Here is a 57,671-nt window from a genome sequence, read left to right on the forward strand (position 1 = left end):
AGATGATCGCAGAAGTTTTAAATATAAACACTGAGTCGCACTCTGTATGGAGTGCGTGGATTGAAATCACCCAGCCCGTGTGCAGCCGGGTACGGTGCCCGTAGTCGCACTCTGTATGGAGTGCGTGGATTGAAATTATGTCTTTGTCGTCAATCTCGACTGCTCCCTCTCGAGTCGCACTCTGTATGGAGTGCGTGGATTGAAATTGGTAAATAAAATACCCTCGTTGTACCACAGGATCATGTCGCACTCTGTATGGAGTGCGTGGATTGAAATCCTGTTGGTCCGAGTGCTCCCGGGTCCTTAGCTCCGTCGCACTCTGTATGGAGTGCGTGGATTGAAATCGGCACCACAGACACCGCAGCCGAAAGAGGAAACAAGTCGCACTCTGTATGGAGTGCGTGGATTGAAATCAAAATATGGTATTATCATTGCTTTAAGAATTTAGTGTCGCACTCTATATGGAGTGCGACCTTTCTATCACATACGGCGTCCATTTTAAACAAACTAGAAAACAACGTAAATCCTCTTATCTACTCAAAATATATTTTACAAATACCTTTATGATTCTTAAAAACATAAAGGTATTTACTGATCAATGTAGAATATATATCGCTGTACTCCAATTCCAGAGAGGGGCAGATGAGGATGAAAAGGCGGGTTGCAGCAAATGGAATCAAGAGAGGTTTTTTAATAACGTTAGCATTATTGCTAATGATTGCAGGGTCTTCATTGGGAATGAGTGATGCTTCCGCTGCACTATCTGAGCAGAAGGATGAGCAGGATGCGCCCGCTTTTTCCGAGGTATCCGTTCATGATCCCTCCATCGTCAAAGACGGCGATACTTATTATGTGTTTGGTTCACATATTTCGGCGGCGAAGAGCAAGGATCTTAAAAACTGGACTTCTTTTGCAAACGGTTACACAACTCCGGGAAACACGCTTTTTGGGGATTTATCGAAGAATCTCGCAGGTTCCTTTGCTTGGGCAGGGGAAAATGATTCGGACAGCAAGGGAGGATTCTCGGTCTGGGCGCCGGATGTATTTTGGAATGAGCATTATGTCAATGACGATGGGACAAAAGGGGCCTATATGATTTATTATAGTGCGTCTTCTACCTACATTCGTTCCGCGATCGGTGTTGCTGTTGCACCCCAAATCGAAGGTCCTTATCAATATGTGGATACGATTGTGTATTCCGGCTTTACGAAAGAGACTGCCTACGACAAGGACAGCAGAGTGGATAAAAAATGGACCAACACGCCGATCCAACAGTTGGTTGATCAAGGCAAACTGCAAGGTCCAAGAGCGGGATGGTTCAACGCAGATGGTTCTTACGCAAATAAAATGTTTCCGAATGCGATTGATCCAGCTATCTTTTATGATACAGAAGGGCGTTTATGGATGACATATGGATCATGGTCTGGGGGGATTTTTTTACTAGAGCTGGATAAAGCAACAGGAAAGCCTATCTATCCAGGTCGAGACGGAACGACGAAAGATGGTCGGCTGATTGATCGTTATTTTGGCACCAAAATTGCTGGCGGATATGGGGAATCAGGAGAGGGCCCTTACATTGAATACAATAAAGAGACAGGCTACTACTATTTATTTGTAACCTATGGCGGACTTGCCTCGGACGGTGGATATAACATGAGGTTATTCCGTTCCAAAAATCCGGCAGGACCTTATAAGGATGCCAAGGGGCAGAACGCCGTATTACCTGCTAACACCAAGAATGCCGCTTTTGGCAACAAACTGATAGGCAACTTTTTGTTCAACAGTAAAATTGGTGATCCAGGCGAAGGAATTGGCTATGGCTACGTATCCCCTGGCCACAACTCTGCTTATACCGATCCTGATAACGGGCAAATGTTTGTTGTCTTTCATACCCGCTTTCCTCAGCAGGGAGAGAAGCATGAATTGCGCATACACCAGATGTTCATGAACCAGGAAGGCTGGCCTGCAGTAGCTCCTTACCGTTATGGTGGTGAGACTCTTACAGAGCTGGATGAGGATCAAGTCGTTGGAGATTATCAGTATATCAATCATGGCAGTGATACGTCGGCGGCGATCAAGCAAGCGCAGTTTATTCAGCTAAAAGCAGATCATACCGTCACAGGTGATCTACAAGGGACGTGGCGTAAGGTGGGAGACGCGAGTGTTCAACTGACGCTGGAAGGCACCGTATATGACGGAGTTTTCATTAGACAATGGGATGACTATACCAAGCAATATGTAATGACATTTACGGTTGTATCCAAAACAGGGGAAATGGCCTGGGGGAGTCAGTTCGCTCCTTCCACGGATGCAACAGTGGTTGAAAGTGTATATGGCGATTTGGACCTTGGTGATACAAGTCGGTTAGTAGCCAATGTATCCCTTCCAAAGCAAGGAAGTCGGCAAACCTCGATTACTTGGAAAAGTTCAGACCCGAGCGTCATTTCTGCGACAGGTGAGGTTAAACGTCCTGAAATCGGAGAAAAGGCTGTATCAGCCACTCTGACCGCCACGATTTCCAAAGGGGAGAGCAGTAAGAACAAAACCTTTCAAATCACAGTATCTCCTTATGAGATGGCAACGCTGACCGCACAATATAAATTTGAAAATAATCTTGAGGACAGTGAAGCTGCTTTTGCGAATGGTGAGGTCATCGGTGACCGGATTGATCGTGAAGGAGGAACTGTCACCTACACGGAGGGTACAAGTGGTCAAGCGGTCCTGTTGGATGGAAAATCTGGAATTAAGCTGCCCCAAGGGATTATATCCAGTTCTGCATATTCCGTGTCCCTGTGGGTTCATCCGAGTGAGCTGACGCTGTATACCCCCACTTTTTTCGGAGCTATGGATAGTAATCACTGGATTAGCTTGCTGCCCAAAGGTCCCGAGGGAGACAACACGATGCTTTGGTCCGGTAGCTCATCTTGGTATAACGGTAGCACCGGTATGAAAATCAAAACTAATGAGTGGACACATCTCGCCTTCACTGTAGACAAAGGGGGGTTATCCGTGTACGTGAACGGCAAACCCCAGTTTGCAGGAAAAGGATTTCCAGACGTATTTACATCCAAAGCAGGAACGTTCAGCTTGGGTGTTAACTGGTGGGACCCTGCCTTTAAAGGCGCTATCGATGAACTTAGTATATTCAAAGGGGCGCTTCCTCCTTCACAGGTAGCAGAATTGGCCAAGGTGAAATGAAGCTAGGCTGAGAGATATGAGAGGTTGAGAAGAAGCATCTCCAGTGAGAGATTACTGTGTATGCTTCTTCTTTTTGTGTAGCAAACTCAGTGCATAGGTTTAAAAAGTATGAAATCACTGCTCTATATAGTGGGTTATCCAATTCACGCTATAAGTACTTGTTGCCAAGCAAAAAGAATTTTTTTAAGCGAGTTTGTTCAAGTGCGAATGTGAAGTTCACATGAATTCCCCAAGTCCTTCGCACCTCAGATTTTGTCGAAATTCTGTCGAATGTGAATGATTTGTGAATGTATCATAAAGGGAACATGCTCTTTTTGATGCCTTATGGTCAAAATTACGCTAAAATGAATTGAAACAGGTTTGTTTTGACCCTTTTTCGCTGTCGCACTCTGTATGGAGTGCGTGGATTGAAATCCGAAGTATCTTGAGCAGCGGATGGACGTTGTGAGTCGCACTCTGTATGGAGTGCGTGGATTGAAATTTAACATTTAGTAGGCCATCCGAATCCCTCCATGCAGTCGCACTCTGTATGGAGTGCGTGGATTGAAATCTTGGTGCCTTTGGAAGATCAGAACAAGGTGTTCGTCGCACTCTGTATGGAGTGCGTGGATTGAAATTCCTGTAGTTTGATCTTGGTTAAGTCCAATTGCAGTCGCACTCTGTATGGAGTGCGTGGATTGAAATTTCCACACTCCCAATCCCAATACTGCTGTGCTTAGTCGCACTCTGTATGGAGTGCGTGGATTGAAATTACCTATATGCCATGCAGGGAACTTCTTGGACACCCTGTCGCACTCTGTATGGAGTGCGTGGATTGAAATCGGTTGATCCAGGGCACAGGACTTTATCTCTTTGCGTCGCACTCTGTATGGAGTGCGTGGATTGAAATTCCAATGAAAGTATTTGTTTGTATGTCTCGTACAGTCGCACTCTGTATGGAGTGCGTGGATTGAAATAGGGAAACAGTGATGATTGGATACGATATAATTGGTCGCACTCTGTATGGAGTGCGTGGATTGAAATGCCTAAGCTCGTTTCTGATCCTGTTCCTGTTCCTGGTCGCACTCTGTATGGAGTGCGTGGATTGAAATCAGAACCAGATACAACGCCACCAGCTTCGCCAAGTCGCACTCTGTATGGAGTGCGTGGATTGAAATAGGTCTATAAAAGTACGGCCTATCCGTCTGACGGTCGCACTCTGTATGGAGTGCGTGGATTGAAATTATTTTGTTCGTGATATGTTTTGTCCTTGCCTTTTCGTCGCACTCTGTATGGAGTGCGTGGATTGAAATATCGTAAAGGCTTGGGTTTCAATCTCATCATGCCGTCGCACTCCATATGAGTGCGTGGATTGAAATCGTCAGGACCGCTGGCATCTTACTTTCCCGGACCATGGTCGCATTCTATATGAGTGCGTGGTTGAAATTTTTAATCAGCAATTCATTGTTCTCCACTTACCCACGTGCGTTCTAATAGCATTCAAAACCCGTGTGAATCTTTTCCTTGGGTCGATCAAACTCCCCTCCTATCGCTTGTGCCACCATGTCCTTTCTGGACAAATTATGCCAAACGTAGTTTTTTCGTATGAGTTGCAAAAAAATGTTGACAGTTGTTAATTTTTGGACAAAAATAGTAATTGATCTTTAAAATTATGGAATTTTTATGCGAAGGGTGGTTATGACTTGAAGCATACACCTACGATTTCGGCGGAGTTTGAGGATTATTTGAAACAAAATGACATGACATTGGGTCAATTTGCGGAATATTCGGGGGTCCATCAAAGAACGCTTAGTAATTGGATCACTCAGCATCGGCCTGTTTCCGTACAGCAGCTTGACCGAATCACTTTGGCTATGGGGTTACCAGTAGGCTACTTCTACGATTTATACATAGAAAATTACATTATAGAACGTTCCCCCAATATGCGCCGAATTGAGCCGTTGTTATATCGTTGTGCGGAGCTGGACAAGTTGGATGCGATCCGAAGAATGGTTGGAGCAATCATGGACAAGTTATTGTACTCTCCCAGACTATTTGATATTGCAGAAGCATTATTTGCACAGGGGCAACATGCTGCCGCACTGCTGCTCTATGAGAGTGTAGCAGAAGGGGAGAAGTACCAGCACTCCGAGCGCTTGGCAGTCTGTCAGTATCGTATATTCACGATCCAAATTGGTGACGACCAAAGCCGCAATCTCAAAGCAGCTACTCTGTTTGAACCTTTTGTTGAACGCCTGGATGAAAAAGACCAGCTTGATGCATTGAAGGATTTGGCTAACGTGTACAGGTCTTTGCGTAATTGGGACAGGTTGGATGAAACAGCGAGAAAAATGAGAGAGAAAGCAAAAATTCAATATACATTGAAGCATCAACAGAAGAAACCAAAAGGGGCGGAACTTGATAAGAGGCTGAGTCGACCTATATTTGTGTACATCACCTATTCTGATCTACTGTGTGCAAGTGTCTGTGAAGCCCAAGGCGATTATCAACAAGCTTTACAATATACATACGCCTACGCTAATTTGGATTGGGTCATGGAGAAGGATGAGAATACTCAACACTGGGTCAACATGTTCAAGCATTGGTCACAAGCTAATGCTATCGTGAATAAGCTTTTATCCGGTGATATAAGTGTGCTATACGATTATGTTGAATATATCAATGCATCATCAAAAACAACTGAAGAAGATAGGGTTACTCAACTGCTGAACATTATGATGACGGCTAACCGATATCAGGTTGATGTGAATGACATACTCCAGCATTTTGAAACAGAGATTGAGTCTATTATTCATCAACAACCATCAGCTAATATGTACACTCATCAAGTAGTACCAGAGCAAACAACACGCTTTAAATATGAACTTGCTAAATACTACTTGAACAGAGGCAATTACCCTTATGGCTTCAAGTACCTGCTAGACGTTTTATCTAAATCATTAGCCAATAACAAAGAATCTTTTTTCATTAGATGTATAAAATTATTTGAGCAGTTCAAACAATTTGCAGACGTTAAGTCTTATGTAAAGTATGAAAGTTTAGTTAGTGAAGGGCAAAAAGAAAGATTATTTTATTATTAATAGTCATCTAACTTTTTCAGTGCTAGATTCCAAAAGCTTCATGTAAATATTCTTAAAGAAGTCTGAATAGACAATGTAAGAAAAATGTTACTTCAAATCGCTTAGCTCGCATTCTTAGCGTGCCGGATCAAGCCCTTAACCACCACCATAGTATTTAGCTTTATGGTCAACATGGAGGCGCTTAAACAGAAGAATAACCAACAAAACTCATTAACCTTACGGCTGGCAGGTGTTCTTGGTTGGAAGTTTATCTCTGAGCAACTTGGATAGAACTGAAAATAAACATAAACCGCCAAAAAGTGCCTCTGGAATGTTCCAGAAGCACTTTTTTTGTTGAGCGTATTTTTAAAAAGTCCAAAAACTGACGTTTTCCATTAGGATATGACACAGAAGGGGGAATCATGCTGATGATGAATCAAGGTGTGACTTTACTTCGTGTCGAGCGGGCGAGAAAAAGACTGTACCAAGTCCAGAAAAAATACGGATTTTTAACGCATCCCAAAGTGATTGAACAATCCAAGAAACTGGATGATCTTTTGAATCAATACCAAACGTGCAAATCAAAATCTTAACGGACTGATAATTAGAGCAAAACTTAACCTGGAGGTAATAAAGTTGAATAAACGCAATGCTGTAACCCCTTTTGGATGGCAGATCAAACAGAAACTGGTCGAGAAACAAATTGACCAGAAAACATTTTGTGAGACATATCATATACCACCTAGCCGATTGTCCAATCTCATTCACGGAACACGTAGGGCCAAGAAACATAGAACACAAGTATCCCAATTGCTTGGAATAGAAGAGTAATCCCTCCCCTCTTTTCCCCATGAATGCAGGACATCTTCTAGAGATTTATGCTACAGTGACGAAAGACCCCATTTTTATGATCCAATATGGTTGTACATATGTTTATACAGGAGTTGAGTTGACCTATGGGAATGTTCTCCAGAATGGCCGAGCAAAAAATTGCCGAAGCGATGGCGAAAGGCGAGTTTGATAATCTGGCAGGAGCAGGCAAGCCGCTGGTTATTGAGGATTTATCACATGTGCCAGAGGAGCTGCGTATGTCGTACAAGCTGCTGAAAAATGCGGGCATTTTACCGGAGGAGCTTCAATTGCAGAAGGAGTGCGTCCAGCTACGCGATTTGCTCCATGCTTGTCGTGAGGCGGGAGAGCAACAGCGCATTAGTCGCAAGCTGACTGAAAAATCGCTTCGTCTTCGTATGCTGCTGGAGGAAAGAGGGCTGAATACTTCGTCTGTATTTTATGAATATGAGCCGACTGTGCGTAAGCGGTTGGAGGAATAGAGGCAGGGGAGCGAAGGCAGATGACCTTGCCCACATCATTAGCTTCCTGATTCACCCCATTAACGTTGCAGTGCAGATAGTTTCTTGAGGAATTGCTTTGTAAGAATAACTGGCTCCTTGGGCAGCTTGTCCAGGCGGAAGCCGTTTATCAAATCAGCCGCCTTCACAGGCTCTGGGGAATCCAGCAGTCCGGAAAAATAGGCGAGCCAGCCAATTACAGTTTCCGATGTTATCCCCTGTCGACGCATTGCCCGGAGTGCCACTCCGCCGTGCCGTTTGGCCAACCGCCTTCCGTCTGGTCCCAAGACGAGAGGAACGTGTGCGAAACGTGGCGGCTGCAAGCCCAGAGCTTTGTATAGCAATAGCTGGCGGGGAGTGGAATCCAGAAGATCATATCCTCGCAGCACGTCGGTAATGTGCATATCAGCATCATCAACAATGACGGCAAGCTGATAAGAAAACATCCCATCTGCCCGTTTGACGATAAAATCGCCTCCCTCCGCAGCGCCGAAGGCAACATGGCCTGCTACCTGATCATGAAACGTAATAACGCTGTCAGGGTCTTGCGGCACTTTGAAGCGAAGTGAAGGCGTTTTGTGCTGTGCCTTGGATACGGCTTCTTGACGGCTAAGGTTGCGGCACACCCCCGAATAAGCTGGTCCTTCACCAGACAGTCCGTGTGGAGCACGGGCAGCGGCCAAAATGTCTGCCCGGCTGCAAAAACAGGGATACAGCAAATCCTGCCCATGTAGTTTGTCCAGCGCGGATTGGTAGCGTTCCAACCGTTGACTTTGGGTGTAGGGGCCGTAGGGACCACCCACATCTGGACCTTCATCCCATTCCAGTCCGATCCAGCGCAAATCTTCCATAATTCCTTGAGCCAACTGGTCGCGAGCCCGGGTCATATCAATGTCCTCCATACGCAAAACATAGGTTCCGCCCATGGAACGAACATGAAGCCATGATAATAATGCGGTGCGGGCGTTTCCTAGGTGTATCCATCCCGATGGTGTTGGGGCAAACCGCCCTCTGATGGGTTTGGCCTGTAGTTCCATACGAAAGTTACCTCGTTTCTATATCCCTTTTTCTGCGAAACCATATTATTCATATTATAAAACGATAATGTCGCGAGTGCATCCCGGCATGTACAGAAGCGGACACGGATTCATTTGCCCTACCAGTGGCGGTCGGACGGAAAAGTAAAATATCTGTATAATAGATTCAGAATAAAGCACTGTAGGTCAGGAACAAGCCACAATTAGGCAAACTTAACGTTCGCCATTCAAGCTATAATAATTACAGGTAGTGAAAAATTCACAATAATAAAGCAAATTCGTTACTCAGATAGAAACAACACTTAGATTCTACGCATCCGCGTATCATTGGAGAGATTTCATTGACAGATAGACAACTGCCTATTATTCAAATTATACCCGAGCTTAAAAATGCGTTTCAATCCCATCCGGCTGCCGTATTGATTGCACAGCCGGGCGCGGGCAAGACGACGGTTACGCCGCTGGAACTGCTGCACGAGCCGTGGCTGGCGGGGCAAAAAATATTGATGCTGGAGCCAAGGCGCTTGGCGGCACGTGCAGCAGCGGCGCAAATGGCGAAAGCGCTGGGAGAACAAACCGGGCAGACGGTGGGCTACCGGGTTCGCATGGATACAAAAGTAGGGCCGAATACGCGGATTGAAGTGGTTACGGAGGGCGTGCTGATCCGGATGCTGCAAAATGATCAGGCGTTGGAGGGGATCGGCCTGATCATTTTTGATGAGTTTCATGAACGTAGCCTGCATGCAGATTTGGGCTTGGCGCTTGCGCTGCAAAGTCAGGCACTGTTGCGGCCTGATTTAAAAATATTGATCATGTCCGCGACACTGGAGGCTGAGCCTGTATGCCGTCTATTGGGGGACGCTCCATTGCTGGAATGTCCCGGCACGGTATTTCCGGTAGAGACGTTTCATTTGTCCAAGCCTTCATCGACCCCATTAGAGTCCTTTACGGCAGAGACGGTAGACAAGGCCCTTCATGCTCATGAAGGCGATCTGCTGGTATTTCTCCCAGGGGCCAGAGAAATTCATAGAACAGAACGTGAGCTGGCGTCAAGGAATTTGCCTGCACACGTCAAGGTTATTCCGCTGTACGGCAGTATGAAGCTGGAGCAGCAGGATGAGGCGATACGACCGTCGGCTTTGGGTAGCCGTAAGGTCGTATTGGCAACCTCTATTGCCGAGTCCAGCTTGACGATAGCCGGGATTACGGTAGTGATAGATAGCGGCTTGTCGCGGGAATCCGTATTTTCCGCGCGAACCGGCATGAGCCGTTTGACCACCGTTAAGGTGTCCAAGGCTTCCGCCGATCAGCGGCGCGGTCGGGCGGGCCGCCTTCAGCCGGGCGTGTGCTATCGGCTGTGGAGCGCGCAGGAACATGCCGCGCTCCCCGATGCCAGCCGCCCGGAAATCGCGGCGGCAGATCTGGCCACGCTCGCGCTGGAGCTGGCCGCCTGGGGCGTCCGTGAGCCAGCCGAGCTGGGCTGGCTGGATGCCCCGCCTGAGGCGGCGTACCGCCAGGCGACAGGCCTGCTGCGCCAGCTCGGCTGCCTGGATGCCGCAGCCGATGGCACGGCAGGCGGCATCACCGCGCACGGGTGCGAGGTGTCCGCCCTGGGCGCGCACCCGCGCCTCGGGCACATGCTGCTTCGCGCGGCCGCTCTCGGCCTGGCGCCGACCGCCAGCCGCCTCGCTGCGCTGCTGCAAGAGCGGGACCCGTTCCGCGCCCATGGCGGAACGGATTTGCGCCCGCGGCTGGACGCCCTGCGCGAGGCGGCTCACGCCCGCAGCACGCACAGTCTGCTGCGGGCGGCAGACGATACGGTAATTCGCCGTATCGTGCAGGAGAGTCGGCAGCTACTTGCTACGCTGCCGAAAGCAGCCGCAGGGCAGGACGAGCCTGACGGCTCCGGGGCCTGCGGGCTGCTGCTGGCCTTTGCGTATCCGGACCGGATCGCGCAGGGCCGGGGAGATGGCCGCTTTCTGCTTAGCGGCGGCCGGGGTGCGCGACTCCGACAAGTGGAGTGGATGTCGCGTTCGTCCTATCTCGTCGCCGCCGAAGTGGACGACGAGGGAGCGGACGGTGCCATTCAGCTGGCGGCACCGATTGAACTGCAAGAGCTGATCGAGCATTGCAGCGAATTGCTGCTGGAGAAAGCGAACGTATACTGGGACAGCTCAACGTCAGCAGTAAGAGCCCGTAAGGTATTACAATTGGGCTCGCTCGTTTTAAAGGAAACGTCCTATGAGCATCCTCCGACAGAGGAAATCGCTGCCGCCTTGATGCAGGGTGTCCGTGAACGCGGTCTAAAGCTGCTGTCCTGGAATCGGCAAACCCTCCAGTTGCAGGCGCGTTTGATTTTTATGCACTTCTCGGCACCCGAGGATTGGCCAGACAGCACCGAGCCAGCGTTGCTGGATTCACTGGACTCGTGGCTGCTGCCTTTTGTCCTTGGAGCCAAAAATGTATCCGATCTGCAACGGCTGGACGGTGCTGCATTGCTGCTGGGCAGACTGAATTGGGAACAACGACAGCAGCTTGAGCAGGAAGCGCCGACGCATATCCGTGTGCCCAGCGGTTCCCGTATTCCTGTCGATTATACGAATCCCGAGGCGCCTGCGCTGGCGGTGCGGTTACAAGAGTTGTTTGGTATGCGTGATACGCCGCGTATTGGACGCGGACGCGTGCCAATCGTGCTGCATCTGCTGTCACCTGCGCAGCGACCTGTGCAAGTGACCTCCGACTTGTCCAGCTTCTGGAGCGAGGCTTATTTTGAGGTCAAAAAGGATCTAAAGGGCAGATATCCCAAGCATTATTGGCCGGATGATCCACTGGAAGCTGTGGCGACCAACAGAACGAAGCCCAAGCGTTGAACAGCAGCTTTTTTATGTGAATTTTTGGTTTGAAATGAAGCTCTGTTTTCGTTCATCGGCTTTTTGAATTTTCGTAAAATCGTTTAAACGTCAGAACAGCGGGGTAATGAAGGACGAACCACTCAACACCAAAATATTGGGAGGTAACTACCATGGCTAATAACTTAAACGATTATAACGAAAAGAAAATTGTCGGTGTTTTTGATACAGAGCAAGAAGCATCTCGTGCGATTGGACAATTGCAAAGCAGAGGTATTCCAAGCAGTGAAATTTCTGTCATCACACGTGACCGTGACGAGCTGAGGACGATTAGTGAAGAGACAGGCACCAAAGCACCGGAGGGTGTGGCGACAGGCGCGGCTACAGGCGGTGTTGTAGGCGGGGTCGCTGGTTTGCTGGCAGGCATAGGGGCCTTGGCTATTCCGGGCATCGGACCTATTCTTGCTGCTGGACCTATCGCGGCTACCCTTACCGGAGCGGCTGTCGGAGCGGGAGCAGGTGGCTTGGTCGGTGGACTGGTCGGGCTGGGCATTCCGGAAGATGATGCGCGTCAATACGAGACCTACGTCGATCAGGGCAAGATTTTAGTGCTGGTGGATTCTGCTGATCATCACAGGGATGTGTATGATATTTTCCGCACCAACCGTTCTCTGAATGCGGATCGTTACAGAACGTATGATGATACGGTAGCGGATACCCGGACAGATGCGTACACAGATACCAGAAGAAACCTGTAACTTTATAGCTTACGCTTACAGCAGCAGTCTCCCCGAAAGGGAAGGCTGCTGCTTTTCCATATGTATGCTCGTTGATAAACCGGAGATAAGTGAAGCTTGCTTGCATTGGCACGTTTATCCTTCTATGTATTTTTACAGAATTGTCGTTATAATAGACATATATATTGCTAGATGTAACAGGAGAGTGACATGAGTCAAAAAGAGAGAATTTCCGAAGTCGCTTTGCTAAGAGGGCTGGCTTTTGCCGCCGTTGTTCTTCAGCATTCCGTTGCACATTTTGCGGTTGCGCAGGGGGCGCGCATCCAGGACGGAGTTTTGATGACACTTTTACTGCTGTGTTCCAAATTTGCAGTTCCCGTGTTTGTGTTTATCACCGGGATGGTGTTATTTTACAATTATGATGGAGCTTTAAAGTACGGAACGTTTTTACGTAAAAGGTTCATGGACATCATCGTGCCTTATATCATATGGTCTCTTTTATACGAATTGGGAAATCAGCTTGTCCAAAGCGGAGGGCAGCTTCACCCGCTAGATTTTTTCCAGAAACTATTGAACGGGAAAAGCAGCTATCATCTGTGGTATATCGTTATGATTATCCAGTGTTATGTGCTATTTCCAGTGTTTCGTTATGCTGTCCGCCGTTTGTCAGCGTTATTGCCGTCAGCATGGCGACCCGCTGCATTGGCTGGAGTCGGCGTGCTGTACATCATGCTCATGTTCGCGGTTGGACCGATATACCGAGTCATGGATATGCTCCAGCTCCCGGCGATCACTTCGTGGTTCACAATTTACGCTGATCGGAATGTGATTTATTTTTTCTTTTATTTTGTGTTAGGGGCGGCAGCCGGGATGAACGTCAAGCGCTGGAATGCTTGGGTAACCAAGGCGCAGATCGTATATTGGCCGCTGTTTATTGTGATTACAGGCTACTTGCTGTATGAGATGATCGGTCTGTTTCAGACGCAGAGAGGCACGGTTTTTTCCTTTAACTATTTGTCTCTGCTGCGTCCGGTCATGGCTGTATATTGTGTCACGTCTATTTTTGTGGCTTATCGTGTAGCGACGTGGATTGCTCATAAGGGCGGACGTGCGGCGGGGGTGCTGACTGCCATCGGAACCTTGTCCTATGGAGCGTATCTGATGCACGCCTTTATGCTGCGTGTGACGTACTATTTTGACGAGACGTTGTTTGCAGACTGGAGCCACGTTCTTCGTACGCTGGCTTCGTTCGTTCTCTGTATGGCCTTTTCCATTGCCGGCACATGGCTACTGGCACGTTTGCCTCTGGGAAAATGGATAGTCGGGCTTCGAGTTCGTCCCCGCCCGGCCGGAGGCCCGCCAGCCTTGCATAAGCAAGCCTGATTTGGTAATACCAATCACATATTTTCACAAAAGGTATCCCGAAGCCCATGTAACAAGGCCGAGGGATACTTTTATTTTCTCCATTTGTTTAATGGTATGCATACTGTTAGACTTGGACGTGCCTTTTCATTTAAGGTGAATCTATAACATTATAGGGGTGTTGCTACATGAGTGGTCCAGATCCAGGAAGCGTTTTCCCGATGAAAAATATTAGAAGTCTTTGTTTTTTGAAAAATGTAGTGGTTAATCCACATATCGAAATTGGGGATTATACCTATTATGACGACCAACATAATCCTCTGGATTTTGAAAAAAACGTCCTTTACCATTTTGATTTTATAGGAGACAAATTAAAGATCGGTAAGTTTTGCGCAATTGCAACCCAGGCCAAATTTATTATGAATGGCGCAAATCACAATACAAATGCGTTTACTACTTTTCCTTTTGGGGCGTTTGGTGGAGAGTGGGCAGTTGGTTTACCCAATTTAAGTGGAGGTTTCAAAGGGGATACCGTGGTTGGGAACGATGTTTGGATAGGCTACAATGCTACCATTATGCCTGGAGTACATATAGGAGATGGAGCGATCATTGCGTCCAATGCCGTGGTGACTAAAGATGTCTTGCCTTATTCTATTGTAGGGGGAAATCCGGCCCAATTAATTCGTTATCGGTTTGACGAGGAAACTATTGAACTACTCAAAACACTAGAATGGTGGAACTGGGATATCCAAAAAATAACAGAATGTATTCCTGTTTTGACAAGTAATGATGCGGCGGCCTTAAAGAAATTAAGTAAGTCTTCGTAATCTGTAACTCTATTTTTTTAGTCTTTATTATATTATTTCAGTATATGAAAAATTCATAATAGTAAAAAAATACAGACCACCACTTCGCCGTCTATCTCGCAACACTTCATTTTATATCTCCCGCTAACTTCAAACAGGTCACAAGGGAGAGATTGAAAATTCCCCCTATCATTAGTGTATGGGCGCTGAGTGGTTTATAATGGAAGGTAAGATATAAGACTATGGTGTGGAGAGGAGGCCGTGAAATGGCGTTTATGATATCCCAGCGGGCTTTTATCAAAATTTATCTGATCACAATGGTGGAGAAGCATCGCGGTTATGGATATCAGATGCTTGAATCGATGAAGGATGAGTTTAGTGGTTTTGGATATGTTCCGCCTCAGAGTGAGGTCTATCGGGCGCTGCACGAGCTGGTGCAGGAGGGCGTTTTTTACCGTACCAAACGGTTAAAAGGAACAGATCCCCGCGTGGATTTTCAGGAAATTGTACTCTATCATTTTACAGATGATGGGGAGGAGAAAGCGCGACTGTACAAGAAGCAGGTCAAAACCGATTTGGACCGTTGCTTAGGAATGCTGCACAAAGCGGAGCAAGATAACTATTCCTGACCACGAAAGGATGAGAATGATGGGTAGAAAGCTGAAATGGGGAATTTTAGGCACTGCCGAGATTGCCAAAATTGCTGTAATTCCGGCGATTCAGCAATCCGAGCGCGGAGAAGTGCTTGGAATTGCTAGTCGCAATGCGGATAAAGCCGCTAAGGCCGCCCAGGAGTTCGATATTCCGAAAAGCTATGGAAGCTACGAGGAATTGCTGGCTGATCCCGAAATCGGGGCGGTGTACATCCCGTTGCCGAACCATCTGCATGAAGAGTGGACGATCCGGGCCGCGGAAGCGGGGAAGCACGTTTTGTGCGAAAAACCATCCTCTCTTAGCTCAGCCGGGACAAGCCGCATGATTGAAGCATGCAAAAGCGCAGGGGTCATCTTCGCAGAAGCCTTCATGTATCGCTATCATCCAAAACATCGGCGTATTAAGGAAATTATCAATAGCGGAGAAATCGGTGACATTCGCGGCATGCATTGCACATTCACGTTCAACAATGCCGATCAGGCAGATAATGTGCGCTTCAATAAAAGCATGGGCGGCGGCTCCTTATACGATGTGGGCGTATACCCGATTTCGGCAGCCCGCATGTATTTGGATCGGGAGCCTGAGGCCGTGACGGTACATGCCTTGTATTCCCCAGAGCATGACAACGTTGATATGATGGCATCCGGCTTGCTGGAGTTTCCGGGCGGGGTGAACCTTACCTTCGATTGCGGCATGTGGGCAGCGAACCGTTCCAATATGGAGGTACTGGGGAGTAAAGGCACGATTGCGATGCCCAAAATGTTTGGCTGGGAAAGATCGTCTGTCGTACCGCAAATTTTCGTTCATGTCGGTTCGGTTACACGGGAAGAACGACTTAAAGGCTTCAATTCCTATGAGCTGCAAGCGGATGCTTTTGCCAAAGCGGTGCTTGATGGTGCTCCGTTGCCGTATGAACCCGAAGATGCGGTAAGCAATATGAAGGTGATCGACGCTTGTATCGAGTCAGCACGCAGCCGGAAACGGGTAGAAATCGGATAAACCGGATAAGCGTGTTCTCGGAAAGCATAAAAATAGCAGCCTGTCATAGGGACAAGCTGCTTTTTTAGATGAAATGAATACATAGACATACAGAGAAGCGTGAAGTCTTCAACGATTACATATTTTCATCGTAATCAGCAACATCGCGTTTGGTGGCTGTGGCAGGCGAGTTGGACGTACCGTATTCTTCCACCGCGTCCCACGCGCCCGCATCGTCAAACCGTCCTGCATTCCGCTGGCGAACCTCACCAGCACTCTTGGGCGGGGAAGTCATGACCTGCTCCAGCAACATATGCTTCAGCTCAGCAAGCTGTGAATCGCTCAAATGGCTCATGATCATATCTCCCCTTCGTGGTCTGAATGAATCTGTACATACTGTGCGTATGCTCTTTTATACCCGTTCATCGGGGGAGGCAATCAGCAGAGACTTTTATTCCCAGCCTAGAATGTGATATAAAAAGAATAGTGTGTTAAGGAGGGAATAACCGATGGATGAACATATGAAGCGTCGTCTGGATAAGCAAAAGCAGTTGTTTAAGCAACTGGGGATTCAACTGGACGCGCTCTCCATTCATGAAAAACAGTTTAAAAATAAAATGCGCGGCTATGATCCGGACGAGGTGGATGCCTTTCTGGATGAAGTGATAAAGGATTATGAACGCTTCTATGCGAACATAGCCGACCTGATGGACAAGTGGCAGGAGCAGCAGGCAACCATACGTGATTTGAAAAACGCACCCAAGCCTGCCGCCGATTTTAACGCACTTGACCGACGCCAACTGGAGGACATCGTCAAGCAACTGGAATATAGCGTCCGCCAGCTAAAGGTGCGAGTACGCCCTGAAAATGACTATTTTCCGGAGTAAGGCGCAGTAAGCGCTGTGTCAGTGCCTCTCATTGTGGTATGATGGGACTATGCATGTGTACACAAACATTTAATGAGGCACACATATAAAGGTGGTTAACATGAGTACCCATTTTTCCGTTAGTATCCATTGTCTGCTTTTTCTGGCTGAAGGAGCGCCGGAGCGGATGACTTCGACACTTGTCGCTTCCAGTATCAATACGAATCCGGTGGTTGTGAGAAGAATCATGAGCAGACTCAAGCAAGCTGGTCTGGTTGATTCCTCACCAGGAGCACGCGGCTTTCGTCTGAGCATGTCCAGTTCCAATATTAATCTTAAAATGATATATGAAGCGACCAAAGACGACGGCCCGCTGTTTGCTATCCATAGTGACAGCAATCATAATTGCGAGGTAGGCAAGAACATCGACGCTTTGCTGGACGGATTATATACCTTGGCGGAGCAGAAAATACAGGCGTTTTTCGAGACAGTAACGCTGCGGGATCTGGAGCAGGCACTTCAGCAGCGGGTTGGGCAGCAGAGTTCATCCGTGTAAAGACGCCGGTAAGGAGAATTGCAATGAAAATCATCGTACTTTCAGATACTCATATGCCGCACCGAGGCAAAGCGCTTCCTGGTCGGCTTGTACAGGAGCTCAAAGGCAGCGATCTCATTCTCCATGCCGGAGACTGGACGGATTGGTTCGTATATGAAAGGCTATCCGAATTTGCACCTGTGCAAGGGATTGCCGGAAACAATGATGGAGTAGACATCGTAGAGCGTCTGGGCTATCAAAGAATCGTTGAAGTCGAGGGCAAACGGATCGGTATGGTTCACGGTCACGGCTGGCGCGGCTCGACAGAGAATATCGCACTGAATACGTTTAAGGGAGAAACACTGGATTGCCTGATTTACGGACATTCGCATATTCCGGTTGTCAAAAAGTTGGACGGCCTGCTTGTCCTCAATCCCGGATCTCCGACAGACAAGCGCGGCGAGGACGAATATTCATTTATCGTGCTGACGATTGAAGCCGGGCAGATGGAAGCACAGCTTGTTCTTTATCCAGATAAGCATGAATAAACCAACAACCGTTGATAAAAGGGGAAGCTATGGCTATTTTTGAATTGGAACCGATGAAGCATCATGTGTTGATCTGTAATGGAGGCACGTGTATGCGGCATGAAGGTGAAGAAGTTACACAAGCAATTCGCGATGAAATCCGTGAACAAAACGCAGAAGCTTATATTCATACGACCAGAACCCGTTGTAATGGCCGTTGTCACGATGCTGCGGTTGTTATCGTATACCCTCAAGGGGACTGGTATGGTCTGATGACGCCTGCTGCGGGTACAGAACTGGTGCAGAAGCTTGTTGCAGGAGAGAAGCTGAAACCACATCTTTTTCATGAGTGTACAGGGGAATCCAGTTCACAATAATTCAACAACAAACTATAAACAAGAACGTGGGTAGAGAAAATCTTTGCGGAGATTTTCTTTTTTTGCGTTTAATCCCTGACCTGAAAGGTAAAAGTATACTGTGGACACCAATCCGATAGGGAGGGAAGCGAAATGACCTCATTTGACGATGACCTGCACCATCAGGATGAGAAGAAGGGACAAGCGGGGAAAGGACAAACGGCGCATGACGATCAGGAACAACCCGTAAATCGGGATCACGCTGAGCAGTATCCAACGGAGCAGGAGAGCTTGTTCGACCGATTTGAAAGTGAACAGACGGTAGACGCCATTCCCGTAGAGGATTTGAAGATGGAACGTCAGGAGGAAAAAGATAAGGATGTCACTAAGCATACTTCTTCCAGTGAGAAAAAATACAATGCCGGCCCATCATGAATCAAGGAACTGGTAATATTTAAAAAGAAATCTCTTGACTTTAAGACAAATATAATATATATTTAGTTACGAAAAGTAATTAATTTTTCTCAGGAGGTAACAAAAATGGCTAAAGATTTCTTCACAGCTCTCAAAGAAAGACGCTCCTATTACGGTATTAGCAAAGAACAAGTCATTTCCGACCAACGGATTCAAGAGATTGTAGAGGAAGCTGTTAAATATACACCTACCTCTTTCAACTCCCAAACTTCACGTGCAGTTGTATTGCTCGGAGAGCATCACGACAAACTGTGGAATATTACAGAAGATATTTTGCGCGAAGTTGTAGGCAATGAAGAGCAATTTAAATCTACTGCTGAGAAAATGAACGGCTTCCGTAGCGGCTACGGTACTGTATTGTTTTTTGAAGACAACAATGTAGTGGCTGGATTGCAACAACAATTTGAAGCTTATGCGGACAACTTCCCAATCTGGTCTAACCAATCCAACGGCATGCTGCAATTGGTTGTATGGACAGCTTTGGAGCAAGAAGGACTGGGCGCATCCCTTCAGCATTACAATCCTTTGATCGACGAAAAAGTGAAAAATGAATGGAACATTCCTGAGCATTGGAAACTGATTGCTGAATTGCCATTCGGTAAACCGACATTCCAACCAGGTGAAAAAGAATTCCAACCTGTTGAAGAACGCGTAAAAACGTTTAAATAAGCCAGACAATGCAACGACGATTCAGGTTTGCCCTGAACAGAGCACTGTGGATATCCACAGTGCTCTTTGTCATTCCATTTTTAAGGAGTGAGCTTCTGGATATGCTTTTTTCTTTTTTTTGTGAACGGGATGGTTCAGGGGTTAATTCAGGCGTAAGCGGGTGATGCTACGTTTAAATTTGCATGAGAGGGTTACATAGGTGTTATTACTGCTTTACGCGCTTGTTTGGGATGGGTAAGTATGGATGAGGGAGGATAAAACATATGACATTCGATTGCATTATTGTTGGCGGAGGAATCGCCGGGCTGCAAGCAGCTATTCAATTGGGAAGATACAGCAGCCACCGGGTTCTGGTGATAGATTCGGGCTATGGTCGATCCACGTTGTGCCATCAGTATCATAATATTTTGGGCTTTCCTGACGGGATTTCAGGTGAAGAGCTGCGACGGCTTGGACGTAGTGAGGCCACGAAGCTAGGCACTGAATTTGTTCAAGGTAAGGCGGTAAAAGCCACCAAAAAAGATGAGCTTTTTGACATTCAAGTGGAAGAGGGGAAGGTGTATTCCTCAAAGACGCTGCTGCTGGCAACGGGACTGACCGATCGCTTGCCAAAGCTGGACGGGCTTCTGGCCTGCTTGGGCAATAGCGTGTATGTCTGCCCGGACTGTGACGGATACGAGGTTCAGGATCGCAGTACGGTCGTGATGGGGGCGGGAAAAGCCGGAGCTTCTATGGCTCTGATATTATCCGCGCGTACTGACCACCTGGTTTATGTGAACCATGAGCGTTCAGAGGTGCCGGACGAGCTGATGGTGAAGCTGTGCGAGAAAGGAATTGGATACAGGGAAGAATCCATTTCCAGAATCATGACCGCGGAACCGGGACATTTTGAAGGAGTCCGACTGGCTAATGGAGAGGTTGTTGTGGCGGAGCGGGGCTTTGTGGCCTTTGGAGGCAACCATGTCCATTCAGAGCTGGCGAAGCAGTTGGGCATGCATTTGCTGGATAACAAGCATATTGAAACTCACCCCCGCAGCAAAATGACAAATGTAGAAAATGTATGGGTAGCCGGAGATTTGGGGGCCCATGCCGAGCAAGCGACTGTCGCGATGGGAGAAGGAGCGATGTCAGCGATTTGGATACACAAAGTATTATCCGGTATGAAAACAAAAGTACCGCAGCTCTAGGAGCTGCGGTTTAAAATGGTGGACGTGTGCCCGTGTGAAGATGAAGGCCGAAGCGTTCCAATTGCTCGCTCATGCCGTACTTGCGCAAAATTTCCGTTTGTTTGTTGCCGATCAGGTCAAAATGAGGATAGGGCTGACGCTGGTGAATATATTGGGGGTTCAATCCATTATTGCTGCACCATAAATGCAGCTTGTCCAAATTGGAACACCCCACCTTGGTTACGGTTGTAATACCTGGAAAGCGGTCATCCAGCCAGTAATGCGTCAGAAAAGCAATTTCACCGCGACTGACCTCTCTTTTCCAGGCTGAAAGCTCCTGCCGGGTAATGCCAAATGCCATCGGTCTCATCCTTTCTTGGTTCGCTCCGAAATCATGCTCTGCCGGTAGGTGTACCATTATTTTCACATTATAGCCTGTATTACGATTCCTAAAGGGTAACACAATAACAGGAGACCGTGTATGACGATCTCCTGTTAGCGGTTAGAGCCATCTTTCGGCCCAGCTCTCTACGCCATTCAATGCATCACCGAGCTCCTTACCCTTGCGTGTCAGCGAATACTCGGTACGCACGGGCCGCTCTGTAATGACATTGCGAAGGATCAGGCCGCTATGCTCCAGCTCCTTAATGCGTTCGTTCAGCATACGTTTGCTAAGATCAGGTATGGAAACATGAATTTCACTGAATCGTTTGGGATGTTCCATCAAAGTATGAATGATGAGAGCGGTCCATTTTTTGCTGATGATCTGAAAGGACTGTTCCACCTTGCCACACAAAAGCTTAGGCTGCCTGTCGTCGCTCATCGGAATCCCCTCAATTTCATTGGTTGTTTTAAACAGTATACTAAAAGTAACTCTGTATACCAATAGTAACTATCTTGGTTTGTGCCAACAGTGACATTTTTAACAGTTTTTTCTCATTCCTTGCGTCAATCATATCACAGAAAACGTTATCATTACAGGAAATATCGAATGTTCACGATTTTGCTAAAATTTGATTGACTTGCCCCTTATTTTGGGTGTATTATGGGTTACGTTAATTCCTCAGGTAACTTTTAATAACCTCATCTTTTATAATGGGAAGAAGGAATAATTCATGGATTCAATGACATTTGTCTTATTTGGAGCGACAGGGGATTTGGCTAAACGCAAAATCTACCCTGCCTTGTATAATTTGTTTGTAGAAGGTAAAATTCCGGCTTCCTTTTCTGTAATTGGTATGGGGCGTCGTGAAGTAGCTGACGAACAGTTTCAAAGTAACGTAGAGCAATCCATTAAGGATTTTTCCAGACATGTGAATGATGACCGTGCACAGATGGATCAGTTCTTGAGCGCTTTCCGCTACAGTGCATTGAACGTCAATCACCCGGAAGATTATAAAAAGCTGTTACAGCTTGCTGAGCAACGTGAAAATGACTTGGGAATTCCGGGGAACCGCATGTTTTACTTATCGGTGGCACCGGAATTTTTTGATGTGATTGCCCTCAACATCCGGGAAAGCGGTTTGGCTGAAACGAAGGGCTGGAAACGGCTTATTATCGAAAAACCATTCGGACATGATCTGGAATCGGCACGCGAGTTGAATGATCGCTTGAGCAGAACATTTGCCGAGGATGAAATTTATCGTATTGACCATTACCTCGGTAAGCCAATGGTGCAAAACCTGGAAGCCTTGAAATTTGCTAATCCATTGCTTCAGGGTGTGTGGAACAATCAATACATTGCCAATGTGCAAATTACCGCTTCTGAAACTGTAGGCGTCGAGGAACGCGCTGGCTATTACGATCACTCCGGAGCTATTCGGGACATGGTGCAGAATCACATGCTGCAAGTGCTGATGATGGCGGCTATGAATAAGCCGGGACATGTAACGGCAGATCAGGTGCGTGACGAAAAAAGCAAGGTTATGGAGGCGTTGCGTGCGCTCGATCCTTCCGATATTGCTTCCAGTGTGGTGAGAGGCCAATACACGAACGGTGAGATTAACGGAAAAGCAGTTCCTTCCTATAAAGAAGAGCCGGACATTGGACCGGACTCACAAAATGATACTTTCATTTCAGCTCGTCTGTGGATTGATAATGAGCAATGGTCAGGTGTGCCGTTCTATATTCGCACAGGCAAACGCATGAAGGAAAAATCTACACGTATCGTCGTGGAATTTAAAAAGGATAGCACAGACCCGTATGCGGCTCAAGGACAGCCTTCCGAGCCGAACTTGCTTACGATTCATGTGAATCCGGATGAAAAAGTAACACTGCGTCTGAACAGTAAGGACCCGCTGAATAACGGTCAACTGGAGACGGTACTGATGAATTACACATCAGAGGCCAAGGATGTACCGGAAGCTTATGAGCGTCTTATCTTTGATGCGCTGCGCGGTGACTCCACCTATTTCGCTCACTGGAATGAAGTTGAGCTTTCATGGATGTGGGTACAGCCTGTGCTGGAAGCTTTTGCTCGCGGCGAAGTTCCGCTTCATACGTATGCGGCAGGTTCCTACGGTCCAGAGGCTTCTGACAAATTGTTGGAGGAACAGGGCTTTACATGGTGGCTAGACCAAAATTCCGAAAGTTCTGAAAAAGTGGTTGTTCGTTCGTAAAAATGTACACATCACTACATTGACAATATATTTTTGCTACGGCAGGAGGCCTTTACAATGCAAGTTGGATTAATCGGTTTGGGAAAAATGGGCTTGAATCTCGGAAAAAACTTGATCGATCACAAGCATGAAGTTGTTGCTTACGACGTCAATGCAGCGGCGATTCAAGAAATGAAGGATTACGGTGCTACAGGTGCTTCCACACTGAAAGAACTTGTGCAGGCGACCCAATCCCCCAGAGTGCTGTGGATTATGGTTCCCCATCAAATTGTTGATTCCGTGCTGGATCAGCTTCAACCGATTTTGTCCAAAGGGGACATTATTATTGAAGGTGGTAACTCTCATTACAAAGAGTCGATTGCTCGTCATGCCCGTCTAAAGGAATACGGTATCAGCTTCATGGATGCCGGAACCTCCGGAGGTATGGAAGGTGCACGTAGTGGCGCTTGTTACATGATCGGCGGCGACCCGGAAGCATGGGCGTTTGTTGAGCCTATTTTCCGCGATACAGCGGTGGAAAATGGTTATCTGTATGCAGGTAAATCCGGTAGCGGACATTTTCTCAAAATGGTTCACAACGGTGTGGAATATGGCATGATGGCCTCCATTGGTGAAGGCTTTGAAGTGCTGGAGAAAAGCAGCTTTGACTTCGATTATGAGCAAGTGGCACGCGTTTGGAACAACGGTTCGGTTATTCGCTCCTGGTTGATGGGCTTGACTGAACGTGCATTTTCCAAGGATGCAAATCTGGATGAAATTCGTGGGGTTATGCACTCTTCCGGCGAAGGTAAATGGACGGTTGAGGAGGCATTGGACATTCAGGCGGCTACTCCGGTTATTGCGTTGTCCCTGCTGATGCGTTACCGTTCTCTGGATGCAGATACGTTCAACGGGAAAGTCGTTGCTGCGCTGCGCAATGAATTTGGCGGTCATGCAGTAGAGAAGAAATAGTAACGATATAACTTAGCATCGATCCCCGCAGCTTCAAAACTGCGGGGATATTGCTATATGTTCTTGCCATGCGCTTTTTGCTTTATGCATAATTTTCCTTGTATAACCGCACAATAGATGAAAAAGAAGGCGGAAGGATGAATAGCATATGTGCAAAAGGTTTTCGTTATCGGCTGATTTGGACGAGGTAAGGGATCATTTTGGCATACAACGGGTGATGTATTATTATAAAACGCGTTACAATATGAGCCCTACCCAGCATGTTCCCATCGTCCTGCATCAGGATGGAGAACGGGTGCTAGATGAATTTCGCTGGGGATTTATCCCCTACTGGGGCAAGGATTGTGTCAACGCCGATTTGAATACGGTACGAGTGAATCCTAGTTACCGCAAAATGGCCGAAACCCGGCGCTGTGTCATTCCTTGCAACGGCTTTTATTATTGGCGAAAGCTCGGTAAACGTATGTGTGCGGTGCGGGTGGTGTTGCCGGGACAGAAAATGTTTGCGGTCGCGGGATTGTATGAGGTATGGCAGGATAGCCGGAAGGAGCCGCTACGTACCTGTACGATGATGACGGTGCAGGCCAATGCGGATATTCGTGAATTTGACAGCCGTATGCCCGCCATTTTGGAATCCTCGAATATGGATTCATGGCTGGACCCGTCCATTAAGAACATCGATGAGTTGCTACCGTTGCTGCGCACGTATGAACAGGGCGATATGAGCATCTATCCGGTGACCCCGCTGGTCGCCAATGATGAACATGATAACCGCGAATGCATTCAGGAAATGGACTTGCAATGGTCCTGGATCAAGCCTTAAATCAATATGGAGATTTTTCATTCACTACAGATCATAAGCTTCCCGCCGCCTGCATAGGTATGTATTGGGGAACAAGCGTCATGATCCGGGGAGAGGGGAAACGGCCGAAGGAGTATCTCATATGGGATGGAGGCGATTGGAATGAGCAACGATACACTCATCCAACTGCTAGTGCTCATGGTGACGATCATCGGTCTGGTCCAAAACCGGTAAGTGGCAGGTTCCAGAAGGCGGGAGAATTGCCCTAGGCAATCTTCCGCTTTTTTTCGTTTTCCTTTCAAGAGCGGCAACAAGAGATTTTTTACGTTAAAATGCTCGCAGATGAAGGGAGCTTGCGGTACAATAGATGCTAAGCTACAGGTGACAAGACACCTGAATATATGGCTATATACGATGCATTTTTAAGGGAGAGCGAATCATGAGTGAATTGACTTCATTACCACCATCCAAAAAGCGAAAGCTGCTGTTTAGCGCGGGACTTAGTTGGCTGTTTGATGCCATGGACGTGGGGCTGCTTTCGTTCATAGCCGCAGCGCTGGCTAAGGAGTGGCATTTGGGTTCAGAGCAGATTGGTCTGCTGACTGCGATGAATTCAATAGGGATGGTGTTTGGGGCCGCTTTAGCGGGGATTTTGGCTGATCGCTATGGCAGGCGTGCGATATTAGTGTGGACGCTGTTGATCTTTTCCGTTGCAAGTGGTTTGTCAGCTTTGGCGACTGGGCTCGGTGTACTGTTAGTGCTGCGCTTTATTGCAGGCGTAGGCTTGGGAGGGGAATTGCCTGTAGCTTCGACGCTGGTGTCGGAATCGGTGCCAGTTCAGGAACGGGGAAAAGCGGTCGTTTTGTTGGAAAGCTTCTGGGCCGCGGGATGGATTCTTTCTGCGCTTATTGCTTATTTTGTTATTCCAAAGTACGGCTGGCAGATGGCCTTTATTCTAGGCGCAGTACCAGCCCTGTACGCCCTTTATTTACGCAAAGCGGTAGAGGATTCACCACGATACAAGCAGCAGAGTGTCAAGCTTCCACTGCGTGAAAGACTGGCTTCCATTTGGTCAGGGCCGAACCGCAAGTCCACGCTAATGCTGTGGATTTTATGGTTTACGGTTGTATTTTCCTATTACGGAATGTTCCTGTGGCTGCCAAGCATTATGTTTATGAAGGGTTTTGAACTGGTTAAAAGCTTTGAGTATGTCCTGATCATGACGCTGGCGCAATTGCCAGGTTATTTTACTGCCGCATATCTGATTGAGAAGTTGGGCCGCAAATTCGTGCTGATCGTCTATTTACTGCTGACGGCCGTGTCTGCCATTTGGTTCGGGACCTCAGAAACGGCAGGAATGCTGCTGGCTGCTGGTATCTGCTTGTCCTTTTTCAATCTCGGTGCGTGGGGAGCGATGTATGCCTATACCCCAGAATTGTACCCGACAGCCGTCCGTTCTACCGGAGTGGGTATGGCGGCTGCGTTTGGCCGTATCGGTGGCGTGATCGGACCTTTCCTGGTCGGCATGCTGGTCGGACAGGGCATGACGCTGCAATCTATCTTTGTGATTTTCTTCGTAGCGATCCTGATTGGAGCGGCGGCGGTATGGTTGCTCGGGACCGAAACGAAAAATCGGGAGATCGACTAACCTTTACTTTCACCTGTGTAAAGATTCATAATACAAGAGAGAGGAGTGACCTGAAATGGAGCATACCTTTCTGCTCAAGGCAGACTGGAACGGGGGGCGCAACAGCGACGGTCATATTGAGGCTGGACAGCTGCGGACAGCGATTTCGATCCCGGCAGAGATGGGTGGTCCCGGTGTGGGCACCAATCCGGATGAAATGCTGCTAGGCGCTGCCGCGACCTGCTATTTGATTACATTGGCGGCGATGATGGAACGTGCGGGTCTTCCGGTGGCTTCACTGGCGCTGGAATCCGAAGGCATTGTCGAGGTAACGAACAATATTTTTACATATCGTCGAATTATCCATCGTCCGCAAGTTCAATTGGCCGCCGATGCGACAGAATTGCAGATCGAACAGGCATTGCGGCTGGCAGAGCAGGCAGAGAGCTCTTGCATGATCTCGCGTGCCGTAGCGGGAAATGTGGCTTTGTCTACAGAGCCCGTCGTGCAACGCGCCTCTTAGCGCTATTTGAACCAGGAGCAATCATTCCAATTGCCCATTATTTTTCTAATTCGAGGAGGACACAACCATGACAGCACAACAAAAATTGCTCGTATTCGCAGGCTCTTACGCCGAATTGGAAGGCAGCGGAGTTTATGCGTACACTTTTAATGAAGAGACAGGGGTTCTTACATTACAGGATGAGTTCTCCGGGTTGAAAAATCCAACCTTCCTGAATGTGGACGTAAAGAACCGAAAGCTGTATTCCATTGGAGAAACGACTTCTGCTACTGGAGCGAAGGTGGGCGAAGCTGCTGCTTTTGAAATTGATCCGGTCAAAGGGACATTTACATTGCTTAACCGGGCGGAAAACGTTGGCGCAACAACCTGTCACATTCAGCGTGATCCATCCGATCGCTACCTGATCGTAGTCAGCTACCACGGAGGTATGGTGGGACTGGTGTCTCTAACCGAGGATGGTCGTATCGGCGAGTTGTTGGATGTTAAACAGCATGAGGGCAAGGGAGCGCATCCTGAGCGTCAGGATCGTCCGCATCCACACTCCAGTTTCTTTAGCCCTGACGGTCGTTTCCTGTTCGTACAGGATCTCGGTCTGGATCTGATCCGTGTCTATACTATTGATGACAGCAAAGGACAACTGGTGCTTCATGGCGAAACGAAAACCCATGCAGGTGCAGGTCCTCGTCACTTGACGTTCCACCCGAACGGTAAGTTTGCTTTTGTCATTAATGAGGTGGATTCTTCCATTACTTCTTTTGCGTATGACGCAGAAGCAGGCAAGCTTACTGAGCTTGAGAGCGTGCCTACATTGCCGTCTGATTTTACGGGCGAAAATACAACCGCTGAGATTGCTATTTCGGAGGATGGTGCTTATGTGTACGGTTCTAACCGTGGGCATGACAGCATCGTAGTGTTCGCTGTAGACGCTGCAACAGGCAAGCTGAGCCTGGTAGAGCATGTATCTGCTGAAGGCGAGCATCCGCGCCATTTTGCTCTGACTCCAAACGGTGAGCACCTGCTCGTGGCTAACCGCGATACGAATAACATCGTTACATTTAAAGTGGACAAAGCTAGTGGACGACTGACCTACACGGGACAACAAGTAACTGTGTCCAAGCCGGTATGCGTGCAACCTTTTTACTTTTCTGTATAAAAAGGGCGTTACGTCCTATTATGATGCTGGATGACTGAGTAGCGGTATGCGGTTAATGGCCGCTACGAGGACGGATCATTCTTCCGATCACTGTTGCCCCCGGATTTCTTGATTATATGTTCAAGGGTAGAAATCCGGGGACAAAGGCGAACGCTGCGCTTCTTCAGAACGATTCCATCCTCTCCGCTACTTTTGTGCTTCTGGGCAACTGTTCATAGAAAATTCTTGAGAATTACGGTCTGTAGGTTAAACCTGCGGCCGTTTTTCTTTTTATAGCTGGCTATTTTTATAGGAGTCATTGCTTTGGAAATAATCTAAAATTTTAAGGTTACAAATAAGAAACGAATAATCTCGACAGGAAAAGGGTACATATGTTATAAGCGGGACAAGAATCCCTTGAGCGAATTTACGATGAGTACTGTAAGATCAACATAAGTTTTAGATGTTTCTTAAACAAAAGTATACATTTTGGAGCAGCAACGGTCTGTTCATACCGGAAGTTTTGCTCATAGTGTGACAGGGATAAGCTGAGTAACGGAGCGGGCAGATGGATTTCGGAGAAGCGATCGGAGAAACCATCTGTTCGCGCAGTGGGCCACATAGACCAAAAACTGCCGATTAAACACATTTTACACAAGGAGGAGGAACCGATATGAAAATTATCATTACGCAAAAGGAAGCTGCCGACAAAGGAATCTGGACAGAGATTATGGGAATGTTCGCTGTAACCAAAGAGGACGAGGTATGGCAAAATGAAGAGTTTATTCTCACCGAAGAACAGGCACGTCAGGTCGGATTGATCAAATAGTGAGGCGTAAATAGGATATGTAAGCAAGTTTTAAGACCAAGTCTTAAAAAATCGTAACTTCTTTTTACGTATCTGATACACTTTTTAACCTTACAACGTTTATAGTAAGTGCATAAGGGTAATGAAGCTTACAGACACCGTGTACATACCCTAACGGTAAGGAGAGATCAGACATGATGAAACTAGCTTCGAAATGGACCGTATTGGCTTTAATGATGATGCTGATTACGACGGCAGGGGCAACAGCACAAGGCTACACGCCAGTAGCACCTGCTGAAAATCAGGAGACCGTTTATATAAACCAAATGGAGATCCGTAACGGACAAATCTATTTGTCGGCTGACCCGATTGAATGGTATGAAGGTGCGGCAGCAGATAAGGCGTTCTTGGAGCATGAAGGAAACACAGGGTTGGACGGAGCACCGGATGGCTACTATATCGTGAATAATTCCGTGCAAAATGACGTGTACCAGGTTGCGCCAGATGCTTCGGTAGAGGTGCAAATTTATGATCATACAGGTCATATAGAAGATACAGATGTGAAATGGAACGAATCTATCCCTCTGGCACAGTTTGAAAAAGATTTTGCAAAAAAAGATGTACTGGATCTCAGCCAATTTCCATACCATGTTACGCTGCGTGACGGTAAGGTCGTTAAAATCGTGCAGCAGTTCATTCCTTAACATACAAGGTATTGCATAACAAACACGTGCTTTTCACTTGATTCATATCAGGGAAGCACGTGTTTTTCATACGCTATAACAAAAAAGAGGATATCCATCCCAAATAGGGGCGGATATCCTCTTCTGTTCATATATATGGATTTAGAAGGATTTTGCAGCTTCTGTTGCACTTTGTACAGCAGCTTCAACAATGGCTTGTGCTTGATCTGGAGCTTGGTTATGTCCTTCCAGTACAACCTTCACGATGTCTTTCACACCGAAGAAGGATAAGATGTTGCTCATGAAGTTCAAAGACATTTCGGCAGCAGCAGCAGGGCCTTCGGAGTATACGCCGCCTCTTGCATTCAACAGGGCTACTTTAGTTTCAGTTACGAGACCAACTGGACCCTCAGCAGTGTATTTGAACGTTTTACCAGCTTGGTTCAGGTAGTCAATGTAAGTATGCAGTACTGCTGGAATCGTCATGTTCCAAAGCGGGAAAGCGAATACGACTTTATCTGCTGCCAGGAATTGATCAAGGTAGCCGTTAGCTACGCCTGCCAGGCGAGCTTCTTCTGCGTTCAACTCCAAGCCTCTAGCGGATTTGAACGTGCCGTTAATCATGTTGGCGTTCAAATAAGGAAGCTCGACGGAGAACAGATCCAGCTCAGTGATTTCATCAGATGGGTGGGAAGCTTTGTAGCTTTCCACGAAGGCGTTGTACAATTTAACGGTTGCGGATTCTTCGGCTGTACGATCATTAGCTTTGACAAATAATACTTTAGACATGATTTATTTCCCCCTAAGTAAGTTCAGTAAGTAAGTTACCTCGTAATATTACAATATAAAGATAATATCTGTCAACACTTTTATATTAAGTTTATTTTGAAAAGTTACTTTATTTTTTACACTGTAAAATTTATGTGTTTCTTTTGCAAAATATCTGTTTTGCGGTAAAATTTAAATATGAGCCGATTAGAAGAATGGATTCAATAGGCGAAAAATGAAATTACCATGTAGTCAGCAGAATAGGTACAACAGATGAACGAAAAAAGGTGAGTAGCTTGAAGATTGGTTTTTTTGATTCAGGATTGGGTGGAATTACAGTATTATCTGAGGCCTTACGACGGCTGCCAAACGAAAATTTTGTATACTTGGCGGATACGCTTCATGTTCCTTACGGGACGAAAACACCGCAAGAGGTACGCGGATACGTCAAGGCTTCGGTACAAACTATTTTAAAAGAGGACGTTAAAGCGCTGGTGATTGCCTGCAATACAGCCACGAGTATCGCGGTTGCGGAGCTGAGGAACGAATACCAGATTCCAATCATTGGCATGGAGCCGGCCGTAAAGCCTGCGGTAGAGATGAATCGAGCGAATGGTAAAAGAGTGCTAGTGTTAGCCACGCCGTTGACGTTAAAGCAATCCGGTTATGCAGCACTGGTGTCCAGAGTTGATGATCATGGAAGTGTGGATTCGTTGCCTTTGCCTGAGCTGGTGCATTATTGTGAGCAGTTAAATTTTGACCGGACAGAAATGGCCGAATATTTTAACTGTAAGCTGGCTGCATTCGATCTCGACTTATACGGTACAGTCGTTTTGGGATGTACCCACTATCCTTTTTATAAAGAGATCTTGAAGGGGCTGCTTCCTTCCCATATTCAGCTAATCGACGGAAGTCAGGGAACAGTCAGACGGCTAAAACAGGTGTTGTCTGATCGCAATTTGCTGGCATCTCCGGCAAAAGCAGGTCAATCGCAGGAGGGACACATTACGTTCCTGTGTACCAGTCAGGATGCGGACTATGTCCATAAAATGGAGCGTGCGCTTGAAATTTATGCGGAGCATGAGAAGATTTCTTTTTAAAGTAGATGCGGCTGGCGAACGGATTGAGTCATAGCGATGAATTCCAGTGCCAGTCGCGTAGCAGATTAAAGACATGGAGGGGGCTTTTGATGGACGTTCAACTGATCCTAAAGGAGCTTCATGAAGTAGGTGTACTTGAAGGTCATATGCAAGAACTCAAGCCCTTGACTGGAGGAACTTCAAGCGTAGTGATTGCCGTCATGGACGGAGCCAAGCCACGATATGTGATCAAACAGAATGATCCGGTTATTGTAGAAGCGGAAGCGGAATTTTTACATACCTATTCACAGATTGAAAAATTAACGCGTCTGGTTTATGTTGATCCGCTGCATCGTTATTTGGTGTACATGTTCAAGCCAGGGCTGACCCGCTATCATGGAGGGAACAAGAGCTACCTTCTGCTCAATCTGGCGACGGAGCTGATCGCACAATACAAGCCTCTGGGAGAGGAACGTCATTATGGTTATCCAGACCATCCGTTTGTGGATTGGAGAGATTTTCTGCTGCACAGGACGAAGGAATCTGGAAAGATCATACAGGACGTTTTATCTCCAGAGGATCATCGGATTGTTCATGCACTTGTGGCGGGAATGCCTCAACGGAATCTTAGATATTTACTCCATGGCGACTGTGGGATACATAATTTCGTGTTTGCCGAAAATGGCACTTTAACAGGCATTATTGATCCTGATCCGGTGGTAGGAGAACCGTTATATGATCTGATATACGCCTTTTGCTCTTCACCGGGCATGCTGACTGTCGATACGATTTTGCCAGCGGTAGAGAAGCTTGAGCCAGGAATGACAGGGAGTTACGAGCTGAACACGGAGGTGCTACAGGGATTATATTTTCGAATAGCTACCTGCATTCGGCATCATCCAGAAGATCTCGATCAATATACAGAAGCGTGGACTTATTGGCTGAACAGGGTTCGCTGAAAGGAATAGGGAATATGAGTATACAAGGATGGAATCATATTTGCTTTTCGGTGTCAGATTTGGAAAAATCGATACATTTTTATCAAAATGTATTAGATGGAAAGCTGCTCGTCAAAGGACATAAGCTGGCTTATCTGGACTGCCTGGGCATGTGGCTGGCTCTCAATGTGGAGGAGGATATCCCGAGAAATGAAATTCATCATTCCTATACGCATATTGCATTTTCGGTAGCGGAAGCGGATTTTGAGGATATGCTTAACAAGCTGAGAGCTTTCAATGTCACAATTTTGCCCGGACGAGAGCGGAATGAACAGGACAAAAGGTCAGTCTATTTTACAGATCCGGACGGACATAAGTTTGAATTCCACACAGGACAATTGCAGGATCGCCTGGAATATTATAAAAATGAGAAAAAGCACATGACTTTTTATGATTGAGTAAGCGGTATCCATAATAATGTCTGAGTATATACAGGGTTCTCATCTGGGAGGAATACAGAAGTATGTCACTTTCGCAGGAAAGCGGCTCCAAGCAAGCACAAGTCGTGAGAACGATGACAGTTTTTGCAATCACTTGGCCGATCTTTATAGAAATGCTGTTTCATATTTTGATGGGCAGTGTGGATACATTCATGCTGAGTCATGTGTCGGACGAGGTTGTGTCGGCTGTAGGTGTGTCGAGACAGTTGATTGAATTTACGATTATTTTGTTCAATCTGCTTGGTCTTGGAGTAGGTGTCATCATCGCTCAACTATTGGGTGCGCAAAAGCATGTGGATGCGAGCCGTGTTACGGCCTCGGCCCTGACCTTTAACCTGGTATTCGGTCTGGCGCTGAGTTTGATGTTTATCGTGAGTCGGGATTTTCTGTTGTCCTTTTACCATATTACCCCGACGATTAAGGAAAATGCCGAGATCTATATGATGCTGGCAGGGGGTTCGCTGTTTCTGGAAGCGCTTATGCTAACCGCAGGTCCGGTGATTCGTTCACACGGTTTTACGAAAGATACGATGATCGTGGGCATAGGTATGAACATTTTACATATTGTGGGGAATGCGCTTCTGATTTATGGCTGGTTTGGTCTGCCGCAAATGGGCGTGGCCGGAGCAGCGATTTCAACGGTAATTAGCCGCGCTGTAGCCTGTGTCTGGATTTTTATATTGCTGTACAAACGTGTAAGTGCGCCGATTCGCCTCCAGTATTATGTACAGCTTCAATGGAGCAAGCTGGTGGCCATCCTGAAAATCGGCATCCCGGCGGGACTGGAATGGTTGTCTTATCAACTCAGTCAAATGATGGTGACCCGGTTTGTCAGCTTCATGGGCACAACAGCGATTGCTACTCATTTTTATACGAATACGATAGTGTATTTTTTTATGGTGTTCGGAATGGCGGTGGGCGAGGGGACGGAAATTATTGTTGCTCGCCTGATAGGTGCAGGAGATAAGGAGAAGGCGTATCACCAACTGCTGCGCAGCTTAAAATGGTCTCTGGTCATTACGATTGCGGTGATCGTGGTGGTATCCTTTTTCCGATATGAAGTGATGGCGATCTTTACGGATGAGCCGGCGATTATTCAACTGGGAGCAGCGATTTTGCTGTTCTGTATATTGCTGGAGCCGGGCCGTGTGTTCAATCATGTCGTCATTAACTCCTTGCGGGCGGCGGGGGATGTACAGTTTCCGCTGATGATGGCGATCATCTCGATGTGGGGGATCAAAATTCCGTTGGCGTATGTGCTGGGCATTCATCTGGGATATGGTGTGCTTGGGGTGTGGATTGCACATGCCTGCGATGAGTGGGTACGAGGCATTTTCCACTACCTGCGCTGGAAAGGTCGGAAATGGCAGCACAAGTCGCTGTTGTCCAAGGCTGAACTTCAAGCCGATTCGTTATCAGGCTGACACTTGAAGTTGTAGTTTCTCAGGCACCTCTATACATAGGCATTCTCCATGGATATGGGGGGATGTCTATTTTTTTACAAAATTAAGCAAAAGGGGGATGTTCAAACTTTTCAAAAATTGCTAGAATATAGTAACCTCAAACAAGAGTTTCAGTAGAGGTTTTCAAAGTTTCGGTTTTGAAAGTTTTGGTTTTTGAAGGTTTCAAAGACGGATGGTTTCCGATTGAATCCATGAAGGAGGGAATAGGATGGAACGTAAAGTGCATATCATTCCTTACCAAGTGATCAAGCAGGAGCAACAGGTGAATGAAATACCGCGAGGGGTGGAGCTGATTCAGGCCCCTGCGGTGTGGAGCCGAACCCGAGGCCAGGGAGTGAAGGTGGCAGTACTGGATACGGGCTGTGATGCGGACCATCCTGATTTGAAGGAACGCATTATTGGTGGCCGGAACTTCACGGATGATGATGACAGTGATTCAAACATTTTCACGGATTACAACGGTCACGGTACGCATGTAGCAGGCACAATCGCGGCAGCAGAAAATGAGGATGGTGTGGTGGGTGTCGCCCCGGAGGCGGATTTGCTCATTATCAAGGTGCTGAACAAGCAAGGCTCCGGTCAATACGACTGGATCATTCAGGGCATTCATTATGCGATTGAGCAAAAGGCAGACATCATCTCGATGTCGCTTGGCGGCCCCGAGGATGTGCCTGAGCTGCATGAAGCGGTGCAGAAGGCGATAGCGAACCAAATTTTGGTCGTCTGCGCAGCAGGTAATGAGGGAGACGGCGACGACAGAACGGACGAGCTAGGCTATCCTGGCTGCTATAACGAGGTGATCAGCGTAGGCGCTGTAAACTTTGACAGACATGCTTCCGATTTCAGCAACTCCAATAATGAGGTGGATTTGGTTGCGCCGGGAGAAGATATTCTGTCTACCGTTCCGGGCGGCAAATATGCGACCTTCAGCGGTACTTCAATGGCTACCCCGCATGTAGCTGGGGCTTTGGCGCTGATTAAGCAGTTGGCGAACGCGAGCTTTGAACGGAATCTCACCGAGCCGGAGCTATACGCCCAACTGATCAAGCGCACCATCCCACTCGGCCATTCTGCTAAGCTGGAAGGCAACGGTCTGTTGTACTTGACAGCGGTTGAGGAGCTTTCCCGTATTTTCGACACTCAGCGTGTGGCAGGGATATTGAGTACAGGATCATTACATGTTAAATAAGCTGTAACTACGGTTATATAGCGGTTCTCCTGAAGGGGGAGCTGCTTTTTTTGTGTTTCAGAATTAGATAAACCTTATTTACAGCGTGTTCAAATGTCGGGTAAGATGTATCTCAAAGATACGGGATGGATTAGAAGCGAGGAACTGACATGAACGATATTATTGTAAAAGCCAGCGAGCTAAGGCGTACAGGGCAGGCGGAGGAAGCGCGGAAGCTGTTATTGAAGGCATTGGAGCAGGAGCAGAATGATGCTGAGCTGTGGTATCAGACGGCTTGGACACATGATGCATTAGGATTGGAGAGGGAAGCAGTACCCTTTTACGAAAAAGGTCTGGGTATGGCGTTATCGGCAGAATCGAGGAAAGGGGCGATCCTGGGATTAGGTAGCACGTACCGTGTATTGGGAGTGTATGACAAGGCGAAAGCGTGGCTGGAAACAGGCATGAACGAGTTTTCGGATTACAGGCCGTTTCGCGTATTTTATGCGATGGTGTTATACAATCTTGGAGAACATGGGAAGGCCATGCAGGGCCTATTAACGGAGCTGGCTGAAACCACCTCGGACTCACCAACACAAGCGTACTCACGCGCGATTCATTATTATGCAGATAAGCTGGATCAGATTGAGACGTAAGTATGAAATGATGAGAAAAACAATAGATAATCATTATCGCGCATCTATTCGGAAGTGCATACTAAAAAAGATCGTAGCCAGAGAGCATCAAGTATCTCTTCTAGGCTGCGATCTTTGGTTTTTACTTGGGGTTGGATCTGAATAATTATAAATAAACTATTCAAGTTGAACTAAAAAATGTACATTGAAATCGGAGTAGCCTGAGTGGTGCTGGACAAGTGGTACCAGTCGCCTTTGCCCCCAGATTCCTACCATTATATATTCATTCAGGAAATCTGGGGGCAGCAGCGATGGGAAGCACCCATCCGCCTGCGTAGTGGCGCGTCATGTACATCTCCAGTTCAATTTATATAGACTGTACCTTGTTGAATCATACACTGCGATTATTGCGCACCCTCGGTAACGGCGATTTCCTTCTCCAGATTTTCTCTGGACAGGTTGGCGGTCAAATAATCCGGTGTTTCGGGTAGGACGAGGTGCAGATTGGATTTTTGACAAACACGGATTGTGCACTTGTCGACAACAAAATCAAAGACATGCCCGCCTCCGGTGCGTTCGTCGTTAATAAAGTGCAAATGAAACCCGGCCACTCCAATTCCTTGAGCATACGCAGGTGTCCAAAAACCGGTAATCACGCCGGAAGCGTCGTTAAAGGAGAACGTGGGTTGTGACTTGGTCGCTTCGATAAAAGGCTTGTAAGGCTTCACCTGGTGAGGCACGGTGCGTGTCTTCACTTCACGAAAAGTGCCGTCCATACGGAAGGCATAGAACAGATTACGGCTTGGAAACAGCTTTAGCAGCAGGGCTTCCAGCTCTTCACGATGCATGGGACGGTCAATAGTATATGTGAAATCTTCACGGAAAAAGGTGACTGTGGAAAAGGGAGTTGTCTCTTCCGGTTTTACACGATGGGCCGTACCGTCTGGAAGCAAGTGATAAAACTCACCATCGAACGCAATCATCTCTCCATTCAGTTGATCAAAGGTACCGATCCCGAAATCCCCGTGCTTTTGCAGTTCCTTGAAGGCAACGACCCCGTCATAAAGACCATCCAATAAAGCGAGCATGGTGGACGTTTGGTAAATATCATGATCAGCTTCATGCTTTGTTTCCGGTTCTGCAACGGTCATGGCAATACACTTCCTTTTGTGATTGGATACATTTATTTTCTTTCTTTTTCAATAATAAACGTAAAATTTCAGTAAATAACATGGATAACCCAAAAAACTCATAAAAAAAACGTTAAACTCCATTCATTGTCACGAAGCCGTCACGATTGGGCAACTGTGAAGTCAGTTTAACTGATTGGGCAGCAATTTACGTCCCAACTGGATATTATCCTGATAATCAATCGGAATATCGACGACCACGGGGCCATCGGTATGTAGTGCCTGTTGCAATACGCTTTCCAGTTCTTCAGGGGAATACACGCGCAATCCGGTTGCCCCGAAGCTTTCGGCATATTTCACGACATCCACATCTCCGAATTCTACGCCGGACGTTCTGCCGTATTTAATCTGTTGTTGAAAAGCGACCATGTCGTAGGTACCGTCTCTCCATACAATATGCACAAGTGGGGAGTTGAGACGTACGGCAGTTTCAAGCTCCATGGATGAGAAAAGAAATCCTCCGTCGCCAGAAATGGAAACGACTTTTTGACCGGGATTGACTAATGTGGCAGCAATGCCCCAGGGAAGAGCTACACCGAGCGTCTGCATTCCGTTACTGAACAGAAGGCGACGCGGCTCATAGGAGCGGAAATACCGGGCCATCCAAATGTAGTGTGAACCCACATCGCAGGTGACTGTGACGTTATCATCAATCAGGCTGCGCAGCGTACGAATGAATTGTAATGGATGAATCAGATAGTTGTGCTTGCGAACAGGAACGGCGGCTTGCTCGTTCAGCTCGTGACGAAGACGATTCAGTTGGGCGCATGAGGCTTCAGACAGCTTTAATGCTGGCAATTCTTCTGCGAGACTGCGCACGATCAGGGCTATATTGCCGATCAGTTCGTAATCCGGTTGATAATCATGGTCGATATCCGCCTGATGATCATCGAGATGAATGAGGGTCCGGTTTGCAGGAATGTTCCAGTTTTTTGGATCGTATTCAATGGGGTCATAGCCAATAGTCAGCACCAGATCTGCGGCTCCAAGGAGCATGTCACCCGGCTGATTGTGGAACAGACCGACTCGGCCAAAATAATGATCCTCCAATTCGCGGGAAATGGCTCCGGCAGCCTGGAAAGTTTCGACGACAGGCAAATCCGTGTTCTGAATGAGTGCGCGAATAGATGCTGTAGCTTCGGGAGTGCTCGCTTTCATACCAAGCAAAAGAACAGGCAGCTTGGCTTGGCTGAGTTGGTCTGCTACTTGTTTGATAAGTCCGGCTGGTGCAGTTCCAAGCTGTGGAAGGGACAGCTTCTCAATGGCGGTCACTTCGGATGACGAAGTCAGCACGTCCTGAGGTAGACTGACGAAGGTTGCTCCCGGCTGTGCTGAGGTCGCAATCCGAAATGCGTTGGTAATGGCTTCTGGTATACTATCGGGATGCTCTACTTCCACACTGTATTTGGTGATAGGCTCGAATAACCCGGCGTTATCCATCGATTGGTGAGTGCGTTTCAAACGCTCGGATCTTGGAACTGCGCCAGCGAGAGCAACGACAGGATCACTTTCCGCATTAGCGGTGACAAGTCCTGTAGCCAAATTCGACGCACCGGGACCGGAGGTGACGAGACATACGCCCGGTTTACCAGTTAGGCGACCGACGGCGGCTGCCATAAAGGCGGCATTTTGCTCGTGACGGCATAGGATCAGTTCCGGGCCGCGCTCTTGAAGGACATCGAAAACCGAGTCAATCTTGGCACCTGGAATACCAAAAATATGCGTTACACCTTGTTTAATCAAGCAATCAACAACGAGGTCAGCTCCTTTCGTACCGGTTTTAGCATGGATAGTTTGCACTTTTGTGCTCAACGCAATCACCTCTTCTTTGGATATGGTTATGAAATACTTTCAATGTAAAACATTGGTTGTATATGACAATTATAATACAATAACTGGTACTTTCAAGAGTAATATTTTCTGAAAAAGAGCGAAAATATATAAAAACGTTTTCAAAGCGCGGTTTAAGAGGGAAAATAAAAGTGCGGAGATTTGGGAATAAAGAATTTTCAAACAACGCTCCATGCCCAAAAATAAGTGAGGGTCATTTTAATGAAAATGACAAGATGAGGGGGAAGAGGGAGTGTAAGTTGAAACGTTTGATATAGCCCGGCTGCTTGTGACGCGGTCATCGGTGGGTTGATTTTGGCAAGTGTGCTATCGAACCTATCTGTTGACGCATTGGATCGGGATGGGCGTTCTGCTGGTGCTGTTTGCGCTGAACCGCCAGCCTGTTATCGCCTATGTGCTCATTGTACTGCTCGGCCTGACGCTACAGGTGCTGTTTGCGGTGTTTCTCGTATACGCCAAAGCAGCTTGTGCCGGATCAGCTCGTTCGAAATACGTGCCTGCTGATGGCTGGCTGTGCGCTGGGCGGAGGTATGTTTTCAGTCAGCGCAGGCTGGATGCTGGATATGTTGTCACTGGAATCTGTCCAGTGGACTTATGTGGGGATTGCGGTGCTCACGCTTTTGTTTTATACGATGTATGTCAGAGAGACCAAGCAAGTGGTGCGAACCGAGCCTGTGCAAGCCGGGCTATAGTCTGAAATAAAGCTGGACGAAGAAAACAGATCTGCAGAGGTTGTGGCAGTCTGTTTTTTTGTTCCTCCACATGATAAAAATCACTTTCCTCTGCAAAGGATAGCGGTTACAATGTAATTGTTGTTAACGTAAACATTAAATTTAAGGAGAAGTAATCAAGGGTGATTCGACATGCAGGTATCGTATTATAGCGGTATCATTTAATATAAGCAGGTAACCTGCTATGCGTTATAGAATGCTATTACTGAATAGCAGCAAGATCGAATTATTTTTTGTTCACGTTAACAATTATTCAGGAATATGATTATAGAAGGGACGAATGAGCCATGACCAAAGCATTTTTAGACGACAATTTTTTGTTGAGCAATCCAACCGCTGAAATTTTGTATCATCAGTATGCCAAGAATCTACCGATTATCGACTATCATTGTCATTTAAGTCCACAGGAAATTTACGAAAATAAAACGTTCAAAAACATTACGGAAGCTTGGCTGTACGGAGATCATTACAAGTGGAGACTCATGCGGGCCAATGGAGTTGAGGAACGCCTGATTACCGGAGATGCGGAAGACTATGACAAATTTTTGGCTTGGGCCAAAACCGTACCTACACTGATCGGCAACCCGCTGTATCATTGGACGCATTTGGAGCTTCAGCGCTTTTTCGGTGTCCATGAGCTGCTGAACGAACAGAATGCGCCTGTAATTTGGGAAAAGGTGAACCAAAAGCTGCAAGGAAAGGGTTTTGGGGCACGTGATCTGATTGTGAATTCAAAGGTAACCGTTGTGTGCACTACTGATGATCCGACGGACCATCTCGAATATCATAAGCAAATTAGCAAGCTGACGGATTTTCCAGTGGCTGTACTACCAAGCTTCCGCCCGGACAAAGCACTGGAAATTAACCGTGAAACATTCCAGCCTTGGGTGGCTCGATTGGGTGAAGTGAGCGGACTGGATGTTTCCGGTCTGGAAGGATTTTTGAACGCGTTGGCGAGCCGGGTCCGTCACTTCCATGCTGCTGGAGGGCGGGTGTCCGATCATGCACTGGATACGGTCGTTTATGAAGAAACAACACGTGAGGAAGCGGCAGCGATATACAACAAGGCGCTGGGGGAAGGCCATGTGACTCCATTAGAAGAGGCGAAATACAAATCGTACGTCCTGGTATTCCTTGGGAAACAGTATGCAGAGCATGGCTGGGCAATGCAGTACCATATTCACGCACTGCGTAACAATAACACAGCCATGTTCCGCAGCTTGGGACCGGATACAGGTTATGATGCAGTGAATGACGGCTCCATCGCTCGTCCGCTGGCGGCATTGCTGGACGCACAGGAGCTGGCAGGAGGTCTGCCGCGAACAATTTTGTATTCGCTCAACTCAGTTGATTATCCGGTGCTGGCAAGTCTTGCAGGTAGCTTCCAGTCCGGCGGAACACCAGGCAAAATCCAGTTTGGTACCGCTTGGTGGTATAACGACCATATCGAAGGCATGCTGGAGCAATTGAAGCTGCTCGCAAACTACGGTGTGCTGTCTCGCTTCATTGGTATGCTAACGGATTCCCGCAGCTTCCTGTCCTACACACGGCACGAATATTTCCGGCGGATACTTTGTGATCTGATCGGAACGTGGGTACAGGAGGGCAAGGCACCTGAGGATCTGGAGCTGCTCGGAGAAATGGTACAAAACATTAGCTACAATAATGCCAAGCAATATTTTAATTTCCCGACGGTTGTTCACAGCAAGTGATGATGTACAGGATGAACTTGTAAATTCACATTTCAATAGATGCCCTTGCCGGGAGGCTTTTCAAGCTCCGGGTAAGGGAGATTGAAAAGAGAATACGTATCAAACAAGAATGTGAAAATAATTACAAAGATAGAGGAGTGAGCAGGCTATGGGAGTGCCTATAGTTCAGGAGAGCATCCAAACTGACAACAAGACAGGTGAGCATATCAGCCTGAAAGAAAAGATTTCTTACGGTATGGGTGACTTTGGAAACGGCTTTATGTTTGATTTGGGGCAGTTGTACCTGTTGAAATTCTTTACGGATGTAGCAGGCGTTTCAGCGGGAGCAGCCGCAGGCATTTTTCTGGTCAGCAAGCTGTTTGCCGCCATTTGTGATCCTATTGTCGGGTCCTTTGTGGATTATCGCAAACATATCGGTCCGCGTGGGAAATTCAGACCCTTTCTCATTGTTGGAAGCGTTATCCTTGCTATTCTTACGGTTCTTACCTTTATTTCACCGAACATTTCACCAACAGGCAAGCTCATTTATGCCTATGCGTCCTATATGATCTGGGGGGTCGGTTACTCCATAGTGAATATTCCATATGGCTCACTGGGGGCGGCTATTACACAGGATACTATTCAACGGGCATCACTATCATCCTTCCGTCAGGCAGGCTCACTGGGCGCATTATTCGTAACCAGTGTCATCGTTATGCCGCTTATTTTGCTGTTTCCCAACCATCATGTGGGATATCCTGTAGTGATGGGAATCATGTCACTCATTGGTGTGGTCGCTTTCATGATATGCTATCGGGGAACGAAGGAGCGTATTGTCAGTCAGTCGGGACCGAAGGAAAAACTTTCTTTTGGCGTGATCGTGCATACCTTTACGACCAATAAGCCTCTGCTGGTACTCGTGTTGATGACGATTTTCACCATATCCGCGTACAATATCAAGTCCGCGTTACTGATCTATTTTGCCGAATATAATTTGGGACATGTAGAATTAATGGCTTATATGAATTTTATTATAATCGGTTCATCGTTGCTGGGTGTATTGTTCCTGCCCAAGCTGGTACGGCGCTTCGGTAAACGAAAAACAGCCATGCTTGGGATGCTGGTCAGTGTCATTGCTGACTCCATGAACTTCTTTATGCCTTCAAATGTATATATTTTCACCATTCTGGCTAGTATTTCGTTCATTGGTATTAGTATTCCTAACGGGGTTACCTGGGCCTTTGTCTCCGATATCATTGACTATGGCGAATGGTCATCCGGGGAGCGGAAGGAAGGGATTACCTACTCGCTGTTTAACTTTTCACGCAAATTGGCTCAATCCTTGTCCGGCTTTCTGTCCGGTATCGGGCTGGCGTTTATCGGATATGTCCCGAATGTAGTTCAAACCTCTGGAACGCTGCTCGGAATCAAGGCGCTGCTGTGTCTCTATCCGGCTGTTGCCCTGCTCATTGCCATGCTGGTAATCGGTAAAATGTACAAGTTGACAGACAGCAGACATGCAGAAATGGTTCAAGAGCTACAGCGTCGGCATGCTGATAACCGCGTATAATTTGTGAAAGTCTTCTTTTCCGGGCGGCTCTTGTGGTATGGTGGGTATATAATTTTTTAGAGCCTCAGTAAAGAAAGGATACGTATATGGCAGCTACCATTAAAGACATTGCCAAATTGGCGAATGTTTCCCATACGACCGTCTCCCGGGCGCTCAACAACAGCCCGCTGATCAAAGAAGATACTAAACGCAAAATTATGGAGCTGGCGGAGCAACTCAATTACATTCCGAATTTTAACGCCAAAAGCCTTGTTCTCCAGCGCTCGCATACAATTGGCCTGTTTTTCACCAGTATTTCGGAAGGCACTAGCTCCAGCTTTTTTGCGGATACCATCCGCGGAGTTAATCATGTCATCGGGGTGGATTACAATCTGTTTGTGGGAGGGATTGACGATTACGCCGATTTTTCGGCCATTCACCGCAAACGTTTTGATGGCATCATCCTGATGAGTCAGAGCGAGGCGGACAACCCGTTTATTTATCATGTGCTCGGTCAGGGCATTCCGCTCGTCGTGCTGAATCGGCAGGTGCCCGGGGCAGGTATTGTGAATGTCATTTCGAACGATAAGGAAGGGTCCTATGCGGCAGTTTCTTTTCTCATTGAAAGCGGTCATGAACGCATCGCGATCATTGAAGGGGTAGAAGGCTTTAAGTCCACCCAGCAACGGCGCGAAGGTTTTATGAATGCGCTGATTGACAGCGGCAAGCCGATTCGGCACGAATACATCATGCATGGTCATTATGACACCGAAAGCGGAAGTCAGGCGATGAAGCAGTTGCTTTTCTTGGAGGAACCGCCGACGGCGGTGTTTTGTTCTAACGATGACATGGCTATCGGGGCGATGAACGCGGTATTCGAGCACGGCTTAAAAGTACCGGACGATATCTCTGTCATTGGCTTTGACGATATCGGCTTTTCGATGTATACGACCCCGCCGTTAACGACGGTCAAAAGACCGATTGAGCAGATTAGCGCGCGTGGAGCCGCATGTATTTTGGAACGGATCCAGTCACCGTCGAACGAGGGGGAGCTTATATTTATGGAAACCGCGCTCATGAAGCGGAAATCAACGGCAAACAGGTAGCGTTAAGCTTGATTTTATTGGAAAAAGGCAGGCCAAAAAGGGCAGGTTCAGTGCATGACGCGCTGTTCTTGCCCTTTTGGTATTCAAATCTGTGCGAGTGCGGCGGCTTTCTATCTTAAAAGATTGGTTTTCGCCAGTTCAATAATTTCGTCACCGCGCCCGTTCAGCACAGCTTTCATCATCCACAGTGTAAAACCTTCAGCCTGTTTGAGATTAATCTTGGGTGGCATGGATAGCTCCTGACGGTTTACCATCACATCCACCACCACAGGACCATCGTGAGCCAATGCTTGTTGAATCGCGTCCTCCAGCATTGCCGGATCTTCGACTCGAATTCCCTTGAGACCCATAGCTTCCGCCACTGCGCCAAAATCAGGATTCACCAGCGCGGTGCCGTTTTCCAGAAAACCGGCTGCTTTCATTTCCAGCTCAACAAAACCGAGGGCGCCGTTATTGAAAACAATGACTTTTACAGGTAACTGATGCTGTTTCAGGGTGAGGAGATCGCCCATCAGCATCGTCAATCCGCCATCGCCAGAGAGAGCAATCACCTGTCGGTCAGGCTCAGTGGCTTGTGCCCCAATCGCTTGCGGTAATGCACTTGCCATCGTTCCGTGATTGAAGGAGCCGATCAGTCGGCGTTGGCCGTTCATTTGTAAATAACGTGCTGCCCACACGGTAGGCGTACCCACATCACAGGTGAAAATGGCATTTTCATGTGCGGCATCACTGACTACCTTGGTGAGATATTGCGGATGGATCGGTGTATGACCGGGTTTACCAACCGCCAGTTCATCCAGTTCCTGACGCACCTTGGTATAGTGGGAGACGGTTTTTTCCAAATGCTTGGTATCATGTTTTGTCGTTAAAAGAGGAAGCAGCATTTCGAGTGTTACTTTTACATCCCCGCACAGCCCATACGTTAAAGGAGTGCGTCTGCCGAGGTGGGCAGGCTCTATATCCACTTGCAGCACAACTGCATTTTCGGGATAAAACTGTCTGTAAGGAAAGTCTGTTCCGAGCATAAGCAGGACGTCACAATCCATCATCGCATGGTATCCGGAAGAATACCCGATCAGCCCTGTCAAGCCTGCATAATAAGGATTGTTATACTCCAGGTATTCCTTGCCTCGAAGGGCAGCGACCATAGGGGATTTCAGCTTGTCGCACAATTGCATGAGCAACTCATGGGATTTAGCACAGCCGGAGCCGCACAACAAAGTGATTCGTTTACCTTCATTCAGGTACTGGGCCAGCCGGGAAATTTCCGAAGCTGACGGATGCACCACGGGTGCAGTGGGATGGTAGACATGTTCGGGAATAGGCGCCTTTTCCGCTGCTAAAGCTGCCACATCCCCGGGAAGAACAATGACGGAGACACCTGAACGTGAAACGGCCTGTTGTATAGCCATCGTAACGGTTCTTGGAATTTGTCGTGGAGTCGTAATGACTTCACAGAAGTGGCTGCATTCCCCGAAAAGATGCTCGGGATGCGTAGCCTGGAAATATTCGCTTCCAATTTCGTCGCTTGGAATATGGGCCGCAATAGCGAGTACTGGTACCCGATTGCGATGACAATCATATAATCCGTTAATAAGATGTAGATTTCCGGGACCACTGCTGCCAGCGCACACTGCAATGCTGCCAGTAAGATCAGCATCTACCCCGGCTGCAAAGGCAGCCACTTCTTCGTGCCGCACATGAATCCATTCAATTTGACCGTTGCTTCGAATGGAATCGACCATATTATTTAAAGAATCTCCAACGATACCATAAATTCGCTTGACCCCTGCATTGACTAAAACTTCTACAATAGTATCTGCGATTGTCTTCATAGATGTTCCTCCTGCCTAGTAAGTAACGTTATCCTGCCCGTGCTATCTTGCATCTATTCTAATTAGCCTTAACCGTCTTGGTTCAGGTGCGAAACAGCGAGAAGATAATCATAGATCCGCGAAAGGTTGCATAATTCATATGTTAACGTGTTCATATTATTGTCATTAATAATTTATAAAACCAAAAATGTTGAAAAAACTATTTTGTTAACGTGTGCATTGTGATAAAATGTTGTTGAAATCATTAAGGTAATAATGGGAGGTTACTCCGGATGAAACAAGTAGATGAATTGGACCAATTAAACAGAAAAAGCTTTATCGTGACAGAACCGTATCCTGAAAGAGTGCTGCAATTCGGGGAAGGGAATTTCCTGCGTGCTTTTGTAGATTGGCAATTTGACAAAATGAATAAGCTGGCCGATTGGAATACGGGTGTTGTCATTGTACAGCCGCAGGCAGGAGGTCTCGTAGAGAAGCTTAATGAGCAGGATGGCCTGTACACGGTTATTCTCGAAGGGATGAAAGATGGGCAGGCCGTGAAGGAGCACACCGTTGTGGAATCCGTCACCCGCGGGCTTAACCCGTACGGTTCAGATTGGTCAGAATATGAGGCGTTGTCCCAAAAACCGGAGCTGCGCTTTGTCGTATCGAACACGACGGAGGCAGGAATCGCTTACGGACCGGAGGATCGGCTGGAAGATCGCCCGCAAAATAGCTTTCCAGGTAAGCTGGCTGCTTTGCTGTATAAGCGCTTTCAATCTTTCGATGGAGATCCAGGCAAGGGCCTGGTTATCATCCCATGCGAGCTGATCGACCGCAATGGAGATGCGCTCAAGGAAATTGTGTTGAAATATGCAGATCAGTGGAAGCTAGGGGCTGAGTTTACATCCTGGCTGGAGGAAGCGAATACGTTCTGCAACAGCCTCGTGGATCGGATTGTGCCGGGTTATCCCAAGGACCGGATCACAGAGATTCAAGCAGAGCTGGGTTACAAGGACAGCCTGGTCGTTGTCGGTGAACAGTATCACCTGTGGGTCATCGAAGGACCACAATGGCTCAAGGAAGAATTACCTGCTCATCTGGCTGGGCTGAACGTACTGATCGTCGACGATATGGCGCCATACCGTACACGCAAGGTGCGTATTTTGAACGGGGCACATACGGCGCTTACGCCTGTCGCTTATTTATATGGCTTGAATACGGTAGGGCAGGCGGTCGAGCATGATGTCGTGGGTGCTTTTATCCAGTCACTCATTCGAGAAGAAGTGATTCCAACGCTGGATTCGCCAGCAGCGGAATTGAATGTATACGCCGATGATGTCATTGAACGGTTTCATAATCCGTATGTGAGTCATTATGTCATGAGCATTGCACTGAATTCGATATCCAAGTTTAAGACACGTAATTTGCCTTCCCTGCTTCAATATGTGGAGCAGCATAAGGCATTACCTGTCAAAACGGTATTTTCGCTGGCGTCTTTATTCGTATTTTACCGGGGAAAGAGAGACGGCGAACCGATTGCTTTGGCAGACGAAGCGGAAGTGTTGACCGCGTTTGGCGAGCTGTGGAGCGGGTATGACGGAACACTTGCCGGAGCGAAGCAATTAACGGCACAGATACTGGGCAAGCAGACCTGGTGGGGGCAAGACCTGAACCAGATTGCAGGATTGGCTGAACAGACGGCACAGCATGTGTATGAGATTACAAGCAGGGGAATGAAGGAGACGCTGGATTCTCTAACCGGGAACAGCGTGCCCAGAGCATAAGCAAGGAGGAGACTGGAATGCTGGAATTCATTCAAATTCATGATCAAGATAACGTGGCTGTCGCTTTGCGTGATTACAAGCAGGGTGAGACGTTGGCGTGGGGAGCACATGGAGAACAGCGCGTAGTGCTGGCTGAGGATGTGGCACGTGGGCATAAAATTGCATTGCAGGACATTCCTGAAGGTGGAAATGTGCTGAAATACGGATATCCGATCGGTCATGCCATTCAGCCCATTCAGGCAGGGCAGCATGTGCATACGCATAATACGAAGACGAATCTGACGGGCGTGGAGGAGTACACTTACAAGCCTAAGCCAGCGCCTCATTTATATGAACAGGAGAGTCGTACGTTTCAGGGTTATCGACGAAAGGACGGTCGCGTGGGGATTCGCAATGAGTTGTGGATTGTGCCAACGGTCGGTTGTGTGAACGGGATTGCCGAACTTATTTTAAATCGCTTCAAGCAGGAAGCGGGCGATATTTCGCCTTTTGAAAATGCACTTGTGCTCAAGCATAACTACGGCTGTTCCCAGTTGGGAGACGATCATGCACATACCCGCACGATTTTGATTGATGCGGTCCAGCATTCCAATGCGGGTGGCGTGCTGGTTCTTGGCTTAGGTTGCGAGAACAATGAAATGAAGGAGTTTAAGGAAGCCATCGGGGAATATGACCCGGAACGGGTGAAGTTTTTACTTTCCCAGGAAGTATCGGATGAAGTGGAGGAAGGGGTACGACTGCTTCATGAAATTTATGCAGCAGTACAGGAAGATCGGCGAGAGCCTGTACCTTTATCTGAGCTGAATATCGGCTTGAAATGCGGCGGCTCTGACGGCCTATCCGGTATTACCGCCAACCCGCTGCTCGGTCGGCTGTCGGATTATATGGCCGCGCAGGGCGGAACGACGGTACTGACCGAGGTACCGGAAATGTTCGGCGCGGAGACGATTCTTATGGAACGTGCGGCAGACGAGGAAGTATTCGGCAAAATCGTGCATCTGATTAACGATTTCAAGCAATATTTTCTGGATTACAAGCAGCCGGTATACGAAAATCCGTCACCAGGTAACAAAGCAGGGGGCATCACGACACTGGAGGATAAATCGCTGGGCTGTACGCAAAAATCCGGCTCTTCCACGGTCACCGATGTTATTCAGTACGGGGAGCGTCTCAAAACCAAGGGACTCAACCTGCTCAGCGCACCGGGGAATGATCTGGTTGCTTCTTCGGCGCTTGCGGCAGCGGGCTGCCAGCTCGTTATTTTCACAACTGGACGCGGCACGCCTTTTGGTTCCTTCGTTCCGACGATGAAGGTTTCGACCAACTCGCCGCTTTATAAGGCCAAACCACATTGGATCGACTATAACGCCGGTTCACTGGTGGAGGATGTTAGTATGGAGGATGCGCTCCGCAGCTTTGTAGATTACATTGTCGATGTAGCCAGTGGAACCTGGGTGAACAACGAGAAGAACAATTTCAGAGAGCTGGCTATTTTTAAAAACGGTGTTACGTTGTAAAAGGGGTGTAACGTAGGGGGAGGCGGAAGGAGTCCGCTTCCTTTTTTGTGTTTGTGTCTCTCTTAATAAGTATGCTAGACTTACTGGAAAAGTTAACTTAATGAAATTTTACGAGTAAGGGGGATATGCAGTGCAGAATGAAATTGTTGCTTATCGGGAAGAAAATCATGATCAACTCGTAGATATTTGGCATCGGGCTGTACGTCAGACTCACACATTTTTGACGGAAGAAGACATTCAATTTTACCATCATATCGTGCGAAATGGTGCACTAAGAGAAGTTGAGATTTGGATGGAGTGGAACGAAGCCCAAGATCCAATAGGGTTTATCGGACTGGACGGGATTAAAATAGAGATGTTATTCGTTGACCCTAAGCGGCACGGACAGGGCACAGGCAGCCGATTAATCCAGCATGCTGAAAAAATAAAAGGCAAACGCCTCAAAGTGGACGTTAATGAGCAAAACGAACATGCACACGCTTTCTACAAACATTATGGCTTTGTACAAACAGGGCGATCCGCACTGGACGGATCAGGGCGAGCATTCCCTTTACTTCATTTGGAGAAAAACAAATGAACGATTGAAGTTCACCAAATCCGTAAATCCCATTTACCTCTGCGTAAATGGGATTTTTTCTCATAAAAAGCTTGCGACATAGTTGATTTTATGATATAACTTAATTAAGTAATAATTACGTAATTAAGTTATTTTATCATTAAATCATATCATGAACGGTATTCAGTTCATTCTTTTGTTTGGCGAACTTCTATTTGGTGAATATGAAAAGTCGGACAAGGAGGTGGGGAGGGTGGATGATCTTGTTCACTCCAACATCACAGATTTAGACACACTTGTTAACATGATTAAGCTGTCATTTTCGTTTAACGACGGAGCCAATATGATTGCTTTATGTGATCATCTGTACGACCGTGCCAGCCAGAAGTATCAGGAGTTACAGTTCTACAAAGCGCACAAGAAATCTGTACACCCCATACATACCAAACGTCCACTAGTATATTACTATGGATACAGTCATCTGATGAAAGGAATGGCCTTCCAGAAACAGGGGGAATATGATGAAGCCCGAGATTGCATCGAAAAGTATGCGGAATTGGGCTGGTTTAATGGTCTTGATCCTCACGGGGAAGCGGAAGTCGAGTATTATCGCCATGCCGCCAAAGCCAATCTGTATGCCCTTGATATTTTGTCAGGTCGTTTTGAAGTGTTGCAGGAATACGTTCAATTTCTTCAGGACAATCCGGAAGAACTATTACCGGGGCTTCTTTCCATCGTGGAGGGAGCGTCCAGGCACGACTATCCTTTAGAGGCTGTGCTTGAACCCTTTGCTGAACAAATTGACGATTTCAAATATCTCGAAGAGCCTGTGAATGTGTCTTATTATTTTCGCTTTTGCTATCAATTATCTCTCTACTACATCAAGCAGCAGCGGTTTACGGTTGCGCTGAACTATATTCTGCAATCTCTCATGCTGTCAGATACCCTGGGTATGGAACATGAGCATGAGTTCAGGAAGTGTACCGCGATATTTGAGATTTTCAGATCCCAAGCTACGGCAACACAGCAAGACCAATATATAACTATTTTAAAAGGAGTGTTAAAGGATGAAAAAATTGATTTCACAGCCTCTGTCGCTCAGTCTGTTTAGCTTGCTGGTGTTTGTTACAAGTCATGACCTCATTTCCGTGTTTTATCATGGAGCAAATCATTAATTGGACAGAAGTAAGTAGAAAAGAAGCTCTCCGACAACTAGATAAATGATGTATAAGTATGCCAAATAGCAAGCAAGCTCATTAGGAACCGGGCTTGCTTGCTATTTGGTGTTTCATGAATACTAAGCCGTAGTAGGCTTATGCAGAACACCCTGATCTGATGGATGCAATGAAATTTTCAACTGCTGGTAGGTCGGGAATGTTTCTTTCATTTGGTATGGACTGCTCTTTAAGGCCCTATCCAATGCTTGTAGCAAGGAGCTCACGAATTGCTCTGGAGAAAAGAAAATACTTTGTCCGACCATATGAACGTGAAGCTCGTTATGGTCACGGTTGCTCACTGACAAAAGCAATCCACGACCCTGAAAACCAGTGCCGATCGCTCGTACCTTGTTTATGCCCGAAAGCAGCATTTCCGTTTTCAACGCACGACCCTGTTCCTCTATAAACACGGAAATCAGGCGTTTATCCGTCACGATAATAATTTGGTTCCCCCGAAACGTATGAGTAAGATGCACAAAATCTTTATACACTCCAATTGCCTGCTCATCGGGAGAGATGATCCCCAAACGCACAAACTCTACTAACTCGGCAGCATCAGGCTCCTGATGATTTTTAATCCGTTTCTTTATACTAAATTGAATAGTGAGGATACACAAAATAGTTATGACAAAAGAAGTCAGTCGGGCATGAAACACGAAGAACATCAGGGCGATAGAGATGCCTACTACCCATTGTGCCCAGGTGAGATAACGCAGCTTTTGTTGAACCGTAAGGCGATAGTACCAGTGGCCCTTTCCTGGCTGATATTCCGAAGTAAACCGGGTCATACCGCGCAACAGCCTTAAAGCATAGGCGGATAAAACCGTTATCCCCAGGGAAAGAATCGTCAAAAGCCATTCTTGAGCCGCAACGCCGACTAAAGTACACAGGCCAAACAATATGATTCCCGTCCAGCAGGCTACCTTTTTAATCCGTATCTGTTTTTGAATCGAACGAACCAATTCTTCCATTCTTTTTAATCCTCCTGATCTAGATGTATAGGTAATGATTGGAATAATATATAGGCTTATCGTACCATTGGATAGTCTTCTTCGTAAATCAATAGATTGTAAAAAATTCGCAACAGGCCAAAAATATTCTGCGACTTGGAATGCTGCTACCTGAACTTTAGACACCAAAATCAAAAAAATCGGTACTACTCATGAACAGCAGAAGCCTCTAAAATAAGAAATGTAAGTGCTTACATTATAGAGAAGGGAGGTCTGTCGTATGAGTACTGAATGGAGGCCGCGACAACAGCCGCCGAGCAAACTCGGAAAAGGGAGAGCACTGGCTCGTAAATGGGTGCAACAAAGACATTTGCAGACCATGGCGCTGTTAGGTGTGGTATGGATGATTATTTTTCACTACATTCCGATGTACGGCATTCTGATTGCCTTCAAGCATTTTGACATCATTGGCACCATATCAAGCGCACCTTGGGCGGGATTGGAGCATTTTCGGGCCTTTCTGGAGGATGATAACTTTTGGTATGTTGTCAAAAATACGCTGGGCATCAGTCTGCTCAAGCTGGCAATCGGGTTCCCGTTGCCCATTTTATTTGCTTTGTTCCTGAATGAAATCCGATCTACGCGGTTTAAAAAGTCCATTCAGACAATTTCGTATCTTCCTCATTTTTTATCATGGGTTATTCTTGGCGGGATCTTAACGACGTGGCTGGCAGATACCGGGATGATCAATCATCTGTTGCTGGCTTGGGGCTGGATCGAACAGCCGATCAGTTATTTGGCGGAGCCGAGCTACTTTTGGGCCATTGTCGTCAGCTCGGATATCTGGAAGGAGCTTGGATGGTCAGCCATTATTTATTTGGCAGCCATGGCGGGTGTATCGACGGATATGTATGAAGCGGCGACCATTGACGGAGCTGGACGGTTTCAGAAAATGTGGTACGTCACGCTTCCTGCGATCAAGGGCACGATATCCATTTTGTTTATTTTGGCGGTCAGCGGGATTTTGAACTCTAACTTTGACCAGATTCTCGTATTACGTAACTCACTGAATGAAAGCGCAAGTAATGTTGTGGATATTTATGTATATCAGGTGGGCATACAGCAGGGGCGCTTCTCATATTCGACCGCAGTGGGGTTGCTGAAATCGGTTCTTGCTCTTATTTTGCTGGTGATCGCCAATTCGGTCACCAAGCGGATTAATAATACATCCCTATTCTGAAGGAGGACGGCTGCATGCAGCTATTGCAACGCAAAACGACAGGCGAAGCGATATTTGATGTCGTGAACAGCGTCTTCATGCTGATCATATGTTTTGTAACGTTGTATCCGGTGTGGTACGTGCTGGTGAACTCCTTTAATGAAGGAGCAGACGCCATGCGGGGTGGTATTTACTGGTGGCCGAGAGTATTTAGTCTGGGCAGCTATCAGGCCGTGTTTGCGAACAACGGTATTATGACCGCGATGGGGGTGACCATTACCAAGACGGTAATCGGCACAATTGTACATGTGTTTTTTACCGCCATGATTGCATATGCATATTCCCGTAGGGAGCTGATTGGGCGCAAGTTGTATATGCTGATCGGTACGATAACCCTGTTTTTCGGCGGGGGACTGATTCCGACGTATTTGCTGATACGTGATCTCGGACTGTTGGACAGCTTTTGGGTGTATATTATTCCGGCGATGTTCAGCTTTTTTGATCTTATAATTTTTATGGCTTTTTTCCGGGAGCTGCCGGATGCATTGGAGGAAGCGGCGAAAATAGACGGGGCGAACGATTTCAGTATCTTTTGCCGGATTGTACTTCCCGTATCCATGCCGGTGGTAGCAACGATTGCGCTTTTTCATGGGGTGTACCAGTGGAACGATTATTTTACCGGAATGATCTATATCAATAATACGGACCTTCAGCCGATTCAGACGTATTTGTACCGGGTTGTTGCCCAATCCAGCTCTAATCAGATGATGTCTGCTGCACCGGGGATTGTTGCCCAGTCCGTCACTTCGCAGTCGATCAAGCTGGCGACGATGGTCGTGACGACACTACCGATTGTACTGGTATATCCTTTTCTGCAAAAATATTTCGTCAAGGGTCTGATGATCGGCTCGATCAAAGGATAGCACATCATCCAAGGGGGAAATTTATGATGAACATTCGCAAATGGCAGAAGGGGCTGCTGGCTGCCGTTCTGCTGGCGGGTTCGCTCGCGGCATGTACGTCCGGGGGAGGCGGAGCTGTCACGGAATTGAAGGACGAGAAGACAAAGGCTACGGCAGATGCGCCGGGATGGAAGGCGGATACCGAGCCGATTACGTTTGACTGGTATTTGAACTTTTCCTGGTTCCCGAACAAGTGGGGCTCGGATGAGACCTCGAAGTATGTTACGCAGAAAACCGGGGTCAGCGTCAATTTTATCGTACCGGCAGGGAATGAAAATGAGAAGCTTAATACCATGCTGGCCTCGGGCAAGCTGCCTGATTTTGTGACGCTCGGTTGGGGAGAGGATGCAGTCAAAAAAATGATCGAGGGCAAAATGGTGCTTCCACTCAACAAGCTGGCTGAGAAATACGATCCGTATTTGATTAAAATGGCTGACCCGGCAAAAATGTCCTGGTATCAACAACCGGACGGAAATGTATACGGCTATCCCAACGCTTCCTCTTCACCGCAGGATTATCAAAAATACGGGCAAAATTTTGTTTCTAACCAGACGTTTATGGTGCGGAAGGACATGTATGAGGCGATTGGTAAGCCGGATATGAGAACACCGGAAGGATTTTTGAAAGCGCTTCAAAAAGCGAAAGAGAAATTTCCTGATGTGAACGGTCAGCCGCTGATCCCGATAGGGTTTCACGAATTTACGGACAACGGGAATTACTCTTTTGAAGACTATTTACTCAATTTTCTAGCCATTCCTCATGAAAAGGACGGAAAGCTGTACGACCGTCGTTCAGACGAAGAATATATTCGGTGGCTCAAAACCTTCCGTCAAGCGAATGAGCAGGGGCTGATCGCCAAGGATGTATTTATCGACAAGCGTCCGCAAATGGAGGAAAAGGTAGCACAGGGCCGGTATTTTGCCATGCTGTATCAGCGCTCCGACTTTGCTGGACAACAGGCTACATTGTATGCGAAGGACCCGAACTCCGTCTATATCGCGGTCGATGGGCCCTCGAACAGCAAGCTGGATCCGCCTGCGCTGGCTGGACCGGGTATTTCTGGCTGGACGGTAACGCTCATTTCCAAGGATGTCAAAGACAAGGAGCGGGCTATTGAATTCCTGACCTATCTGATTAGCGAGGAAGGGAACCGTGACCTGTACCTCGGGGAGCAGGGGAAGCTGTGGGAGACGGTTAACGGTAAGCCAGCCTTCAAGCCGGAGGTGCTGGAGCAGATGAACAAGGACCGCGCTGCTTTTGATAAAAAATATGGTGCTGCCTTCACCTTCTGGATGCTGATGGACACGAATATGAATTTGCAGTGGGCGCCGCCCAGCGTGGAGCCATACAAGCAGCCGGAGGATTGGACGAAGGGCAAGACAAAAGGCTTCTCCCAATACGACAACATCAAACCGACCGGAACATCGGCAGAGGGCATTGCGTCAGGACGGATAGACCAAATCTGGGGCAAGGCATTGCCAAAGCTGCTGCTGGCTTCCTCGGATGAAGAATTCGACCAATTGTTTGCCCGCTTTTTGGAAGATCGCAGAAAAGCCGGATATGACAAGGTCATGGCTTATCAGCAAAAGGCCTATGAAGAAAACCTCAAGAAAATAGAGCAGTTCACCAAATGATCTGATTTATTGAACCTAAGGATGTGATTTCATGCCAAGCCGCAGACGTCCACGAATAAAAAGATCGCTGCTCCGCGAAGTATGGCGGTGGCTGACGGATACGGCGGATCGGCTTGGTGGCTGCTCTCTTCAAGTCAAGCTCATTGTCGCATATATCGCCGTTATTTTAATCCCGGTTGTATTATTCTCGCTATATACCTTTCACCAGCTATACGAGAACACCATGCAAGAGATTACCGCCCAAAATCAGTATGTGCTGGATACAGAGCTGGCCCATATTCACAGCAATATGGAAATTATGGAGCGAACCGCACAGCTTGCGATTTCAGATCGCAACGTACTCCGTTATTTGACTGAGGAACGTGAAATGAGCAGTGATGAGCTGGTGCAATTCAACATGAACGTGTTTCCGAATTTGCAGCATTTGCTGTACAGCAATCCCAATGTGGCGAATATTCGGCTGTATACGAGCAATCCACACGTACGCGAAATATGGCCGATGATTTTCAACGAGTCACGATTACCTATGGTTTCCTGGCTGAAAACGGCTCAACATCAGCAAGGAAAAATCTGGTGGGAAATGTATCAGGGACCGAAAAGCTTGCTTCGAGGGCAAGCACGACAGGAAAGCGAAACGGTGCAGTATATGGCTTTGCTGCGTGAAATTCAGGCTGTAGGAAGTGCTGGAGAAAGACACGCGGGCTTGGTGGAGACGAACATGAGGCTGGAGTTATTTTCGCCCAGAGTATTTGATACTCCGCAAGATAACCGTGCATCGTCACAAATGCTCATATGGGACGGCAGCGATTCCAGCCCATGGAACAGCGGCAAGCCCATGTCTTTTAACGATATAGCAACAGCCTCCCCTCTATCCGATGCGCTTCCCATACCTGAGTCCAATTTGCGCCATCTGTTTCAGTCCCGCGTTCAGGGACCGGGTGGTGCTTTTGATTTTACTTATGAAAATAAGCCTTATCTCGGTCTGTACCGTTCTATAGAAGGGCTGGACGCTTATCTGCTAAACGTGGTAGCGCTGGACGGTTCGCTGGGTGATCTCCGTCAGAAGCGCAATGCTATGCTGCTTATTATTTGTGTACTGATTTTGTTGATGTCACTTATTTCCTACACCTTGCACGCTTTTATCCTCAAACAGCTTCATACACTGAGGGAATCCATGAAGAAGGTACAGCAGGACGGAGACTTTCAGCTTCGGATTCCCGTGTATGGACGTGGAGAGGTGGCGGAGCTGGCCCTGTATTTCCGCAGTCTGCTGAGTCAGATTAACGGGCTTATTGCCGAGGCAGTACACAAGCAGGCCGCTGCTCAGGAGGCTGAATTGCAAGCACTCAAGCATCAAATTGATTCCCATTTTCTTTATAATACGCTGGAAAATTTAAAAATGATGGCAGAGCTGGAGCGTCAGTATCCGTTGTCGGATGCCTTGACTTCTCTTGGCTCGATGATGCGTTACAATCTCCAATGGTCCGGGCCATATGTTGCGCTGCGGGACGAAATTCGCCATATTCAGCATTATGTGGCTATTATGAACATTCGCCATGACAACCAAATTGGTCTGGAGG

Annotated in this window: 54 protein-coding genes and 2 CRISPR repeat arrays (1 of these 56 running past the window's edge); of the genes, 45 read left to right on the top strand and 9 right to left on the bottom strand. The window is 47.3% G+C overall.

Annotation, left to right across the window (positions count from 1 at the left end; genetic code table 11):
- The first annotated feature begins 34 nt into the window (after positions 1–34).
- Positions 35–413: a CRISPR direct-repeat array (repeat unit 33 nt; unit sequence GTCGCACTCTGTATGGAGTGCGTGGATTGAAAT).
- Positions 414–648: 235 nt separating this feature from the next.
- The 5 genes from ACWXW9_RS17795 (at position 649) to ACWXW9_RS17815 (ending at position 7,588) form a co-directional block, all read left to right on the top strand.
- Positions 649–3,198 (top strand): LamG-like jellyroll fold domain-containing protein, encoded by a 2,550-nt coding sequence (locus ACWXW9_RS17795; protein WP_494930478.1) that lies wholly within the window; start codon positions 649–651, stop codon positions 3,196–3,198.
- Between the two features lie 381 nt (positions 3,199–3,579).
- Positions 3,580–4,490: a CRISPR direct-repeat array (repeat unit 33 nt; unit sequence GTCGCACTCTGTATGGAGTGCGTGGATTGAAAT).
- Between the two features lie 390 nt (positions 4,491–4,880).
- Positions 4,881–6,278, top strand: a complete 1,398-nt coding sequence (locus ACWXW9_RS17800) for a helix-turn-helix domain-containing protein (RefSeq protein WP_494930479.1) — start codon at positions 4,881–4,883, stop codon at positions 6,276–6,278.
- A 410-nt stretch (positions 6,279–6,688) separates the two neighbouring features.
- Positions 6,689–6,850 carry an aspartyl-phosphate phosphatase Spo0E family protein gene (locus tag ACWXW9_RS17805; RefSeq protein WP_189338259.1) on the top strand — a complete coding sequence of 54 codons (162 nt, stop codon included), beginning with the start codon at positions 6,689–6,691 and terminating at the stop codon, positions 6,848–6,850.
- 43 nt (positions 6,851–6,893) lie between these two features.
- Positions 6,894–7,088, top strand: coding sequence for an XRE family transcriptional regulator (locus ACWXW9_RS17810; protein WP_494930480.1), 195 nt, complete (start codon positions 6,894–6,896; stop codon positions 7,086–7,088).
- Between the two features lie 125 nt (positions 7,089–7,213).
- A complete protein-coding gene (locus ACWXW9_RS17815) occupies positions 7,214–7,588 on the top strand; it encodes a DnaJ family domain-containing protein (RefSeq protein WP_494930481.1) in 375 nt (124 codons plus the stop codon).
- A 59-nt stretch (positions 7,589–7,647) separates the two neighbouring features.
- On the opposite strand, the gene gluQRS is transcribed toward ACWXW9_RS17815, so the two are convergent.
- A complete protein-coding gene (gluQRS, locus tag ACWXW9_RS17820; protein ID WP_494930482.1) occupies positions 7,648–8,643 on the bottom strand; it encodes a tRNA glutamyl-Q(34) synthetase GluQRS in 996 nt (331 codons plus the stop codon).
- Positions 8,644–8,984: 341 nt separating this feature from the next.
- Between gluQRS and hrpB the strand changes: the two genes are divergently transcribed.
- The 6 genes from hrpB to ACWXW9_RS17850 all read left to right on the top strand — a co-directional run bounded on the left by hrpB (position 8,985) and on the right by ACWXW9_RS17850 (position 16,050).
- On the top strand, positions 8,985–11,513 hold the full coding sequence (hrpB, locus tag ACWXW9_RS17825) for an ATP-dependent helicase HrpB (protein WP_494930483.1): 2,529 nt from the start codon (positions 8,985–8,987) through the stop codon (positions 11,511–11,513).
- Positions 11,514–11,665: 152 nt separating this feature from the next.
- On the top strand, positions 11,666–12,250 hold the full coding sequence (locus tag ACWXW9_RS17830; RefSeq protein WP_494930484.1) for a general stress protein: 585 nt from the start codon (positions 11,666–11,668) through the stop codon (positions 12,248–12,250).
- Positions 12,251–12,439: 189 nt separating this feature from the next.
- Positions 12,440–13,612 (top strand): acyltransferase, encoded by a 1,173-nt coding sequence (locus ACWXW9_RS17835; RefSeq protein ID WP_494930485.1) that lies wholly within the window; start codon positions 12,440–12,442, stop codon positions 13,610–13,612.
- 167 nt (positions 13,613–13,779) lie between these two features.
- Positions 13,780–14,418, top strand: coding sequence for a CatB-related O-acetyltransferase (locus ACWXW9_RS17840; RefSeq protein WP_494930486.1), 639 nt, complete (start codon positions 13,780–13,782; stop codon positions 14,416–14,418).
- A 245-nt stretch (positions 14,419–14,663) separates the two neighbouring features.
- The gene (locus tag ACWXW9_RS17845; protein ID WP_014281229.1) at positions 14,664–15,026 is read left to right on the top strand and encodes a replication termination protein; all 363 of its coding nucleotides are present in this window, start codon (positions 14,664–14,666) and stop codon (positions 15,024–15,026) included.
- Positions 15,027–15,045: 19 nt separating this feature from the next.
- Positions 15,046–16,050 carry a Gfo/Idh/MocA family protein gene (locus ACWXW9_RS17850; RefSeq protein ID WP_494930608.1) on the top strand — a complete coding sequence of 335 codons (1,005 nt, stop codon included), beginning with the start codon at positions 15,046–15,048 and terminating at the stop codon, positions 16,048–16,050.
- A 115-nt stretch (positions 16,051–16,165) separates the two neighbouring features.
- Here ACWXW9_RS17850 and ACWXW9_RS17855 read toward each other — a convergent pair whose 3' ends face one another.
- Complete coding sequence (locus tag ACWXW9_RS17855; protein WP_494930487.1) at positions 16,166–16,384, bottom strand: hypothetical protein; 219 nt, start codon at positions 16,382–16,384, stop codon at positions 16,166–16,168.
- Between the two features lie 154 nt (positions 16,385–16,538).
- On the opposite strand from ACWXW9_RS17855, the gene ACWXW9_RS17860 reads away from it, so the two are divergent.
- From ACWXW9_RS17860 to ACWXW9_RS17890, 7 genes are all read left to right on the top strand, one after another.
- Positions 16,539–16,916, top strand: a complete 378-nt coding sequence (locus tag ACWXW9_RS17860; RefSeq protein ID WP_431089265.1) for a DivIVA domain-containing protein — start codon at positions 16,539–16,541, stop codon at positions 16,914–16,916.
- Positions 16,917–17,016: 100 nt separating this feature from the next.
- Positions 17,017–17,451 carry an Rrf2 family transcriptional regulator gene (locus ACWXW9_RS17865; RefSeq protein WP_192510471.1) on the top strand — a complete coding sequence of 145 codons (435 nt, stop codon included), beginning with the start codon at positions 17,017–17,019 and terminating at the stop codon, positions 17,449–17,451.
- Between the two features lie 23 nt (positions 17,452–17,474).
- Complete coding sequence (locus ACWXW9_RS17870) at positions 17,475–17,978, top strand: metallophosphoesterase family protein (RefSeq protein WP_483871529.1); 504 nt, start codon at positions 17,475–17,477, stop codon at positions 17,976–17,978.
- Positions 17,979–18,007: 29 nt separating this feature from the next.
- The gene (locus tag ACWXW9_RS17875; protein WP_494930488.1) at positions 18,008–18,334 is read left to right on the top strand and encodes a (2Fe-2S) ferredoxin domain-containing protein; all 327 of its coding nucleotides are present in this window, start codon (positions 18,008–18,010) and stop codon (positions 18,332–18,334) included.
- Positions 18,335–18,466: 132 nt separating this feature from the next.
- The gene (locus ACWXW9_RS17880) at positions 18,467–18,748 is read left to right on the top strand and encodes a YczO family protein (protein WP_494930489.1); all 282 of its coding nucleotides are present in this window, start codon (positions 18,467–18,469) and stop codon (positions 18,746–18,748) included.
- Positions 18,749–18,853: 105 nt separating this feature from the next.
- Entirely contained in the window at positions 18,854–19,456 is a 603-nt protein-coding gene (locus ACWXW9_RS17885; protein ID WP_134909962.1) for a nitroreductase family protein, read from the top strand.
- A 263-nt stretch (positions 19,457–19,719) separates the two neighbouring features.
- Positions 19,720–20,643, top strand: coding sequence for an NAD(P)/FAD-dependent oxidoreductase (locus ACWXW9_RS17890; RefSeq protein WP_494930490.1), 924 nt, complete (start codon positions 19,720–19,722; stop codon positions 20,641–20,643).
- A gap of 10 nt (positions 20,644–20,653) precedes the next feature.
- On the opposite strand, the gene ACWXW9_RS17895 is transcribed toward ACWXW9_RS17890, so the two are convergent.
- Positions 20,654–20,983 carry a hypothetical protein gene (locus ACWXW9_RS17895; protein ID WP_494930491.1) on the bottom strand — a complete coding sequence of 110 codons (330 nt, stop codon included), beginning with the start codon at positions 20,981–20,983 and terminating at the stop codon, positions 20,654–20,656.
- Positions 20,984–21,124: 141 nt separating this feature from the next.
- On the bottom strand, positions 21,125–21,445 hold the full coding sequence (locus ACWXW9_RS17900; protein ID WP_044645595.1) for a winged helix-turn-helix transcriptional regulator: 321 nt from the start codon (positions 21,443–21,445) through the stop codon (positions 21,125–21,127).
- A 292-nt stretch (positions 21,446–21,737) separates the two neighbouring features.
- Here ACWXW9_RS17900 and zwf point away from each other — a divergent pair, with 292 nt between their 5' ends.
- The 9 genes from zwf (at position 21,738) to ACWXW9_RS17945 (ending at position 29,787) form a co-directional block, all read left to right on the top strand.
- The gene (gene zwf / locus ACWXW9_RS17905) at positions 21,738–23,240 is read left to right on the top strand and encodes a glucose-6-phosphate dehydrogenase (protein WP_494930492.1); all 1,503 of its coding nucleotides are present in this window, start codon (positions 21,738–21,740) and stop codon (positions 23,238–23,240) included.
- Positions 23,241–23,297: 57 nt separating this feature from the next.
- Positions 23,298–24,191 (top strand): phosphogluconate dehydrogenase (NAD(+)-dependent, decarboxylating), encoded by an 894-nt coding sequence (gene gnd, locus ACWXW9_RS17910; RefSeq protein WP_494930493.1) that lies wholly within the window; start codon positions 23,298–23,300, stop codon positions 24,189–24,191.
- A 148-nt stretch (positions 24,192–24,339) separates the two neighbouring features.
- Positions 24,340–25,014, top strand: a complete 675-nt coding sequence (locus ACWXW9_RS17915; RefSeq protein WP_494930494.1) for an SOS response-associated peptidase — start codon at positions 24,340–24,342, stop codon at positions 25,012–25,014.
- Positions 24,993–25,262: a hypothetical protein gene (locus ACWXW9_RS17920; protein WP_494930495.1), complete on the top strand. Its 270-nt coding sequence runs from the start codon at positions 24,993–24,995 to the stop codon at positions 25,260–25,262. Before ACWXW9_RS17915 ends, ACWXW9_RS17920 begins: the two co-directional genes overlap by 22 nt.
- A gap of 170 nt (positions 25,263–25,432) precedes the next feature.
- On the top strand, positions 25,433–26,641 hold the full coding sequence (locus ACWXW9_RS17925) for an MFS transporter (protein ID WP_494930496.1): 1,209 nt from the start codon (positions 25,433–25,435) through the stop codon (positions 26,639–26,641).
- A 55-nt stretch (positions 26,642–26,696) separates the two neighbouring features.
- The gene (locus ACWXW9_RS17930; RefSeq protein ID WP_494930497.1) at positions 26,697–27,143 is read left to right on the top strand and encodes an OsmC family protein; all 447 of its coding nucleotides are present in this window, start codon (positions 26,697–26,699) and stop codon (positions 27,141–27,143) included.
- A 67-nt stretch (positions 27,144–27,210) separates the two neighbouring features.
- Positions 27,211–28,296, top strand: a complete 1,086-nt coding sequence (locus tag ACWXW9_RS17935) for a lactonase family protein (RefSeq protein ID WP_192510461.1) — start codon at positions 27,211–27,213, stop codon at positions 28,294–28,296.
- A gap of 652 nt (positions 28,297–28,948) precedes the next feature.
- Entirely contained in the window at positions 28,949–29,104 is a 156-nt protein-coding gene (locus ACWXW9_RS17940) for a hypothetical protein (protein ID WP_170970838.1), read from the top strand.
- A gap of 173 nt (positions 29,105–29,277) precedes the next feature.
- Complete coding sequence (locus tag ACWXW9_RS17945; RefSeq protein ID WP_431089236.1) at positions 29,278–29,787, top strand: hypothetical protein; 510 nt, start codon at positions 29,278–29,280, stop codon at positions 29,785–29,787.
- A gap of 141 nt (positions 29,788–29,928) precedes the next feature.
- Here ACWXW9_RS17945 and ACWXW9_RS17950 read toward each other — a convergent pair whose 3' ends face one another.
- On the bottom strand, positions 29,929–30,555 hold the full coding sequence (locus tag ACWXW9_RS17950) for an FMN-dependent NADH-azoreductase (RefSeq protein ID WP_137062865.1): 627 nt from the start codon (positions 30,553–30,555) through the stop codon (positions 29,929–29,931).
- 275 nt (positions 30,556–30,830) lie between these two features.
- Here ACWXW9_RS17950 and murI point away from each other — a divergent pair, with 275 nt between their 5' ends.
- The 6 genes from murI to ACWXW9_RS17980 all read left to right on the top strand — a co-directional run bounded on the left by murI (position 30,831) and on the right by ACWXW9_RS17980 (position 36,338).
- Positions 30,831–31,634 (top strand): glutamate racemase, encoded by an 804-nt coding sequence (gene murI / locus ACWXW9_RS17955; protein ID WP_494930498.1) that lies wholly within the window; start codon positions 30,831–30,833, stop codon positions 31,632–31,634.
- Between the two features lie 89 nt (positions 31,635–31,723).
- On the top strand, positions 31,724–32,572 hold the full coding sequence (locus ACWXW9_RS17960) for a phosphotransferase (RefSeq protein WP_494930499.1): 849 nt from the start codon (positions 31,724–31,726) through the stop codon (positions 32,570–32,572).
- Between the two features lie 14 nt (positions 32,573–32,586).
- Positions 32,587–33,009 carry a metallothiol transferase FosB gene (fosB, locus tag ACWXW9_RS17965; RefSeq protein WP_494930500.1) on the top strand — a complete coding sequence of 141 codons (423 nt, stop codon included), beginning with the start codon at positions 32,587–32,589 and terminating at the stop codon, positions 33,007–33,009.
- 65 nt (positions 33,010–33,074) lie between these two features.
- Positions 33,075–34,475 carry an MATE family efflux transporter gene (locus tag ACWXW9_RS17970; RefSeq protein WP_494930501.1) on the top strand — a complete coding sequence of 467 codons (1,401 nt, stop codon included), beginning with the start codon at positions 33,075–33,077 and terminating at the stop codon, positions 34,473–34,475.
- A gap of 247 nt (positions 34,476–34,722) precedes the next feature.
- Positions 34,723–35,703, top strand: a complete 981-nt coding sequence (locus tag ACWXW9_RS17975) for a S8 family peptidase (protein ID WP_494930502.1) — start codon at positions 34,723–34,725, stop codon at positions 35,701–35,703.
- 149 nt (positions 35,704–35,852) lie between these two features.
- Positions 35,853–36,338, top strand: coding sequence for a tetratricopeptide repeat protein (locus tag ACWXW9_RS17980; RefSeq protein ID WP_494930503.1), 486 nt, complete (start codon positions 35,853–35,855; stop codon positions 36,336–36,338).
- Positions 36,339–36,721: 383 nt separating this feature from the next.
- On the opposite strand, the gene budA is transcribed toward ACWXW9_RS17980, so the two are convergent.
- Complete coding sequence (gene budA / locus ACWXW9_RS17985; protein ID WP_494930504.1) at positions 36,722–37,468, bottom strand: acetolactate decarboxylase; 747 nt, start codon at positions 37,466–37,468, stop codon at positions 36,722–36,724.
- A gap of 162 nt (positions 37,469–37,630) precedes the next feature.
- Positions 37,631–39,328 (bottom strand): acetolactate synthase AlsS, encoded by a 1,698-nt coding sequence (gene alsS / locus ACWXW9_RS17990; protein WP_494930505.1) that lies wholly within the window; start codon positions 39,326–39,328, stop codon positions 37,631–37,633.
- Positions 39,329–39,659: 331 nt separating this feature from the next.
- On the opposite strand from alsS, the gene ACWXW9_RS17995 reads away from it, so the two are divergent.
- From ACWXW9_RS17995 to ACWXW9_RS18010, 4 genes are all read left to right on the top strand, one after another.
- Positions 39,660–40,055 (top strand): hypothetical protein, encoded by a 396-nt coding sequence (locus ACWXW9_RS17995; protein ID WP_494930506.1) that lies wholly within the window; start codon positions 39,660–39,662, stop codon positions 40,053–40,055.
- 321 nt (positions 40,056–40,376) lie between these two features.
- Positions 40,377–41,801, top strand: a complete 1,425-nt coding sequence (uxaC, locus tag ACWXW9_RS18000; protein ID WP_494930507.1) for a glucuronate isomerase — start codon at positions 40,377–40,379, stop codon at positions 41,799–41,801.
- 148 nt (positions 41,802–41,949) lie between these two features.
- On the top strand, positions 41,950–43,350 hold the full coding sequence (locus tag ACWXW9_RS18005; protein ID WP_494930508.1) for an MFS transporter: 1,401 nt from the start codon (positions 41,950–41,952) through the stop codon (positions 43,348–43,350).
- Between the two features lie 86 nt (positions 43,351–43,436).
- On the top strand, positions 43,437–44,435 hold the full coding sequence (locus ACWXW9_RS18010; protein ID WP_494930509.1) for a LacI family DNA-binding transcriptional regulator: 999 nt from the start codon (positions 43,437–43,439) through the stop codon (positions 44,433–44,435).
- Between the two features lie 110 nt (positions 44,436–44,545).
- On the opposite strand, the gene poxB is transcribed toward ACWXW9_RS18010, so the two are convergent.
- Positions 44,546–46,270 (bottom strand): ubiquinone-dependent pyruvate dehydrogenase, encoded by a 1,725-nt coding sequence (gene poxB / locus ACWXW9_RS18015; protein ID WP_494930510.1) that lies wholly within the window; start codon positions 46,268–46,270, stop codon positions 44,546–44,548.
- 272 nt (positions 46,271–46,542) lie between these two features.
- On the opposite strand from poxB, the gene ACWXW9_RS18020 reads away from it, so the two are divergent.
- From ACWXW9_RS18020 to ACWXW9_RS18035, 4 genes are all read left to right on the top strand, one after another.
- The gene (locus tag ACWXW9_RS18020) at positions 46,543–48,036 is read left to right on the top strand and encodes a tagaturonate reductase (protein WP_494930512.1); all 1,494 of its coding nucleotides are present in this window, start codon (positions 46,543–46,545) and stop codon (positions 48,034–48,036) included.
- Between the two features lie 17 nt (positions 48,037–48,053).
- On the top strand, positions 48,054–49,553 hold the full coding sequence (locus ACWXW9_RS18025; RefSeq protein ID WP_494930513.1) for a UxaA family hydrolase: 1,500 nt from the start codon (positions 48,054–48,056) through the stop codon (positions 49,551–49,553).
- Positions 49,554–49,683: 130 nt separating this feature from the next.
- Complete coding sequence (locus ACWXW9_RS18030) at positions 49,684–50,130, top strand: acetyltransferase (protein ID WP_354450982.1); 447 nt, start codon at positions 49,684–49,686, stop codon at positions 50,128–50,130.
- 232 nt (positions 50,131–50,362) lie between these two features.
- On the top strand, positions 50,363–51,220 hold the full coding sequence (locus tag ACWXW9_RS18035; RefSeq protein WP_494930514.1) for a DNA-binding protein: 858 nt from the start codon (positions 50,363–50,365) through the stop codon (positions 51,218–51,220).
- Between the two features lie 186 nt (positions 51,221–51,406).
- On the opposite strand, the gene ACWXW9_RS18040 is transcribed toward ACWXW9_RS18035, so the two are convergent.
- Positions 51,407–52,297: a hypothetical protein gene (locus ACWXW9_RS18040; RefSeq protein ID WP_494930515.1), complete on the bottom strand. Its 891-nt coding sequence runs from the start codon at positions 52,295–52,297 to the stop codon at positions 51,407–51,409.
- A gap of 259 nt (positions 52,298–52,556) precedes the next feature.
- On the opposite strand from ACWXW9_RS18040, the gene ACWXW9_RS18045 reads away from it, so the two are divergent.
- The 4 genes in view from ACWXW9_RS18045 to ACWXW9_RS18060 are tightly spaced (at most 31 nt apart) and all read left to right on the top strand, a layout consistent with a single transcriptional unit that may run on beyond the window.
- Entirely contained in the window at positions 52,557–53,516 is a 960-nt protein-coding gene (locus ACWXW9_RS18045) for an ABC transporter permease (RefSeq protein ID WP_494930516.1), read from the top strand.
- Between the two features lie 14 nt (positions 53,517–53,530).
- Positions 53,531–54,418 (top strand): carbohydrate ABC transporter permease, encoded by an 888-nt coding sequence (locus ACWXW9_RS18050; RefSeq protein WP_137062881.1) that lies wholly within the window; start codon positions 53,531–53,533, stop codon positions 54,416–54,418.
- Positions 54,419–54,444: 26 nt separating this feature from the next.
- Positions 54,445–56,091 (top strand): type 2 periplasmic-binding domain-containing protein, encoded by a 1,647-nt coding sequence (locus ACWXW9_RS18055; RefSeq protein ID WP_494930609.1) that lies wholly within the window; start codon positions 54,445–54,447, stop codon positions 56,089–56,091.
- A 31-nt stretch (positions 56,092–56,122) separates the two neighbouring features.
- Positions 56,123–57,671: the 5' portion of a sensor histidine kinase gene (locus ACWXW9_RS18060; protein WP_494930517.1), read on the top strand. 440 nt of this gene lie beyond the right edge of the window; 1,549 of the gene's 1,989 nt are visible here — the first part of the coding sequence; it begins with the start codon at positions 56,123–56,125; its stop codon lies beyond the right edge, outside the window.

This window comes from Paenibacillus sp. LT-B23 (assembly GCF_059417685.1).

What these genes read in the sequence shown, in the direction of transcription:
- ACWXW9_RS17795 (WP_494930478.1), top strand. Translation starts at nt 649, where the DNA reads ATGAAAAGGCGGGTTGCAGCAAATGGAATCAAGAGAGGTTTTTTAATA.
- ACWXW9_RS17805 (WP_189338259.1), top strand. Translation starts at nt 6,689, where the DNA reads ATGAATCAAGGTGTGACTTTACTTCGTGTCGAGCGGGCGAGAAAAAGA.
- ACWXW9_RS17815 (WP_494930481.1), top strand. Translation starts at nt 7,214, where the DNA reads ATGGGAATGTTCTCCAGAATGGCCGAGCAAAAAATTGCCGAAGCGATG.
- gluQRS (WP_494930482.1), bottom strand. Translation starts at nt 8,643, where the DNA reads ATGGAACTACAGGCCAAACCCATCAGAGGGCGGTTTGCCCCAACACCA.
- ACWXW9_RS17830 (WP_494930484.1), top strand. Translation starts at nt 11,666, where the DNA reads ATGGCTAATAACTTAAACGATTATAACGAAAAGAAAATTGTCGGTGTT.
- ACWXW9_RS17835 (WP_494930485.1), top strand. Translation starts at nt 12,440, where the DNA reads ATGAGTCAAAAAGAGAGAATTTCCGAAGTCGCTTTGCTAAGAGGGCTG.
- ACWXW9_RS17840 (WP_494930486.1), top strand. Translation starts at nt 13,780, where the DNA reads ATGAGTGGTCCAGATCCAGGAAGCGTTTTCCCGATGAAAAATATTAGA.
- ACWXW9_RS17845 (WP_014281229.1), top strand. Translation starts at nt 14,664, where the DNA reads ATGGCGTTTATGATATCCCAGCGGGCTTTTATCAAAATTTATCTGATC.
- ACWXW9_RS17850 (WP_494930608.1), top strand. Translation starts at nt 15,046, where the DNA reads ATGGGTAGAAAGCTGAAATGGGGAATTTTAGGCACTGCCGAGATTGCC.
- ACWXW9_RS17855 (WP_494930487.1), bottom strand. Translation starts at nt 16,384, where the DNA reads ATGAGCCATTTGAGCGATTCACAGCTTGCTGAGCTGAAGCATATGTTG.
- ACWXW9_RS17860 (WP_431089265.1), top strand. Translation starts at nt 16,539, where the DNA reads ATGGATGAACATATGAAGCGTCGTCTGGATAAGCAAAAGCAGTTGTTT.
- ACWXW9_RS17865 (WP_192510471.1), top strand. Translation starts at nt 17,017, where the DNA reads ATGAGTACCCATTTTTCCGTTAGTATCCATTGTCTGCTTTTTCTGGCT.
- ACWXW9_RS17870 (WP_483871529.1), top strand. Translation starts at nt 17,475, where the DNA reads ATGAAAATCATCGTACTTTCAGATACTCATATGCCGCACCGAGGCAAA.
- ACWXW9_RS17875 (WP_494930488.1), top strand. Translation starts at nt 18,008, where the DNA reads ATGGCTATTTTTGAATTGGAACCGATGAAGCATCATGTGTTGATCTGT.
- ACWXW9_RS17880 (WP_494930489.1), top strand. Translation starts at nt 18,467, where the DNA reads ATGACCTCATTTGACGATGACCTGCACCATCAGGATGAGAAGAAGGGA.
- ACWXW9_RS17885 (WP_134909962.1), top strand. Translation starts at nt 18,854, where the DNA reads ATGGCTAAAGATTTCTTCACAGCTCTCAAAGAAAGACGCTCCTATTAC.
- ACWXW9_RS17890 (WP_494930490.1), top strand. Translation starts at nt 19,720, where the DNA reads ATGACATTCGATTGCATTATTGTTGGCGGAGGAATCGCCGGGCTGCAA.
- ACWXW9_RS17895 (WP_494930491.1), bottom strand. Translation starts at nt 20,983, where the DNA reads ATGGCATTTGGCATTACCCGGCAGGAGCTTTCAGCCTGGAAAAGAGAG.
- ACWXW9_RS17900 (WP_044645595.1), bottom strand. Translation starts at nt 21,445, where the DNA reads ATGAGCGACGACAGGCAGCCTAAGCTTTTGTGTGGCAAGGTGGAACAG.
- zwf (WP_494930492.1), top strand. Translation starts at nt 21,738, where the DNA reads ATGGATTCAATGACATTTGTCTTATTTGGAGCGACAGGGGATTTGGCT.
- gnd (WP_494930493.1), top strand. Translation starts at nt 23,298, where the DNA reads ATGCAAGTTGGATTAATCGGTTTGGGAAAAATGGGCTTGAATCTCGGA.
- ACWXW9_RS17915 (WP_494930494.1), top strand. Translation starts at nt 24,340, where the DNA reads ATGTGCAAAAGGTTTTCGTTATCGGCTGATTTGGACGAGGTAAGGGAT.
- ACWXW9_RS17920 (WP_494930495.1), top strand. Translation starts at nt 24,993, where the DNA reads ATGGTCCTGGATCAAGCCTTAAATCAATATGGAGATTTTTCATTCACT.
- ACWXW9_RS17925 (WP_494930496.1), top strand. Translation starts at nt 25,433, where the DNA reads ATGAGTGAATTGACTTCATTACCACCATCCAAAAAGCGAAAGCTGCTG.
- ACWXW9_RS17930 (WP_494930497.1), top strand. Translation starts at nt 26,697, where the DNA reads ATGGAGCATACCTTTCTGCTCAAGGCAGACTGGAACGGGGGGCGCAAC.
- ACWXW9_RS17935 (WP_192510461.1), top strand. Translation starts at nt 27,211, where the DNA reads ATGACAGCACAACAAAAATTGCTCGTATTCGCAGGCTCTTACGCCGAA.
- ACWXW9_RS17940 (WP_170970838.1), top strand. Translation starts at nt 28,949, where the DNA reads ATGAAAATTATCATTACGCAAAAGGAAGCTGCCGACAAAGGAATCTGG.
- ACWXW9_RS17945 (WP_431089236.1), top strand. Translation starts at nt 29,278, where the DNA reads ATGATGAAACTAGCTTCGAAATGGACCGTATTGGCTTTAATGATGATG.
- ACWXW9_RS17950 (WP_137062865.1), bottom strand. Translation starts at nt 30,555, where the DNA reads ATGTCTAAAGTATTATTTGTCAAAGCTAATGATCGTACAGCCGAAGAA.
- ACWXW9_RS17960 (WP_494930499.1), top strand. Translation starts at nt 31,724, where the DNA reads ATGGACGTTCAACTGATCCTAAAGGAGCTTCATGAAGTAGGTGTACTT.
- fosB (WP_494930500.1), top strand. Translation starts at nt 32,587, where the DNA reads ATGAGTATACAAGGATGGAATCATATTTGCTTTTCGGTGTCAGATTTG.
- ACWXW9_RS17970 (WP_494930501.1), top strand. Translation starts at nt 33,075, where the DNA reads ATGTCACTTTCGCAGGAAAGCGGCTCCAAGCAAGCACAAGTCGTGAGA.
- ACWXW9_RS17975 (WP_494930502.1), top strand. Translation starts at nt 34,723, where the DNA reads ATGGAACGTAAAGTGCATATCATTCCTTACCAAGTGATCAAGCAGGAG.
- ACWXW9_RS17980 (WP_494930503.1), top strand. Translation starts at nt 35,853, where the DNA reads ATGAACGATATTATTGTAAAAGCCAGCGAGCTAAGGCGTACAGGGCAG.
- budA (WP_494930504.1), bottom strand. Translation starts at nt 37,468, where the DNA reads ATGACCGTTGCAGAACCGGAAACAAAGCATGAAGCTGATCATGATATT.
- uxaC (WP_494930507.1), top strand. Translation starts at nt 40,377, where the DNA reads ATGACCAAAGCATTTTTAGACGACAATTTTTTGTTGAGCAATCCAACC.
- ACWXW9_RS18005 (WP_494930508.1), top strand. Translation starts at nt 41,950, where the DNA reads ATGGGAGTGCCTATAGTTCAGGAGAGCATCCAAACTGACAACAAGACA.
- ACWXW9_RS18010 (WP_494930509.1), top strand. Translation starts at nt 43,437, where the DNA reads ATGGCAGCTACCATTAAAGACATTGCCAAATTGGCGAATGTTTCCCAT.
- poxB (WP_494930510.1), bottom strand. Translation starts at nt 46,270, where the DNA reads ATGAAGACAATCGCAGATACTATTGTAGAAGTTTTAGTCAATGCAGGG.
- ACWXW9_RS18020 (WP_494930512.1), top strand. Translation starts at nt 46,543, where the DNA reads ATGAAACAAGTAGATGAATTGGACCAATTAAACAGAAAAAGCTTTATC.
- ACWXW9_RS18025 (WP_494930513.1), top strand. Translation starts at nt 48,054, where the DNA reads ATGCTGGAATTCATTCAAATTCATGATCAAGATAACGTGGCTGTCGCT.
- ACWXW9_RS18040 (WP_494930515.1), bottom strand. Translation starts at nt 52,297, where the DNA reads ATGGAAGAATTGGTTCGTTCGATTCAAAAACAGATACGGATTAAAAAG.
- ACWXW9_RS18045 (WP_494930516.1), top strand. Translation starts at nt 52,557, where the DNA reads ATGAGTACTGAATGGAGGCCGCGACAACAGCCGCCGAGCAAACTCGGA.
- ACWXW9_RS18050 (WP_137062881.1), top strand. Translation starts at nt 53,531, where the DNA reads ATGCAGCTATTGCAACGCAAAACGACAGGCGAAGCGATATTTGATGTC.
- ACWXW9_RS18055 (WP_494930609.1), top strand. Translation starts at nt 54,445, where the DNA reads ATGAACATTCGCAAATGGCAGAAGGGGCTGCTGGCTGCCGTTCTGCTG.